This is a genomic window from Streptococcus sanguinis (assembly GCA_013378335.1).
In the GTDB taxonomy this organism is placed as follows: domain Bacteria; phylum Bacillota; class Bacilli; order Lactobacillales; family Streptococcaceae; genus Streptococcus; species Streptococcus sanguinis_I.
This window is the reverse complement of sequence record CP040556.1, coordinates 1,153,431-1,211,101: the sequence shown is the minus strand read 5'-3', so window position 1 is coordinate 1,211,101 and position 57,671 is coordinate 1,153,431. Positions and strand designations below refer to the sequence as shown.

Genomic DNA, 57,671 nt, shown 5'->3' with positions numbered 1-57,671 from the left:
GCCGGAACTAAATATAGAGGAGAGTTTGAAGAGCGCTTCAAGGCTGTTTTGGATGAGGTGCTGGCTGCTAAGAGGAAGATTATTCTTTATATTGAGGATATCCACCAAATCGTGACAGCAGGTCGGACAGAGGGCTCTCTTGATGCAGGTAATCTTTTAAAGCCGCTCTTGGCTCAGGGACAGATTAATATCATCGGCACAACGACTTTTGCTGCCTATCGAGAAAGCTTCGAGCTAGATCAAGCTTTGGAGGGGCGCTTCCAGCGCATTCGCATTGAGGAGCCTGATCAAGATAAGGCATTGACAATTCTGCAAGGACTGCGGGAGAATTATCAGGACTTTCACGGAGTTTCCCTGACGGATGAAGCTCTGCAGGCAGCGATTAGTCTTTCAATTCGTTATCTGTCAGATCGTTATTTGCCTGATAAGGCACTGGACTTGATTGATGAGGCTTGTGCTGTCAAGAAAATCCAGCTAACTCAAGCGGAAACTGAACGACCAAACGTCAGTCGGGAAGATATAGCTAGTATCGTAGAGCGTATAACAGGAATCAAAGTGCAGGGAATCATGGACAATGAGCGCGAACACCTGCTAAATCTAGACAAGCTCCTGCGCCAGAGAATTGTAGGGCAAGACCAGGCTGTTCAAAAGGTTTCAGAAGCGATTTTGCGCTCGAGAGCAGGAATTCAAAATCCCAAGCGTCCTATTGGTTCATTCCTCTTTCTTGGTCCGACTGGAGTTGGGAAGACTGCTCTGGCAAAAGCCCTTGCTGAGCGGCTGTTTGGCAATGAGCTGGAAATGGTTCGACTGGATATGTCTGAATACATGGAAAAACATGCCGTGGCTCGTTTAGTTGGTCCACCGCCAGGCTACGTAGGATTTGAAGAGGGAGGACAGCTGACAGAAGCTGTTCGTAGAAGGCTTTATTCGATTGTCTTGCTGGATGAGATTGAGAAAGCCCATCCGGATGTATTTAACACCCTGCTGCAAGTATTGGACGAAGGACGCTTGACAGACTCTAAAGGGCGTACTATCGACTTTAAAAATACTATTTTGATTATGACAAGCAATATTGGCTCCCAGCAGATTTTGGAAAGTCTCAAAAGTGAACAGGGACTGACTGCTGAAACGCAGGAAGAAGTTCTGTCCTTGCTGCAACATAGCTTTAGGCCAGAGTTTTTAAATCGAATTGACGAGACGGTTATTTTCAACCCTCTGAGGGCAGAAGATATGATCAATATCGTAAAAATTATGGTTCGGCAACTTCAGGAAAGGTTGAAACATCAGAAGATTCAGCTTTATCTGAGCGAAGAAGTTTACGCTTTTTTAGCCCAGAAAGGCTACCAACCAGAGTTTGGTGCTCGTCCTATTCAAAGAAGCATTTTGCGCTATCTAGAAACGCCTTTGGCTCGTTATTTGGTCGAAAATAAGGAAACAACTGAAATGACAGTTCAAGTCGGTTTGAAGGATGGGCAACTGGATTTTAATTATTTGGTATAAGCTTCTTCTAAAAAGCAAGCGCTTACTATGTGTAGACGAAGAAAATGAAGAAAGGAGGTTCATGGTTTCTGAGCAGACTCTATCCTGAGATTTTGAAATGAGTCTTAGGTATACGAAAAATAATGAGATACTTTTTGTATCTATAGCCGACAGCAATCATTTTGATTGTTGGAGCACCCTTTGCATTTTATGAAAGGAGGAGTGTTTTGTCTGTTTATGATGTTTTGATTATCGGTGCTGGACCGGGCGGTTATGTGGCTGCTGAAGAAGCAGCTCGTTTGGAAAAAAGGTGGCTGTGGTAGAAAAGAAGTCTATCGGCGGAACCTGCCTGAATGTGGGATGTATACCGTCTAAGGCTTATCTCCAGCACGGTCATTGGTTGCTGACAATGGAGGAGGCTAGGCGTTATGGCATTGAGAGCAAGCTTGAAAGGATTGATTTTGAGAAATTGGTAGACCGAAAGAATCAGGTTGTTGCCAGTTTGCAATCTGGAATTCATGCTAGCTTTAAGTCTTTAGGTATTGAATATATCCAAGGGCAGGCCAAGTTTGTCAAAGACCGAACTTTCTCCGTCAATGGTAAAGAAATCAGTGGCAAAGATGTGATTTTGGCTACTGGCAGTTATCCTTTTGTGCCTCCTATCAAGGGATTGGAACAGGTTGACTATCTAACGACGGATACGTTTTTTGACTTGAGGGAGCTTCCTGAGAAGTTAGTCATTATCGGAGGTGGCGTTATCGCAATTGAGCTAGCTTTCGCTATGGCTCCTCTGGGTGTCGCTGTCACTGTTATTGAGGTTGCGCCGGAAATTCTTTTGACCGAAGAAGCTGAAGCGCGACATGTGATTCAAAAGAAACTAAAGAAAATGGGGGTGATGATTTATCAGGGAGCGCAGATAAAGGAAGTAACTGCTAATTCTGTCTTACTTGAGAACGAGCAGGTTGCTTTCGACCATCTTTTGGTCGCTACTGGCCGCAAACCAAACCTAGAGCTAGCCAAGGATATGGGTTTAGCCTTGACAGAACGGAATTTTGTCAAGGTAGATCAATACTACGAAACATCCAAAGAGCATGTGTATGCTATCGGTGATCTTTTGGAATCTTATATGTTGGCTCACGTAGCTAGTGCAGAAGGGATAAAGGCTGTAAAAGCTATCTGCCGGAGAGCTGAAGAAGCAGTTGATCCGCTGGGTGTTCCCGTTCACTCTACACCAATCCTGAAGTGGCTTCTTTTGGTCTCAGCAAGGAAGAGGCTGAGAAGGCGGGCTATGATGTTCTGGTCGAGCAGCTGCCTTTCTCTTATAATGGGCGGGCTATCGCTATAGGTGAGACGGAGGGCTATGTCAAGCTAATCTCAGAAAAGCAATACCATCTTCTGCTAGGTGCAGTCATCGTCGGTCCGAACGGTACAGATCTTCTGCAGAATTTGATTTTGCTGAGGCAGGCTGAAGCAACGCTGGATCAAGTTCTTGAAACGGTTTTTGCTCATCCGACCACATCAGAACTAATACAAGAAGTCGCAAAAAGACTCGTTCAGGACGATTAATGAGGAGGTAAAAATATGTCAAATTATAAAGATTTACCACAACGATTGACCAAAACAAGAAGCCAAAGTGCTGTATCGGAGCTAGTCGATTTAAAAGTCCATGATGCTACTGAAGTTGAGGTGGAGCAGATTTCCAAAGAAAAAGCCAAGACCATGTATAAAACCATGTGGGATATCCGTAATTTTGAGGAAAATACTCGGCGTTTCTTTGCTGCAGGACAGATTCCTGGCTTTGTTCACCTTTATGCCGGAGAGGAAGCGATTGCTACGGGTGTCTGTGCAAATTTGACAGACCAGGACTATATTACCAGTACTCACCGGGGACACGGTCACTGTGTTGCTAAGGGCGGTGATTTAAAGGGAATGATGGCAGAAATTTTTGGTAAGGAGACTGGACTTGGAAAAGGAAAAGGCGGATCTATGCACATCGCTGACTTGGACAAGGGAATCCTCGGTGCCAATGGTATGGTTGGTGGAGGCTTTGGTCTAGCTACCGGTGCAGCAATGCGCAACAAGTACTTGAAAACCGACAGTGTAGCTGTCTGCTTCTTCGGTGACGGTGCGGCCAATGAAGGGAATTTCCACGAATGTCTCAATATGGCATCAATTTGGAAACTGCCAGTTATCTTTGTCAATGAAAACAACTTCTTTGCAGAATCGACACCGCAATGGTATTCTTCAGCGTCTGGCACCATTGCTGAGAGAGCGGCTGCTTATAATATGCCTGGCATCCGGGTTAATGGTAAGGATTTATTCGCTGTCTACCAAGTAGCTAAGGAAGCTGTAGAACGGGCTCGTAGAGGGGAAGGACCTACCTTGATTGAGGCTGTTACGTATCGGGATCATGGTCACTTTGAAGGAGACGAGCAGAGGTACAAGGCTCTGGAAGGTGAAGAAAAAGACTGGGCTGATGTGGATGCTCTGGACGTCTTCCGTGATTACGCTATCGAGCATGGCCTCTTGACTGAAGAGGAGCTTGATGCCATCTTAGAAGAGTCTCGAAAGGATGTGGAAGAAGCAATCAAATTTGCTCAAGACAGTCCGATTCCTCGTTCTGAGTCTCTGTTGGAAGATGTATTTGCTGATTGATAGAAGGAGGTTGATCAAATGGCTAGACAACTGTTATTTATGAAAGCAATCAATGAAGCGCTGGATCAGGCAATGGCAAAAGATGACACCGTAATCCTTCTGGGAGAAGATATTGCTGGCGGTGCAACAATCAAGCACTTGGAAGAAGAAAACGAAGAAGCTTGGGGCGGTGTAATGGGTGTAACCAAAGGGCTTATGCCAAAATACGGCCGAGAGCGGGTGATTGATACTCCGATTTCTGAGCACGGATACGTGTCAGCTTCTGTTGGAATGGCCCTGACTGGCTTGCGGCCAGTACCGGAGCTGATGTTCAATGACTTTATCGGTTTCTGCTTTGACGCCATTCTGGGGCAAGGCTCAAAAATGCGCTATATGTTTGGTGGTAAGGCCAAGGTTCCGATGACAATGCGGACCATGCATGGGGCAGGAGCTTCGGCTGCAGCTCAACACTCGGGTTCATATTACGGTATCTTTGGATCTATTCCTGGTATAAAGGTAGTTGTTCCAGCAACTCCGTATGATGCTAAAGGGTTACTGCTGGCTTCCATTGAAGACGACAATATCGTGATTTATTCAGAAGATAAGACTCTCTATGGTATCAAGGGAGAGGTACCAGAAGAATATTATACAGTTCCAATTGGAAAGGCTGCTGTCCGCCGTGAAGGAACAGACCTCACTATCGTTACTATCGGTAAAATGCTTTATGTTGCTTATGAGGTGGCGGATCGCTTGGAAAAAGATGGTATTTCGGTTGAAGTGATTGACTTGAGAACGGTAGCCCCTTGGGATGAGGAGACAGTCTTTGAATCAGTCAAGAAAACTGGACGGCTGATTATCGTTGATGAATCCAACCCTCATAATAACACAGCGACGGATATTGCAGCTGTAGTGACTGATAAATGCTTTGATTATCTTGATGGCCCGGTAAAATGCGTCTGCGCGCCAAATGTGCCGGTACCATTTGCGGTGAATTTGGAACAGCTCTATATTCCTAATGCTGATAAGGTTCTGACAGTTGCTGCGGAATTGATTGACGATCTGAAGAGATAGAAGGGAGGCAAGTATGGCTACAGAAATTGTAATGCCTAAGCTAGGCTTAACAATGACCGAAGGTCTGATAAATAACTGGCTGGTCAAGGAAGGCGACACCGTAGCTGCTGGTCAGCCTGTCTTGGAAATCAGTTCTGAAAAATTGACCAGCGATGTAGAGGCGCCAAGTGCAGGAGTGATTTTAAAAATTATCAGTCAGGCGGGCGATACTGTCCCGTGCAAGAAAGTAATTGCATGGATTGGTGAAGCAGGAGAATCTATTCCAGGTATGGAGACGGAAGAAGTCTCTGCGAATAAATCAGAAAGTGATAAGGGAGCAGTTGGTTCAGAGCCAGAGCTAGCTGAAAAAACTGTGGCAGCAAGTTCCAACACTGTCGGAAAAAATGAAAAAGGACGTATTTTCATCACTCCGCTGGCTCGAAAGATTGCTAAGGAAAAAGGATATGATATTTCCATGATTTCAGGAACGGGAGGCAAGGGCCGCATTACCCGACGGGATGTAGAGAATCATAAACCAGAGGCACTCCCAACCCAAGCACCGGAAAGTAGTTTAGCAATCCTTCAGCCGGCTAGTCAGGCTGACTATGGTGCAGGATTGACAGGCATTCGCAAGACTATTGCAGAGCGGATGATGACCAGTCTCCAGACATCAGCTCAGGTCACCTTGCACCGTAAGGTGGATATCAGCAGGCTGATGATCTTTAGACAGGATATGAAAGATAAGGTGGCTTCTCCATTAGAAAATGGCGAAATCAGCATCACGACTCTGCTGACAAAGGCAGTTGCCAAGGCATTGAAAGATCACCCTCAGCTCAACGCTTGGTATTTCAATGGTCAGTATCAGGAAGTAGAAGATATTCATATCGGTATTGCGACTGCGCTTAGTGATGGTCTGGTGGTGCCGGTCATTCGTCACGTGGATAAGCTGACATTGGCTGATTTGGGCTTAGCTATCAAAACAGAGGCCAATCAAGCTCGTAAAGGAACTTTGGATCCAGCTCTTTACTCAGGTTCAACCTTCAGTATTACCAATCTCGGGGGAGCAGGAATTGAGTATTTCACTCCTATCCTAAATACACCAGAAGTGGCCATTTTAGGAGTTGGTGCCCTTCAAACGTCACTGGCTCTTGACAGCCAAGGACAGGTCTGTGAGCAGAAATTCCTGCCGCTCAGCTTGACTTTTGATCATCAAGTTGTAGATGGTCAGCCCGCAGCGGAGTTTCTAGCAAGTCTAGCGGACAAATTGGAGTCTCCTTACGATTTGGTTTTCTGATAAATGAATAGGGACAATCATTCCTAAGTGAAAATCATAACCACCCGTCTAACGGGTGGTTTGTACCAGGGCTATAAGCCCACATCACCAGCCAGCGCCTAAAGACGCTGGCTTTCACTTTGTTCAAGCCTCATTGCTTTTGACTCGTCACAAACCTCTCAAAGAGGTGTTTGCATCACTTACCACTATCCCTAAAGGGATCCTCATATTCTTTTACACTCAATTTATCCAACGCTATATCATGCTTTTCCTGCTCTTGGATATATTTCTTAATGGTGGCTTCATTAAGCCCTACTGTACTCACGTAATAACCTTCCGCCCAAAAATGTCGGTTCCCAAACTTGTACTTTAGGTTGGCGTGTTTGTCAAACATCATGAGAGCACTTTTGCCTTTTTAATACCCCATAAAACTAGAAACACTTATCCTCGGTGGAATACTTACCAACATATGGACATGATCTGGCATTAAGTGACCCTCGATAATTTCAACACCTTTATAACTACATAATCGGTGAAATATTTCACCCAAACTGTTTCGATATTGATTATAGATAACTTTTCGTCTATACTTAGGTGTAAACACAATGTGATATTTACACATCCACTTTGTGTGTGATAAACTATGTGCCTTTTGCGCCATATTTTTCTCCTTTCGCTTCACAATGGGCTTGAACACCTTTATTGTATCGCGTTTGGAGTTTTTTTGGTATAACCTTCGATGCGCACCCGCATAGCGGGTGGTTTATTTGTCTCGCACCTAGCGGAGCGAGACAGACTGAAAGTCAATAATAAAAAGGCCAGCTGCTGATGGTGATACGAGCAGCTGGCTATTCTTTTTTTATTTTTCCCTCATTTGACCTTGTGGGAAGTAAGTTCCTTCTGGCATGTCGTTAATAATGACATGGACAGCAGACTGAGGTGCGCCTGTATTTCTGACAACGGCTTCAGTTACTTCCTTGGCAAGAGCTTTTTTCTGCTCCAGAGTACGACCTTCAAATAAATCAATTCTAACAAATGGCATATTTTCTGCCTCCTTTATTTCGTTATTATTATTTTATCACAAATGAGGTTTTAAAGAGTAATGAATTATGGTAAAATAATGTGAAGTAAAAATGGAGATAGTGAATTAGCAAAGATTTAAATTATGGCTCAGTTATACTACAAATATGGCACGATGAATTCGGGCAAGACCATTGAAATTTTGAAAGTGGCCCACAATTATGAAGAACAAGGCAAGAGCGTAGTCATCATGACCTCAGCTCTTGATACCCGCGACGGCTTTGGTGTCGTTTCTAGTCGTATCGGTATGAAGCGGAATGCTATGGCTATTGAAGATCAGACGGATATTTTTGGCTATATCCAGCAGCTGCCTGAAAAACCTTATTGTGTTTTGATTGATGAGGCTCAGTTCTTGAAACGCCATCATGTCTATGATTTGGCTAGAGTGGTGGATGAGTTGGATGTTCCAGTTATGGCTTTTGGTCTGAAAAACGACTTTCGCAATGAACTCTTTGAAGGCTCCAAACACCTCTTGCTCTTGGCTGACAAGATTGAGGAGATTAAAACCATTTGCCAATATTGCTCTCGTAAGGCCACCATGGTTTTACGGACTGATAACGGAAAGCCGGTTTATGACGGAGAACAGATTAAAATTGGCGGCCACGAGACCTATATCTCAGTCTGCCGCAAGCACTATTTTAACCCTGACATTAAATAATCCAATGATAGAAATAAAGGAGATGATGAAAAATCTATGAACATCTATGAACAGTTACAAGCGGTTGAAGATCGCTACGAAGAACTTGGTGAACTCCTAAGCGACCCAGATGTAGTCAGCGATACCAAGCGCTTTATGGAGCTTTCTAAGGAAGAAGCCAGCACCCGCGATACAGTGGCGGCTTACCGCGAGTATAAAAAAGTTCTGCAAAACATCACAGACGCCGAAGAAATGATTAAAGACGCCTCTGGTGATGCGGACTTGGAGGAAATGGCCAAGCTGGAACTAAAAGATGCCAAGACTGAAAAAGAAGAATACGAGGAAAAACTAAAAATCCTTCTTTTACCGAAAGATCCAAACGATGATAAGAATATTATCCTTGAAATCCGCGGTGCAGCAGGAGGAGATGAGGCTCAGTTGTTCGCAGGAGACCTCTTGCAGATGTATCAAAAATATGCTGAGAGCCAAGGCTGGCGCTTTGAAGTTATGGAAGCTTCTTACAATGGTGTAGGTGGAATCAAGGAAGTGGTCGCTATGGTCTCAGGTCAGTCGGTCTACTCAAAGCTTAAGTATGAATCTGGCGCTCACCGCGTACAGCGGGTTCCTGTAACCGAAAGCCAAGGCCGCGTTCACACCTCGACGGCAACCGTCTTGGTTATGCCAGAAATCGAAGAAGTCGAATACGACATTGATCCTAAAGATTTGCGCGTTGACATCTACCACGCGTCTGGTGCTGGCGGACAGAACGTCAATAAGGTTGCGACCGCTGTTCGTATTGTCCATCTGCCAACCAATATCAAGGTCGAAATGCAGGAAGAACGGACCCAGCAGAAGAATAGAGATAAGGCTATGAAAATCATCCGAGCCCGCGTAGCAGACCACTTTGCTCAAATTGCTCAAGATGAGCAGGATGCAGAGCGCAAGTCTACGATTGGCACAGGTGATCGCTCAGAGCGGATTCGTACCTATAATTTCCCGCAAAACCGGGTGACAGATCACCGTATCGGTTTGACCTTGCAAAAGCTGGACACGATTTTAGCTGGCAAACTGGATGAAGTCGTTGACGCTCTGGTTCTCTATGACCAAACTCAAAAGCTAGAAGAGCTGAATAAATAATGACATTAGCTCAATATTTGGCTGTGCTAGAGCAAGAGCTAGTAGCAGTGGGAGAAGAAGCAGAAAGCCTGACTTTCGTTTATCGGGCTCTCAATGAGCTCTCCTTTACCGACTTTGTTCTCAAGCTTCGGACAGAAGTCGGCCAGGAAGACCGTGAGCAGCTAAAAGCAATTCAAAAGCAGTTGCTTTCTCACAACCAGCCCAGTATATCATTGGCAGCAGTGACTTTCACGGTTTGACTCTCAAGGTTGATGAGCGTGTTCTGATTCCAAGGCCTGAGACGGAGGAGCTGGTGGAGCTGATTTTGTCAGAAAATCCCGAAAATTCTCTGTCTGTCTTGGATATAGGGACGGGTAGCGGAGCCATTGCTCTTGCACTGGCAAACGGCCGTCCAGACTGGCAGATTACTGCTTCAGACCTTTCGAAAGACGCTCTTTCCTTAGCAGCAGAAAATGCTCAGTCTTGCAGCCTTAGTCTTGCTTTTGTCCGATCCGATTGTTTTGAAGCAATCAGTGGGAGCTTTGACATCATCGTCTCCAACCCGCCCTATATTTCAGAAGCGGATAAGAATGAAGTTGGACTTAACGTTTTGACATCAGAACCTCACATGGCCCTCTTCGCGGAGGAGGATGGCTATGCCGTCTATCGGAAAATAGCAGAGCAGGCAGGAGACTATCTGACAGAAAAGGAAAAATCTATCTGGAAATTGGATACAAGCAAGGAGACGGTGTCAGGGAGTTACTTAAACAATCCTTCCCTAAAAAACGAATCCGAGTTCTGAAAGATCAATTTGGCAAAGATAGAATGGTGGCAATGGACAATGGATAAGATAGAAAAGACTCTGGCAGCAGGCGGAGCAGTTGTCCTGCCTACAGAAACTGTTTATGGCCTCTTTGCCCAGGCTTTGAATCAAGAGGCGGTTGAACGAGTCTACGAATTAAAACGAAGACCTCGTGCCAAGGCTCTTAATCTCAATGTGGCTAGCTTGGAAGAGATTTATGCCTTTTCCAAGAATCAGCCCAGTTATCTGAAGCAACTCTATCAAACCTTTCTACCTGGGCCGCTGACTATTATCCTCCAAGCCAATGACCGAGTGCCTGCTTGGATAAACTCAGGTATGAAAACCGTAGGTTTTCGGATTCCTAAACATCCGGTCACCCTGGACTTGATTCGGAAGTACGGTCCCTTGATTGGTCCATCCGCCAATCTTTCTGGAAAAGCTAGTGGAACTTCTTTCCAGCAGATTATGATGGATTTCCAAGAGGAGGTCTCGGGGGTAGAAGATGATGACTCTTTGACCGGTCAGGATTCAACTATTCTAGACTTGTCTGGAGAAAAGGCTCTTATTTTACGCCAAGGGGCAATCACTCGCGAGGATATTCTCGCCCAAGTAAATGGTATAAAATTTTAACTTTTAGGACCTTAGGTCCTATTTTCGCAAAAGAAGGGAGACACCTTATGATTTTTGACCAAGAAGACTACAAAGCATTTGACCCAGAGATTTGGGAAGCAGTTGCTAAAGAAGAAGAACGTCAGCAGCATAATATTGAGCTGATTGCTTCAGAAAATGTCGTTTCTAAAGCTGTCATGGCTGCTCAAGGTTCTATTTTGACCAATAAGTACGCTGAAGGTTATCCAGGTCGCCGTTACTATGGTGGGACAGATGTAGTGGATGTGATTGAGAGTCTGGCAATTGAACGCGCCAAGGAAATCTTTGGTGCTAAGTTTGCTAATGTTCAGCCTCACTCAGGCAGCCAGGCAAATTGCGCTGCTTATATGGCTTTGATTGAGCCAGGCGATACAGTTATGGGTATGGATTTGTCTGCCGGCGGCCACTTGACTCATGGTGCATCAGTCAGCTTCTCTGGTCAAACCTATAATTTTGTATCTTATAGTGTTGATCCGGAAACAGAATTACTTGACTTTGATGCAATCCTCCAGCAAGCCAAGGAAGTTCAGCCTAAGCTGATTGTGGCAGGGGCTTCAGCCTACTCTCACATCATTGACTTTTCAAAATTCCGTGAAATCGCTGATGCAGTAGGTGCCAAGCTTATGGTAGATATGGCTCACATCGCCGGCTTGGTTGCTGCAGGTCTCCATCCTAGCCCTGTTCCTTATGCAGATATCACAACCACGACAACCCACAAGACCTTGCGTGGTCCTCGCGGCGGCTTGATTTTGACAAATGATGAAGACCTAGCTAAGAAAATTAACTCAGCTATCTTCCCGGGCATTCAAGGCGGACCATTGGAGCATGTCATTGCAGCCAAAGCAGTTGCCTTTAAAGAAGTACTTGACCCAGCTTTCAAGGTTTATGCTCAGCAGATTTTGGACAATGCCCAAGCAATGGCGCAAGTCTTCCGTCAGCATGACAAGTTCCGTGTGATTTCTGACGGTACTGAAAATCACCTTTTCTTAGTTGATGTCACTAAGGTTGTAGAAAATGGGAAAGTAGCGCAAAATCTCTTGGATGAGGTTAATATTACCCTCAATAAAAACTCCATCCCTTACGAGACTTTGTCACCATTTAAGACTAGCGGAATTCGTATCGGTACAGCAGCTATTGCAGCTCGAGGCTTTGGTGTAACAGAAAGCATCAAGGTAGCCGAGCTTATTATCAAGGCTTTGGAAAACACTGAAAATGAAGCAGTGCTGAATCAGGTACGGGCAGAAGTTCGCGAATTGACGGACGCTTTTCCGCTCTATGAGGGCTTGAACTAAGATGGATATTTACGTAAAAAAAGCGATTATTCATCAATTCAGCCCAGCTGATACCGAACTGCTGCTGGCGGATAAGTTTCTCAACATCACTCCCAAGATTGAAGAGTACCTGCGCAAGAAGATTGAGCGGGTCTATTCTGATGATGCTAAAACAGGTGTTTTCGATCCCGAAAATGTCTTTTTAGCCCATCTTTCAGATGACCTACTGGAAACATCAGTGACAGTGACCAAGCTCTGGCAGGAGGAGTTTTCAGTCAGTGAAAACCAGAAAACCAACGATCTGATTTTTGTCCAGTTTGACAAAGAAGGTGTGGAGCATTTTGCTTTTCTGCGGATTGCTCTGCGGGAAACTCTGACCCACTTAGGTGGCGAGGCGGACAATCCTATCAAGCTGACGCAGAACAATCTGCCTGGCTTTGGTACGGGTGCGGACGAGGCTTTGGTCATCAATCTCAAATCTCGCAAGTACCATCTGATTGAAAAGCGCATCAAGTATAACGGTGCCTTTCTCAATTATATGTCAGACAATCTTTTGCAGGTCAATCCGACAATCTCAGCTAAGAAATCAATCAAAACGCTTGAGAAGACTGCTCAAAAAGTTGCTGAAAGTTTTAACAAAGACGATTTTCAGTTCCAGTCCAAGGTCAAATCCAGTATTTTCAAAAATTTGGAAGAAAATGACGAACTGTCGCCTGAGAAGTTGGCCGATGATCTTTTTGACAGCAATCTGACTGCCCGACTTACCTTTATTGACCAAGTCAAGGAAGCTATTCCTGAGCCAGTCAAGTTTGATGAGATTGACAGCAGCCGCCAGAAGAAAAAGTTCGAAAATCAGAAACTCTCCCTTTCAAATGGAATTGAACTCATCGTTCCTAATAATATCTATCAGGACGCAGAGTCGGTAGAATTTATCCAGAACGATAACGGGACCTATTCTATTTTGATTAAGAACATCGAGGATATCCAAAATAAATAATGTTTAAATTTCTAAGAAGACTGATTTTAGTCCTTTTCGTGCTCTTTGCTGGCTACAAGATTTATCAGGTTCATCATGATGTCAAGCAGGTCATGAAGTATCAGACATTGGTCAGAGAAGTGCTTGATGAGCAGGACACAGCGGCCAATGAAGAATTGGTGCTGGCCATGATTTATACAGAGACCAAGGGGAAAGATACTGATGTTATGCAGTCCAGTGAAAGCGCAACTGGTCAGACCAATGCCATCACGGATAACAAAGAAAGTATTCGCCAAGGAGTTCAGACCTTGTCTGATAACCTAGAGTTAGCTAGCGAGAAAAAGGTGGACGTTTGGACAGCAGTACAAGCCTATAATTTCGGTCAGGCTTATATCGACTATGTCGCTAAAAACGGTGGTGAAAATACGCTGGAGCTAGCAAAGAAATATTCCAAAGATGTAGTAGCACCAAGCTTAGGAAATGTAACTGGTAAGACCTACGGCTACTATAACCTGATTTCAATTTTCCACGGGCCAGAACTCTATATCAACGGCGGTAATTATTATTATTCCCGTCAGGTCAAGATGAACATGCACATCATGCGCCTCTTAAAATGGTTTTAGAGAGTGGGACAGAAATCGGTAATTCGTTAGAATTCGATTTCGTCGTCCCACCTCCGCACAGTGAGGCTAGGACTTTTGTCCCAGCCTCTTTTTTGATGGTAAAGTAATAATCTGGATATTTGTAACCACGATGGATACATGATATAATTTTGTACATCTATCATAAAAAGGAATGAAAAATGAACAAGAAACTCGGTTTTAAGCTCCTTATTCTGGTTTTAGTGACAATTGCCGGTCTAACAGCTTTTTACAACCATAAAGAAGCCACTGAGCTCAACACAAAACAATATGTGCAGTCAACAACGCCGACCTTGTTTTTCCATGGTTTTGGATCCAGCTCTAATGCTGAAAATCATATGACAGAGGCTGCCAAAAAGGCTGGAGTCACTCAGACAATTATCACAGCAAATGTCAGTAAAAATGGGCAAGTAAGCTTATTAGGAAAGATACCGAAAGGTGCTATCAATCCCATTATTAAGGTAAACTACGAAGATAACCGCAATGCCGACTATGCTCAAGATGGCAAATATGCAGCAGCTGTGATTCGTAAGTTACAAGAGACTTATGGCTTTGATAAGATGAATCTGGTAGGCCATTCGATGGGGAATATGTCCATCCTCTTTTATATGCTGGAAAACGGTCAGGATGAAAATCTTCCTCAGTTGCAAAAGCAGGTCAATATTGCCAACCATGTTAACGGTCTGGAAGGAAGGGACTTGCCTGATGATTTGAGTATCTTAGATGACCAAACTGGCCAGCCTAGTGCTATGAGCCAGACTTATCAAAATCTACTGGGATTACGAGAAGTTTACCCGCAAGAGCAGGTAGATGTTTTGAACATTTACGGTGATTTTAAAAATGAATCCGACGGTTCTGTCCTCAATATTTCTTCTCGCAGTCTCAAATACCTTCTGATTGAAAATGCTAAATCTTATCAGGAAAAGAAAATCACAGGTCAGTTGGCTCAGCACAGCCAATTGCATGAGAATCCAGAAGTAGACGAATTACTGATAGACTTCCTTTGGAAAAAGTAGAAAAGAGCAGTTGCTGGCTAGCAAATTCAGTGACTGTTTTTTCTTTGAACTTCTTTGAGAAATGTTGTAAAATGTATCTATTATCTCAAACCATTTATGGATGAGATAATAATAACTCCATCATTGCAGCAACTCAACTGAAGCACTCTGAATATCAAAAGGAGCGAAAATCACAAGCTCAAGAAACAGAAATTCGAGGCACCCAGAAAGAAGTTTGCTCTATAAAAAGCTATAGAACTTGGGAAACTATAGCGGGAGGAAAAGAGGAAAACAATATGAAATTCAAAAAAACTTTAATGACAGCAGGAGCCTTGTTGGCTACTCTGTTTACTGTATCGACCGCAGCTGCCGATTCAAATGTTCAGAAAGTCATTGATGAGACATACGTGCAGCCAGAGTATGTGCTGGGTTACTCCTTAGATGAGAGCCAAAAACAGCAGACCTTGCAGATGTTGGGCTACAATTCATCCAGCGATAGCAAGGCAATTAAGACCATGACACCGGAAGTCTACTCTAAAATCATGGATGTTGCCAACGACCCTAGCCTGCAGCTTTATTCTTCTGTAAAAATCCAGAAATTAGGCAGCAATAAGCCATTAGAGGTCAATATTGTCACTCCGCAAAACATCACAAAGGTTACAGAAGATATGTATCGCAATGCGGCTGTTACTTTAGGTGTTCAACACGCGCAGATTACTGTTGCAGCACCGATTCCGGTGACAGGTGAGAGCGCCTTGGCAGGGATTTACTACTCTCTAGAGGCTAATGGTGCGACCATTCCTCAGGAAAATAAAAACCTAGCTCAGGAAGAACTGGCTGCCCTTTCTAGTATCAATGCTGAAAACACAGGTAAGGAAGGCTATGACGCAGACAAGCTCAACGTAGCCTTGGCTGATATCAAAGCGGCTATTGCCAATGCTAAGAAGAACAACAGCAATCTGACAGAAGATGATGTCCGTAAGATTGTTGAAGAAACCTTGAAAAACTATGGGCTGACTCAGTCAGTGACCAGTGACCAAATCAACCTCATCGTGAATTTCGCTATCAATCTTTCAAACAGTGGAGTCATTACGGATTCTGACTTTACGAAGACGCTTAGCGACTTGAAAGACAGTATTGTTTCAAAGGCTGGGGATACTTTTAATAATATTAACCTCAACTTTGATGCAAACGGCCTCCTTCAAGAAGGCGGTAATTTCTTTTCTAATATCTGGAATGCCATTGTCAACTTCTTTAAAGGATTGTTTGGCGGTTAATTCCAAGACTATGCAAAACAAGGCTGGGACTAACATGTCCTAGCCTTGTTTGTTATTTCTTAATATGTTAAATCCTCTATCAGGAGCCTTCTGGTGGAGGATTATTAAATAAGATTTGCTTATTACTCCCACTCTACAGTTGCAGGTGGTTTGCTGGTGATATCGTAGACGATACGGTTGACATGGTCTACTTCGTTGACGATACGAACAGAGATTTTTTGCAGAACTTCCCAAGGAATCTTGGCAAAGTCAGCTGTCATTCCATCGATAGAAGTGATGGCGCGAATCGCAATTGTGTAGTCGTAAGTCCGGCCGTCACCCATGACACCAACAGATCGGACTCCAGTATTAACAGTAAAGTATTGCCAGATGGCGCGGTCAAGACCAGCTTTGGCAATTTCTTCGCGGAGAATAGCATCCGATTCGCGGACAGTTTCTAATTTTTCCTCAGTGATTTCTCCCATAACGCGAATAGCAAGTCCTGGTCCTGGGAATGGCTGGCGCCAGACAATTTCATCAGGCATACCAAGCTCTGTACCCAAAGCACGAACTTCGTCCTTATAAAGAGTATTCAGTGGCTCAATCAACTCAAACTGCATGTCTTCCGGCAGACCACCCACGTTATGGTGAGACTTGATAGTCTGAGCGGTGTCAGTTCCGGACTCGATAACGTCTGTATAGAGCGTTCCTTGAGCCAAGAATTTCACATCTTTCAGTTTGCTGGCTTCGTCGTCGAAGACATAGACAAACTCGTTTCCGATGATTTTACGTTTTTGCTCTGGATCAGAAACACCGGTTAGTTTATCAAGGAAACGTTTAGCTGCGTCTGCCTTGACGATATTCAAACCAAATTTGCCGCCAAGCATATCCATGACCTGGTCAGCTTCGCCTTTTCGCAAAAGACCATGATCCACAAAGATACAGATTAGTTGATCACCGATTGCTTTCTGCAAGAGAACACCGACGACAGAAGAGTCTACACCACCAGAAAGTCCCAACAGCACCTTCTTGTCACCAACAGTTTGGCGAATTTTTTGAATTTCCATGTCAATGAAGTTATCCATAGACCAGTCGCCTTTGGCTCTACAAATATTAAGAGCAAAGTTACGAAGAATATCATAGCCAAATTCTGAATGACGAACCTCAGGGTGGAACTGAATGCCGTAGATTTTCTTAGTAGGATTTTCAATTGCTGCAAAAGGACAGTCAGCAGAAGTACCAGTACGGACAAAGTCAGCGGGAATCTCTGTTACTGCATCTCCATGGCTCATAAGAACTAGCTGGCTTTCAGGTGTTCCGTTGAAAAGGCTGGAGTTAGCGGTATGTGACAGAGTTGACTGCCCATATTCTCGATTTCCAGCATGACCAGCAGGGACAACCTTGCCGCCCAGCTTGTGAGTCAACAGCTGCATACCATAGCAGATCCCCAAAACTGGGATTCCCAACTCGAAAATTTCTGGGTCAATATCAAAAGAGCCGTCTTCATATACAGAATTTGGACCGCCTGAAAGGATAATTCCGACAGGCTGGATGGCACGGACTTCGTCAGCGGTAATCTTGTGGCTCTTAAGCTCAGAAAAAACACCGATTTCACGAATGCGGCGTGAAATCAGCTGGTTGTACTGGCTTCCGTAATCAAGCACGATGATCTTTTCGACATCTTGCAATTCAGTTCTAGTTGTCATCTGTTCCCTTTCTTAAAAGAAGTAATCTTTTCCCCTCATTTTATCACAAAAAAGGAATTTTTCCAAGGTAATAAGGAGTAAGTGTGATGAAAAAACGAATATGAGACTTTAGTTTGCTATTTTCGTTTGTTTAGACCGACTTGCCATGGACGCCAGTGCTATCTCTGACTAAAATCAAATAAACAAGCTCCTAAAATGTTGATCTTTTTTGACAAAACAACTGAATTCGTGAGAAAAGGAGCTATTCTTCAATATTTAGTTTGACATTTGAAGTATTTGGTACTAAAATAAAGGAAGGTACCAAATAAGAAAGAAGAGCCGACATGTTACCCGCATATATTAAAATTCATGATCAGATCAAGAAAGATATTGACGATGCCGTTTGGGAGATTGGGGAGCGCCTGCCTAGCGAGCGAGATCTAGCCGAAACTTTTAAAGTAAGCCGTATGACCCTGCGTCAGGCTATTACACTCTTGGTTGAGGAGGGAGTGCTGGAGCGTCGAGTCGGGAGTGGTACCTTCGTAGCCAGCACACGCGTTCAGGAGAAAATGCGCGGCACTACCAGCTTCACGGAAATCATGAAGGCACAAGGCAAAACGCCATCCAGTCAGCTCATTTCTTATCGACGTACTCTGCCGAGTGAGCAGGAAGTGGAGAAACTAGGCATCCACAAGACGGAAAATGTCATTCGGATGGAGCGGGTTCGCTACGCTGACGATTTGCCGGTGGTTTACGAGGTGGCTTCAATTCCAGAGAAGTTCATTAAGAATTTCAAAAAAGAAGAGGTGACCAGTCATTTCTTCCAGACCTTGCAGGAACATGGCTATAAGATCGGCAAGTCCCAGCAGACTATCTATGCTCGACTGGCTAAGGAAAAAATCGCCAATTACCTTGATATTCCCCGCGGCCATGCTATATTAGGACTGACTCAGATTTCTTACTTTGATGACGGCACAGCTTTTGAATATGTAAAAAGTCAGTATGTCGGCGATCGTTTTGAATTTTATTTGGAAAACAATTAATTATTGCAAAACTCTTGGTTATCACTAGGAGTTTTTAACTTGTCTTTTACTCGGCAGAAAAAGCTGATTGACCTTTTGCAATCTCATATTTCGAGTGTTTATTTCCCTTGTCAGACTAGAGTTTATCATGCTTTTCTGGTATAATGTTTCTTATGGAAATTGAAAAAACAAACCGAATGAATGCTCTCTTCGAGTTTTATGCGGCGCTTTTGACTGACAAGCAGATGAACTATATCGAGCTCTACTATGCAGATGATTACAGTCTGGCAGAGATTGCTGAGGAGTTTGGTGTTAGCCGTCAGGCTGTTTATGATAATATCAAACGGACAGAGAAGATTCTGGAAGACTATGAGAAAAAGCTGCACATGTACTCGGACTACATTGTCAGAAGTCAGATATTTGACCAGATTACAGAGAAATACCCTGACGACAGCTATCTGCAGGAGCAGATCGGGATTCTGTCTGGTATTGACAACCGAGAGTGACTATGGCTAAACAAGTTATCTACAAGGAAATGTCTTGCTGGTTGTTGGAGTTGGAAGAATCTTTCCCTGCCAGGGTACAAATCATCTCCCCTGACGATCTTTCTAAAGCAATGCAAGAAGGTTTCAGCTGCTGGGGGTACCCAAATGAGATTGTGAAAGAAGTCTCTGCTGAAGAATACGCTTGTTTAACTCGTTTTGGAAAATTTCCACTGAATTGATTGAAATAGAAACTAGGAGAAATAAAAAATGGCATTTGAAAGTTTAACGGAACGTCTGCAGAACGTCTTTAAAAATTTGCGCAGAAAAGGAAAAATCTCAGAGAGTGATGTCCAGGAAGCAACCAAAGAGATTCGTCTGGCTCTTTTAGAAGCAGACGTTGCCCTGCCAGTTGTCAAAGACTTTATCAAGAAAGTCCGTGAGCGGGCTGTCGGCCATGAGGTTATCGATACCCTCAATCCAGCGCAACAGATTATCAAGATTGTTGACGAAGAACTGACAACTATCCTAGGCTCTGATACTGCTGAGATTATCAAGTCACCAAAGATTCCGACTATTATCATGATGGTTGGTCTGCAAGGGGCTGGTAAGACTACCTTTGCCGGAAAGCTTGCTAATAAGCTCAAGAAAGAAGAAAATGCTCGTCCGCTCATGATCGCGGCGGATATTTATCGTCCGGCGGCTATTGATCAGCTGAAAACACTTGGACAGCAAATTGATGTACCTGTTTTTGCTTTAGGTACGGAAGTTCCATCTGTTGAGATTGTCCGTCAAGGTTTGGAGCAAGCCAAGGCTAACCACAACGATTATGTCCTGATTGATACAGCTGGGCGCCTTCAGATTGACGAAAAGCTCATGCAGGAGCTGTCGGATGTCAAAGCACTGGCTAATCCGAATGAAATCCTCTTGGTTGTCGATGCCATGATTGGTCAGGAAGCGGCTAATGTCGCTCGTGAATTTAACAGCCAACTGGAAGTGACCGGGGTTATCCTGACTAAGATTGATGGCGATACCCGTGGTGGTGCAGCCCTGTCTGTCCGTCAGATTACTGGTAAACCCATTAAATTTACTGGTACCGGTGAAAAGATTACTGATATCGAAACCTTCCACCCAGACCGCATGTCCAGCCGGATTTTGGGCATGGGGGACATGCTGACTCTAATCGAAAAAGCCTCTCAAGAATACGATGAGAAAAAATCGCTTGAAATGGCTGAAAAGATGCGGGAAAACACCTTTGATTTCAATGATTTTATTGATCAGCTGGATCAGGTACAAGGCATGGGACCTATGGAAGATTTGCTCAAGATGATTCCAGGTATGGCCAATAATCCTGCCCTCAAGAATATCAAAGTGGATGAGAAAGAAATTGCTCGCAAGCGTGCCATCGTATCCTCTATGACACCGGCTGAGCGGGAAAATCCTGACTTGCTGAGTCCTAGCCGTCGCCGTCGAATTGCAGCTGGATCTGGTAACAGCTTTGTCGATGTCAATAAATTTATCAAAGACTTCAATCAAGCTAAGCAGATGATGCAGGGCGTCCTGTCAGGTGATATGAGCAAGATGATGAAGCAAATGGGTCTCAATCCAAACAATATGCCTAAGAACATGCCTAGTGGCGGAGGAATGCCCGACATGTCAGCTCTGGAAGGCATGATGGGCCAAGGCGGTATGCCAGATATGTCAGGCTTAGGAGGAGCCGGCATGCCGGATATGAGCCAAATGTTTGGTGGCGGCCTCAAGGGTAAGGCTGGAGAGTTTCTGATGCGCCGCAGCTTGAACAAAATGGCCAAGCAAATGAAGAAAAATAAGAAGAAGCGGAAGTAATAACAAAAAAACAAGTCGCATAACTAAGTTTTATGTGGCTTGTTTTTGGAAACATCAGATTCAGATACGGAGACTAGTATGAACCCTTTTTTGACGCAATTGATTCATCGAGTTGCTAAAACCTTTCAACAATTATTGAATAAGCTGCCTAGCCACCCTATTTCTCATCTACCTGCCAGCAAGGTCCAAATACGTCCTATTATCATGATTCCGGGTAGTTCGGCAACAGAAAATAGATTTAATCGAATGGTTAAAAAGCTCAATCGCAATCAACATCCGCGTCATAGTCTTGTTCGTATTAAAGTCTGGAATGACGGACGCATGACTTACCGAGGGCATTTGAAGCACAAGGATAGAAATCCTATTTTTGTGGTTGGTTTTCAAAATAATCGTGATGGTTATGAAAATATCAAGAAACAAGCGGCCATGTTTGATGCTGCCTTGACTGTCTTGCGAGAGAAGTACTCTTTTGACAGCTTTAAGGCGTTGGGGCATTCTAACGGAGGTCTAGTTTATACAGTATTCCTGCAGCAATACCTGGCAAACCACTCTGAGCTAGAGATGGAAAAGCTCTTGACTATCGGCAGTCCTTATAATCTAAACAAGAAGAATCTCAATCATCGAGTCCCAATGCTAGATGACTTTGTAGCCAATCAGGAAAAACTGCCTAAGAAGCTGCAGCATTTGTCAATTTTGGGAATCTTTTTCCGAGATGGTGACGGAATTGTTCATAAAAGCAGTGTAGAGGCCGGGAGTTTGATTTACAAAGGAAAGATTGCTTCACACAGAGAGGTCGTCATCGTAGGCAAGGACGCCCATCATTCTTCCCTGCCGCAAAATGAACAAGTAATTGATTTGATTAAAGGGTTTTTATTCTAGCAATTGTTTTACATAATTTTATTTTGGTAAAAAAATAGAAAGGCAATAAAACAATGAAAATGGTAGAGATTCTTCATAGGTACTATGGTGACTTTGATTTGGTAAATGAAAAATGGAACGAAGACTATGAAAGCATTTTAATTAAGCCAAAGGATAATCAAGAATATAAAAGATGCCGTTTGGCAAAGAAAACACCCAAAAAAGAAGGCTACTTTACAGTCTTTTGGAAAAAAGACCAAGACAACAAGAATATTCCTTATACTGATAAAGACTTGGGTGATGAACTAGTTATTGTCGTTATTGACGACTGTCATTGCGGTTTATTTATAATTCCCAAAGAGGTAGCTATCAGTAAAAAAATTCTCTCTACAAAGGATTGTAAAGGAAAGATAGCTATGCGGTTTTATCCGTCCTGGTGCAGCAATTTAAATAAAACGGCTCGGGCAACACAAAAATAGCAACTGGATTATTTTAAAAAAATCGAATTTAGAAGAATAAGTTTTAGGAAAAACAAGACAGAGTTTAGCTCATCAATTCTGTCTTGTTTTTATTATCTTTTTTGTATTAAAGTTAGATTGCTTACTTCCCTCTGTTATCTTTCCGAAAAACTATAATTTTCTTGAAAAATATATCTAGATATGCTATACTACTGTTATAGAAAAAACGGAGAATTGTAATGAAACGTGAATTGCTATTAGAAAGAATCGATAAACTTAAGGCTACCATGCCCTGGTACATTCTGGAATATTACCAGTCTAAGTTGGCTGTGCCTTATAGTTTTACAACCTTATATGAATATCTTAAAGAATATGATCGCTTTTTTAACTGGATGCTAGAATCTGGTATAACGGATGCTTCGCATATTGCTGAGATTCCTCTATCGGTCTTGGAAAATATGACCAAGAAAGACATGGAGGCCTTCATTCTGTATCTGCGAGAGCGTCCGCTTCTCAATGCCAATACGACCCAAAACGGTGTTTCCCAGACAACCATCAACCGGACTCTTTCAGCCTTGTCCAGCCTCTACAAATATTTGACGGAGGAAGTTGAAAACGAGCAGGGTGAGCCCTACTTCTATCGAAATGTGATGAAAAAAGTTGCTACTAAGAAGAAAAAGGAAACTCTGGCTGCTCGTGCAGAGAATATTAAGCAGAAGCTCTTTTTAGGGGATGAGACGGAAGAATTTCTCCAGTATATTGATAGGGAGTACCCTAAGAAGCTCTCTAATCGCGCTCTGTCCTCCTTCAATAAAAACAAGGAACGAGATTTAGCCATCATTGCCTTGCTGCTAGCCTCTGGTGTTCGTCTATCCGAAGCTGTCAATCTAGACCTAAAAGACATCAATCTCAAAATGATGGTCATTGAAGTGACAAGAAAAGGTGGAAAAAGGGATTCTGTCAATGTTGCTGCTTTTGCTAAGCCCTATTTAGAAGACTATCTGAGTATTCGAAGCAAACGATACAAGGCCGAAAAGACGGATACAGCTTTCTTTTTGACTGAATACCGCGGCACTCCTAATCGAATCGATGCTTCCAGTGTCGAAAAAATGGTGGCCAAGTATTCCGAGGACTTCAAGGTGCGAGTGACGCCTCACAAACTCCGCCACACGCTTGCTACACGTTTATACGATGCGACCAAATCGCAAGTTCTTGTCAGTCATCAGCTAGGGCATGCCAGCACTCAGGTAACAGACCTCTACACCCACATTGTCAATGACGAGCAAAAGAATGCTTTGGACAAATTATAATATTGCATAATTTAAAATATGTAATCAACAGGATGACAATAACAACAAAAGAGCGAAGCATCTAAAATAGATTTTTCGCTCTTTTTCTTATATTCTTATAAAAACTCAATCCAATAATTACGATGCGGCTCGACAATCAGCGGTTTGCCCCAGAAGTGCTTGAGGTGTTCTAGATTTGCTGCTGTGACAGGTCGATTTTTGGAATTGTACTTTTCGGCGCTTTCTCTAGTTAGGAAGCATTTGACCGCTTCGTAGGAGCCTTCTGCTGTCTCCCTATTCAGCCCTTCAAAGCTAACTTCATCACCTGGCTGAGGATTGTCCGTGAAAAGTTTTCCGATAAAGTAAACTGTCTTACTCTTCATCAGATCGTAAGCCTTGATATTCTCTATCCGGTTATTAGCTGCTGCAAACATGATGCAAAAGCTGTCAACAAGGTCCTTTAAGGGCATCAGGTCTTCCTTGGGAACGAAGATATCTACCATGTAGAGTCCGCCAATGACAAGATTTTGGAAAGAAGGTTGCTGAATAACATTATCTAATGCCATGCCAAGCGGCAATTTCACGGCTTGATAGCCTGATTTTTCAAATTCTTCTTTCTTTTTCTCATAATCTTCTGCAGATATACTAACATAAAAGTTGTCTGGATTAGGAGATGGTTTTTTCTTCAGAAAAGCTACAACTATGCGGTCCAACTGCTCAAACAGACCAAGGCTTTCTACTGGGACTTTCTGCATCAAGGCACCCCTTTCTCTAATTCCCTATCATTTTATCATATCTAGTAGATAAAGCCTAGAGAAAACTAGCTGGTTAAGGAAACGTAAGAATGTTGTTGATTTGAAATATACTGTTTACATGAAAAACCAAGCTCTCGAAGAGTTTGGTTTTCTTTATGTCATATTTTAACCGACGATAGCTTCGGCAATCTCTTCTCTGCTGATTCCAGCAAAGTAGCGGCTGATATCAATCGTTTCAAGGGCTTTGAGCACATCTTCGCGTTCGTATTTAACGCCGCGAAGCACATCTTCTACTGCTGCTACGTCTTCAATACCAAAGAAGTCTCCATAGATTTTAATATCCTGAATCTTGGATTCAACAATGTTGGCAAAGATTTCTACCTTACCGCTGGTAAACTTGGTGCCACGGCGCACATTGTATTCAGGTGATTTACCGTAGTTCCAGTCCCAAGTTCCAAACTTGCTATCTCTGATTTGCTTGATTTCTTCCAGTTCTTTCTCGGAGAAGACATATTCTGTCATTTCTGGATATTCTTTCTTCATGTAGTCCAGAAGCAAGTCGCGGAATTCTTCGACGGTAATCTTTTCTGGCAATTCATTGACAATATTTGTCACGCGTGCACGGACGGATTTAACGCCTTTTGATTCGAACTTGTCTTTAGAAACCTTAAGCGCATTAGCCAAGACAGACAAATCAACATCAAAGAGCAGGCAACCGTGGTGCATGATACGGCCATTAATATAAGCCTGCGCATTGCCACAGAACTTTTTGCCATCAATCTCTAGGTCATTACGGCCAGTGAATTCAGCCTTTACCCCAAGCTCTGCCAAGGTGTTGATAACCGGCGTAGAAAAACTCTTGAAGTCAAAAGCACGATCTTCGCTTTCCTTGGAGATAATGGTGTAGTTGAGGTTGTTTAGATCGTGATAAACAGCTCCACCTCCGCTGATACGACGTACGACCTCAATACCATGCTCACGAACGTAGTCGCGGTTGATTTCTTCGATAGTGTTTTGGTGACGCCCTACAATGATAGATGGTTTGTTAATCCAAAGTAGGAAAATTTCGTCCTCATCTAAAAGGCGTTTGAAAGCATACTCCTCCAGAGCAATATTAAAAGCTGTATCATTTGAGTAGTTAACAATGTATTTCATAAGCTTCCTCTTTATACGATAGAGACTGGAACAATAATTTATGCCCAGTCTAATCTATCTTTTAAATTATTTTTTCTTAGGTGAGTGAACTGCCAATCCCAGTACGTCCGCGAATGCTTCGTACATGACTTCTGAGAAGGTTGGGTGACCGTGAATGGTCTTAAGCATTTCTTCAACAGTGATTTCCATTTCGATGATGGTTGATGCTTCATTGATTAATTCTGCGGCTGCAGGACCAATGATATGAACACCGAGCACTTCACCATACTTCTTGTCAGCGATGACTTTAACGAATCCTTGAGCTGCATCTGAAGCGATAGCACGACCATTAGCAGCGAAGTTGAACTTACCAATCGCTACATCGTATTTCTCACGAGCTTGCTCTTCTGTTAAACCAACTGCTGCTACTTCTGGCAGGGTGTAGATAGCTGCAGGAGTCAGGTTGAGTTTAGCAATATGATGATTGCCTTTCAGAGCATTTTCAGCAGCGACTTCACCCATACGGAAGGCTGCATGAGCCAGCATCTTAGTACCATTGATATCACCTGGTGCGTAAATACCTGGAACAGAAGTTTCCATGTATTCATTGACCTTGATGCGGCCGCGATCCAGTTCGAATTCAACCTCACCGATGCCTTCCAGGTCTGGCACACGCCCGATAGAAAGCAGAGCCTTATCTGCGAGGATATCTTCTTTTCCTTCAACCTTGATACGAAGTTTGCCATTTTCTTCGATAATTTCTTCCAACTTGGTTTCAGTTAGAATTGTCATACCCTTGCGCTCCAAGATGAGGCGAAGGTTTTTAGAAACTTCCGCATCCATAGCTGGTACGATACGGTCCATCATTTCAATGACAGTGACTTTTGAGCCAAATATCATGAAGGCTTGTCCAAGCTCAATCCCGACAACACCACCGCCAATAATTACTAGATTTTCCGGCACTTCGTTCATTTCCAGAATATCATCGCTGGTCATGACGAGACTTGATTCCATACCTGGGACATTGATCTTGCTGACTTTTGAACCACCAGCCAAGATAATCTTCTTCGTTTCTAGTAGCTCGCTACCGTTTACAAGAACATTCTTGTCTTTAGTAATGGTACCAATTCCCTTATGGACATCTACGCCATAGCTGCGGAGAAGACCAGCAACACCGCCAACAAGCGTATTAACAACCTTGTTTTTAGTTTCAAGAACCTTGTCCATGTCCACTGAGAAGCTTGGATTTTCGATGATGATACCGCGACTCGCTGCATGACCAAGGTTTTCAATGATTTCAGCATTGTGCAGGTAAGTCTTGGTAGGGATACAGCCACGATTCAAGCAGGTTCCGCCTAGCTCAGACTTCTCAACTAAGGCAATCTTGCCACCCAGTTGCGCTGCTTTGATAGCCGCTACATAACCAGCAGGACCACCACCGATAACAACGATATCGTAAGCATCATCACTCTTATCATCATCTGTATTTGCCGCTGCAGCAGGAGTTGGTGCTTCCGCAGGTGCAGATCCGCCAGCAGTTGGAATGTTTTCTCCTTCTTCTCCCAAGTAACCGATGACTTCCGTAACTGGGACGGTTTCACCGTCACCTTTGAGAATGGCAATCAGGTAGCCATCTTCTTCAGCTTCCAATTCCATGCTGACCTTGTCAGTCATGATTTCCAGAAGGATTTCTCCTTCTTTGACAAATTCGCCGACTTTCTTATTCCATTGGACAATTTGCCCTTCGGTCATATCCACGCCGGCTTTTGGCATAATTACTTCTAAAGCCATTTTTCTTTCCTTTTCTAACTAGTTTTTCATTTGCTAAGCGCCTCTTTGCTTTTTAGAATAGCAAAGAAAATCTTATACCAACATTGAAATTGGGTCTTCAATCAAAGCCTTCAAGTCCTTCATAAACTTAGCTCCAGCCATTCCATCAACTACACGGTGGTCAATGGTCAAGCCCAGACTCATAATTGGACGGATAACAATTTCGCCATTAACAACGACAGGTTTTTCTATTGTTGAGCTCACACCTAGGATAGCAGAGTTAGGCTGGTTGATGATTGGCCCAAAGGATTGAACGCCAAACATACCTAAGTTACTGATTGTGAATGTTGAATTTTGCAGCTCGCTTGGAGCCAACTTGCCTTCCAAGGTACGTCCGATTACATCTTTAAAGGCTACTACAAGCTCTGATAGGCTCATTTTTTCTGCATTGTAGACAACTGGTGTCATCAGGCCATTATCCATACCGACTGCCATTGAAAGGTTGACATAGTTGTGTGTGATAATGGTCTTACCATCCTCTGTCAAAGTTGAGTTTAAGTAAGGATGCTTCATCAGTGTCTTCACAACAGCCAGCGAAAGCAGGTCTGTGACAGTTACTTTTTTGCCAGTTGCTTCCATGATTGGATCTAGCACTTTTTTACGCAAGGCCAGCATTTCTGTCATATCAACATCATAGTTAAGGGTGAATGTCGGCGCCGTCAGGTAAGATTCCACCATCCGCTGAGCAATAACCTTCCGCATCGGTGTCATTGGAATACGCTCAATTTCACCGTAAGGAGTGACATTATCAGGTACTTCTTCCACTTTTTCAATTTGAGCAGGAGATTTGATTGTATCGCTCTCAACATTCTCAGGCAAGAAGGCAAGAACATCCTTCTTCATAATCTTACCACGATGGCCAGTTCCTTGAATCTCTTGCCAAGCAATATTGTGTTCTTGGGCAATTCGTTTTGCCAGTGGTGAAATGCGCACTACATTTGTATCTTTATAAGTTTCCACATCTTCTTTGTGGACACGACCGTTTGCGCCTGAGCCAGAAACATCATAGAGGTTGATTCCCAAATCATCCGCTAACTTTCTAGCTGCAGGAGTCGCTCTTAGCTTATCATCAGCCATGACCTCTCCAATTCTAATTATGATACTAAGGGCGTTTAAAAAGCGACTGAAAAATAGGAAATCTACGCAGGCTTCGATGAAGTCAAGAAGATTTATCTTTTTTCCGAGCTTTTAGCCCGTGTTCAAATATAAGATATTAAGGACGCTGAGGGCAATGAAAAAATAGGAGATTGACGCTGTGTTCGATGAACACAAGGAAATCTATCTTTTTTTCACAGACCTCCGTCCGAATTCAATTACATGATACTAAGGACTTGAAAATCGACTAAAAAATAGAAAATCAACGCTGGCTTTGATGAAGCCTAGGTAATTTATCTTTTTTCCAAGCTTTTAGCCCGTGTTCAACTCTACAAGTAACTTGGATACAAACGTATCTCAAGTTACTACGGTTGCCACTATCTGCGACCAACCTAGTAGACTTACTAAGTCGTTCGTCGAATATCATCGATTCGACTCTCTCCTGTTGCAACTTTACAAGTAACTTGGATACAAACGTATCTCAAGTTGCTACGGTTGCCTCTCTCGGCGATCAACCTTGTAGACTTACTAAGTCGCTCATCGGATATAATCAATCCGAATAAGACTTGTCTGTAATTAGTAAAATTTTAGCTACTTTGACCCTCTACGCAAGATTATATTACATAAAATAATTTATGTAATATAACTCGCGAGAAAGCCTTTTCTTTATTATACCTTATTCTTTATGATATGTCTTCCGAATAGCGTCTTTGATGCTTTCAACGGTCGGAATCATCGCGTTTTCCAAGTTTTGTGCATAAGGCATTGGCACATCTTCACCTGCACAACGACGGATTGGCGCATCTAAATAATCAAATGCTTCAGACTCAGAAATAATCGCTGAAATTTCACCAATGAAACCGCTAGTTTTGTGGGCATCATTAACCAAAACGACCTTTCCAGTCTTCTTAACAGAATTGATGATAATATCCTTATCAAGCGGCACCAATGTACGTGGGTCAACCACTTCTACAGAGATGCCTTCTTCTGCTAATTCTTCAGCCGCCTGCATGACACGGCGAAGCATTTTTCCGTAGGTAACAACTGTTACATCGGTACCTTCTTTTTTGATTTCACCCACTCCAAGAGGAATGACATACTCAGGATCCAGTGGCACTTCGCCTTTTTGGTTAAATTCAGACTTGTATTCCAGGATAATGACTGGGTTGTTGTCTCGGATAGAAGCCTTGAGAAGCCCCTTCATATCAGCCGGAGTTCCTGGAGCGACTACCTTAAGACCTGGGATGTGGGTAAACCAAGATTCCAAAGACTGCGAGTGCTGAGCGGCAGAACCAACTCCATTACCTGCTGCACAGCGGACAGTCATTGGTACTTGGCCTTTTCCGCCAAACATATAGCGCGTTTTAGCGGCTTGGTTAACAATAGCATCCATGGCGATTACAGAGAAGTCCATAAAGGTCATGTCTACGATTGGACGAAGCCCTGTCATAGCTGCTCCAGCTGCTGCTCCAGAAATCGCTGCTTCCGAAATCGGACAGTCACGTACACGCCCTGGCCCGAACTCTTCCAGCATACCAACAGATGTTCCGAAATCTCCACCAAAGACTCCGACATCTTCTCCCATCAAGAGTACATTTTCATCGCGACGCATTTCCTCAGACATAGCGAGGATAATGGTGTCACGAAAAGACATAGTTTTAGTTTCCATTTTCTTTTTCTCCTCTCTTTAGTCTGCGTAAATATCTTCAAAGGCAGATTCAAGCGGCGGGAACGGGCTTTCTTCTGCGAACTTCACAGATGCTTCTACTGCTTCTTTGACTCCAGCTTGGATGGCTTCCAACTCTTCCTCGCTTGCAATCTTGTTTTCCAGCAAGTATTTACGAAGATTTTCGATTGGATCCTTCTTCTTCCATTCTTCTACTTCTTCACGAGTACGGTATTTACCTGGGTCAGAAGATGAATGTCCCAACCAGCGATAGGTTACGCTCTCAATCAAGACAGGTCCTTTACCACTGCGAACATGCTCCACAGCTTTTTGGAAGCCTTCATAGACATCCAGAACATTATTGCCATCTTCGATGAACATACCTGGAATACCATAAGCTGCGCTGCGCTCGTGGATGTGCTCTACATTGGTCATTTTCTTGATGTCGGCAGAAATACCATAGCCGTTATTGATACAATAGAAAATAACTGGAAGATTCCAGATAGAAGCCATGTTGACTGCTTCGTGGAAGACACCTTCGTTGGTAGCACCGTCACCAAAGAAGCAGACAACAATCTTGCCTGTCTTCTGCATTTGCTGGGTCAGAGCTGCTCCGACAGCAATTCCCATGCCACCACCTACGATACCATTGGCACCAAGGTTTCCGGCATCTAGGTCAGCAATATGCATAGAGCCGCCTTTTCCTTTACAGGTCCCGGTGTATTTCCCTAGGATTTCCGCCATCATTTCGTTGAGGTTGATTCCTTTGGCGATAGCTTGACCGTGTCCTCGGTGATTTGAAGTGATCAAATCATCCTCATTTAAGGCCAGCATAGCACCGACATTGGCTGCTTCCTCACCCACTGAGAAGTGAGTCATTCCAGGAACCTTTCCTTTTTTTACAAGTTGAGCAATTTTTAAGTCCATACGACGGATTTCTTCCATCTTACGGAACATCTCTAACAAAAGATCTTTATCTAAAGTTGCCATTTTTTTGCCTTTCTAAGCATAATTCTTCTATTTAATTCTATCTAAAGCTGTAAGCACTGTCAAAACTTTTGCTCACTTATATTTCACAAAGAAAAACCAGTCAATCCATTGGATAAACTGGTTTCCGACACCAAAATAGAAATTTCACAAACTTTTTGTGCTAGAGTAGTTTTTACTATTTTGAAACTGTTATACGAAAATAATAGCAGAGCATGTTTTTGATTAGTCTGCCTGTTTAGCAAAATCTGCAATCATCTGCTCCATTTGCTCGCGACTTGGAGTTGTCAGCATATAGAGGTAGTCACCTTGCAGCTCCGCAAAAGCGGCTGGCATCTCTTTCTTAACCTTGAAGTTATCTCTGTATTTCTCCAGCAAGTCAGCCTCAAGGTAAGCATAGTTCGTTGATGCACGACGCGAGGTTGCCAGACAATACAGCGGCTCCATGTGGGCAGCTGGAAAGGGCTCCCCTGCTACAATCGCTGCATAGCCTCTGTAAAGATCGATTGAGTGAGCGAAATTATAAACATCAATGGTAAAGCCACCGGCTGGACGGTTATTGTACTCAATGGCTACATAATCATCCCCCTCGCGGAAGAACTCAATATGGAAAAAGCGTTCTTTCATGCCGAAGATTTTGACGATCGCTTCTCCATAAGCACGCAGCTTTGGATCCATATCCTTGAGAACGTAGTAGGAATTATCCATCTTATACATCATCAAATCCAGCGGTGTATGCGCATAGTCAAAGGTGGTTGCAAAGACGATCTGACCGTCCTTATCTACCAAACCATCAAAAGTACAGATTTCGCCAGACTGGACAAACTTTTCAAAGAAATAAGCTGTCTGATGATCCCATTCTTGCTTGAATCGTTCGACATCTTCTGTCGTTTCCAATTTAAAGGTCGCAGCTGCTCCCACTCCATTATCAGGCTTAGCAATCAAAGGCAAACCAAGTTTCTTGACAGCCAAATCTGCCCCAGCTTCTGTGTTGACAATCTGACCTGGAACGACTGGAACACCTGCTTTTTTAAAGAGTTTCTTCATCTCTGATTTGAACTTGGTCTTTTTCAGATCTTTTGGTTTTGCTCCAAAAACATTGAATTGCTCACGCAACTCAGCGTCCAGTTCCAGCCAGTATTCGTTATGAGACTCAATCCGATCGATAGGCCCATGCTTGTAGAAAAGAAAGGCCACCGCTCTTTTGACTTCGTCAAGATTTTCAAGATTTTCTACTCTGAAATATTCAGTCAATGAATCCTTCAAAGGCTGGTCTAGCTGGTCATAAGGCTCCTGACCGATTCCCAGAACGGTGATTCCTTTGTTAGCCAGCTCCACTGTAAACTGCTGAAAATTTTGCGGATAGTAGGGAGAAATAACGATATAATTCATAGGAAACCTCCTTTAAAGATTGAGTTCATTGAGGAAATAAGGCATTTGCTTACGCCACCAAATCCAGTCATGGGAAACATCGTGGCCCCATTCAGAAAACCAAGCTGGAATATTCTTATGCTCAAAAGCTTCTTTCAGCGTGTAGAAGGAAGGCAAGCCATCTTGCTCCCAGTCGCCCAAGCCTGTACAAACGATAATATCGGCCTGTCGATAGTGGTCAATAAACCATCCATCATTTTGGTTCCAGATATAGTCAGCTGGCGAGTTTTGATAAATGACTTCGTCATTCAAATTGTCACCGACAAAGAAACGTGCATCATAGACACCACTGAGGGCAATCACTTTATTGAAAACATCTGGATGCTGCAGGAAGAAATTAACAGCATGATAAGCTCCCATGGAGCAGCCTGTCGTCATCATAGGGTCAAACCAGCCCGTCTTATGCTTAACGAAAGGAATTGCTTCCTCAATGACATAACGCTCATAAGCACGATGCATTTCTGCTCGGTCGTGAGGGTGCTTCCAGTCCGCCAACCAACTCTCACTATCAACACTGCTGAGAGTGAAAAACTGGACCTTACCAGCCTCAATAAAACCTGCGCAGGCCTCAATCATGCCAAAGTCAGCATACTCATTGTGGCTGCCGCCTGATGATGCAAAGACTATAATCGGGAGCCCAGCGTGGCCATAGCGATTGACATACATTTCACGGCCTAAATTGCCACTCCAATGACTTAAAAATTCTACATGCATAGTTTCTACCTCTTTCTCACTGTTTGACTAGATTACCATTTTTCGCCGATAAAACGGAAACAGTCCGGCAAGTGCTCCGCCCAAGCGATCTCGTTGTGAATAGCTCCAGACTGGATCTTAATCTGAATATTGGACAAATCTACCCCAGACACAAGTAACTGCCGGAAATAGCTGAGCGATGAATCAATATAGGCCTGCTTGATATTGCCCGCCATCAATGTTTTATCCGTATCATCAGCCTCTTCCGTCCCAACATAAATGAAAACTCGCTGGTCTGCCTGAAGTTTTTTTCTCTCAATATAACGATCAAAAGCTTCCTGATGCAGCCAATTAGCTGATGAAAAGATGCCCAGACAGCCAATCTGATCTTGGTATTCAACACCGATAAACTGGCTGATATTTCCTCCAAGAGAAGAGCCGATCATGGCCGTATGCAGCCGATCCGACTTGGTCCGATAATGCTGGTCAATGAAAGGCTTGACAACTTCCATGACAAACTCCGCATACTCCGTTCCCTTGCCGCCGAACTGAATGCCGGGAATATTGGACTCTTGGAACTTCCAAGCTGCGTATTCATTCATGCGCCGTTGGCCATCGTTGTCAATAGCCACGACAATCATTTTCTCAATATCTGGATTGCGCTTGATTGTTGGAATGACTTTCCACGAATGGCCGCTGAAAGACTCTTTGCTATAAAGAACATTTTGTCCGTCATGAAAATAAACAACGGGATAAGTCTTATTTGTATCCTGGCTATAGTTCTTTGGAAGCAATACGCGGACACGGCGTTTCTGCTTGGTATAAGGAACGACTAACTCATGTGTTTTCATTTCAAGATAAAAATAGGATTTATTCATTTTCAGAAAACTTTCTATTTTCAAAATTTTTATTTATTATATCACAAATTAAGCAAAAAAAGTTAGGAAATTCCTAACTTTTTGATGATTTTTATTAGATAATGATAGAAAATAGATTATTTATCCAAATAAGGCTGTAAATCCTGCAAGGCTCGCTCAGCAATTTTCTCATAGCGCTCTTTCTTGTCACGAATTCGAGGGCCGTCCAGCTCTTTGATAATGCCAAAATTGACATTCATGGGTTGGAAATGCTTGCTGTCAGCATGAGTAACATAATGAGGCAGACTTCCAATAGCTGTTGTTTCTGGAAAAACAAGTGCTTCTTCTCCCTTGAAGAGTCGAGCGGCATTGATACCAGCAACCAAACCAGAAGCCGCTGACTCGACATAGCCTTCAACTCCAGTCATTTGTCCTGCAAAGAAAAGATTTGGCTGTTTCTTAGAGCGGAAAGTCTGTTCAAGCAGATTTGGAGAGTCCATATAAGAGTTTCGATGCATAACACCATAGCGGACAAATTCTGCATTCTTAAGGCCAGGAATCATTTGAAAGACTCGTTTTTGCTCGCCCCACTTGAGATGAGTTTGGAAGCCAACGATGTTGTAAAGACTGCCTGCTGCATTGTCCTGACGAAGCTGCACCACAGCGTACGGCGTCTTATATTCACCATCTCGAGGTCCTTGGTAGTCATCTGGATATTCTAAACCAACTGGCTTCATCGGTCCATAAAGCATGGTTTTAACGCCTCGCTTAGCCATGACTTCAATTGGCATACAGCCTTCAAAGTATTTTTCTTTCTCAAAGGAATTGAGCGGTGCTTCCTCAGCATTGACTAAGGCTTCATGGAAATCCATAAATTCTTGCTTAGTCATTGGCGCGTTGAGATAGGCTGCTTCCCCCTTATCATAGCGGGATTTGAGATAGACCTTGGTCATTTCAATGGTATTAACATCAATGATTGGCGCTGCTGCGTCGTAGAAATAAAAACCGTCACCTCCATTGAGCGCGTGGATTTTTTCGGCCAAAGCATCGCTGGTCAAGGGTCCTGTCGCAATAACTGTGATGGCATCCTCCGGAATTTCGGTGATTTCTTCACGAATGACCTCAATCAATGGATGATTGGTCACTAATTCCGTCACCATCTGCGAAAAACCTTCTCTATCAACCGCTAGAGCACCACCCGCTGGAACACGTGTCGCTTCTGCTGACTTTAAGATGACCGAGTCCAACCGCCGCATTTCTTCCTTGAGCAAACCAACTGCATTGGTCAGCGCATCTCCTCGCAGAGAGTTAGAGCAGACCAGTTCTGCAAAGTCTGCAGTTTTGTGCTGAGGCGTTGACTTAACACCTCTCATTTCATAGAGTTTGACTGGGATGCCACGCTTTGCAATCTGGTAAGCTGCTTCACTGCCAGCCAGACCAGCACCGATAACATTGATATAGGATGATGACATGATACTCTCCCTTGGATATTTCTAGATTTTCACTCTGACCATTATAACAAAAAGATAGTAAAAAAGACAGACAGGAGAATTCCTGAATGTCTCTCATTTTGTCATTTTTTCCAAGTAAGCAATCTTAGCAAAATCCTTATGATTGTTATTTTCATTTCGGTAAGAATCTTGGGAAGAGGCATGGTAGATAGCTAAAAATTGCTCTGCAGTTGGCAAAAGAAATTCAACACCCTCTACTTCTCTTCGAGACAGCTCCGTTATTGGCACACCTGAAAATTCCTCCAAGGTTTCCATGGCTCCAAATTCAATAGACAGATCTTCTTTTTGAAATTCATGCTCGTGCAGATTGACTAAACGATAGCCCAAGCGCTCCATCATAGGCTCAATCTTGTCCATATCGTAAATACGTTCTTCATCTGGCACTTCCCAGCCACGCTCATCACCATGAACATGAATATCAATATCCCGCGCCTGCCAGTCCTGACCAGTAACCTGTTCCAGACCTAGAGAACCCATCAGAAGTGGAACAATTCCCATCTTATTCAGTTGAGACGCAATTTTTAGAAATTCTCCAAATTTATCTGTCATTAGTTTTTCCTCCTTTTTAGAAAAAACCGTTACATAACATAAGTTATGTAAAAAGTTGCTAAGCTAACTATTTCACTTTTTCTTCTTCGTAATCACCATTGCTGCAGACAACCTGCTTACCGCCACCACGGACTTTCTTTTCGATCAGATAGTGGTCACATTTTGGACAGTTCCGACCGACTGGCTTGTCCCAAGATGTGAAATCACAGTCAGGATAACGATCACAGCCATAAAAAATGCGATTTCGCTTAGTCTTACGCTCAATAACTTGACCTTTCTGGCACTGCGGGCAGGTCACGCCGATTTCCTTGACGATAGCCTGAGTGTGACGACAGTCTGGGAAATTGCTGCAGGCGTAGAACTTGCCAAATCTACCCAATTTGATGACCATGGGACTGCCACAGACCTCACAGTCAAAACCGGCTGGCTCATCCTTGATTTGGATTTTCTCCATTTCAGTCTCGGCTTTAGCCACTTCCTTTTCAAAAGGTTTATAAAACTCGTCAATAACTTTCTGCCACTGCTCTTTGCCGACTTCTACATCATCCAGTTTTGCTTCCATTTCGGCTGTAAATTTCACATTTACAATGCCTGGGAAGAATTCGACAATCAGAGAATTGACAATTTCACCCAGTTCCGTCGGCTCAAAACGCTTGGAAACCAGTTTAACGTAATATCGTTTCTGAATGGTCTCAATGGTCGGTGCATAGGTAGACGGCCGACCAACACCATTTTCTTCTAAAGTCTTGATAAGAGTCGCTTCAGAATAACGAGCAGGCGGCTGGGTAAAGTGCTGTTCTGGATTGGTATTGACACGTTTGACGGTATCACCCTTTTCCATGTCCGGCAGCATTTTATTCTTGTCAGAGTCGTTATAAATAGCCAGATAGCCATCAAACTTGACCTGACTGCCGTTGGCAGCAAATTGGACACCATTTTGCCCCAGCTTGACATTCATAGTATCAAAGACTGCTGCTGTCATTTGGCTGGCTACAAAGCGATTCCAGATTAGCGTATAGAGCTTAAGCTGATCCTTGTCCAAATACTTTGCGATACTTTCTGGAGTATTGAAAACGCTGGAAGGACGAATGGCTTCGTGGGCATCTTGAGCGCCAGAAGCGTTCTTGGCCTTGCTGCCATGTTTGGAATATTTGGCGCCAAATTTATCCGTGATAAAACTTGCTGCTTCATTTTGCGCTACTGGACTGATACGAGTCGAGTCGGTACGCATATACGTAATCAGACCTTGTACGCCAGAACCGATATTAATCCCCTCATAGAGCTGCTGAGCCACCATCATGGTCTTACGAGTCCGGAAATTAATCTTATTAGCAGCATCCTGCTGCATAGAGGAAGTCGTGTAGGGCAGCGGAGCATTGCGTTTGCGCTCTTTCTTTTCGACACTGTCGACTGTAAAATCATCTCCTTTGAGATGAGAAAGCACTTCTTTGACCTCGTCGTTGTTGGTCAGCTTCATCTTTTTACCATTCATACCGTAGAAGCTGGCCTGAAACTGACGAGTTCCCTTCTTGAAGGTTCCGTCAATTGTCCAGTATTCTTCTGGTTTGAAGGCGTTGATTTCATTTTCACGGTCGATAATTAGCTTGAGGGCGACAGACTGCACCCGACCAGCTGATAAGCCTTTTTTGACTTTCTTCCAGAGAATAGGAGAAATGGAATAACCCACCAAGCGATCCAAAACTCGACGAGCCTGCTGGGCATCAACCAGATCCATATCAATCTGGCGCGGCTCTTTAAAAGCGTTCTTGACTGCATCTTTGGTGATTTCATTAAAGACGACACGGTTTTTCTCTTTCTCATCCAGATTAAGAATGTGAGCCAGATGCCAAGAAATAGCTTCTCCTTCGCGGTCCGGGTCACTTGCCAGAAAGACTTGTTTAGCTTTCTTCGCTTCTTTTTTCAAGTCATTAATCAACGGACCTTTACCACGAATATTGATGTACTGCGGCTCATAGTTGTTCTCAAAATCAATGGACATAGTAGACTTTTTCAGGTCACGAATATGCCCGACACTGGCTAGAACCTTGTAGTTTCGTCCCAGATATTTTTCTATTGTTTTTGCCTTAGCAGGCGACTCTACGATGACAAGATTTTTCTTGGTCGTAGACTTTTTCTTTGTTTTTGTTACCAATTTAGACACCTTCTATAAGAAATAAATCTCATAGAGTTTAAACTATTTTTTGATAGATGTCAACTGCTAACTTTTCTTATAGGAAAACTTGTTTTAAAAATCAAACTCAGAAAGGACGTCAGAGCCTGATGTGATGCACTTTGCGCCCTCTTGGATTAAATGATGGCAGCCGTCAGATTTCCCATCTAAAATTGACCCCGGAATAGCAAAGACATCCCGGCCTTCTTCCATCGCTCGCTCACAGGTAATCAGGCTGCCTGAGCGCATCTTAGCTTCTGCCACAATGACGCCTCGACAGAGACCAGCTATGATCCGATTCCGCTCTGGAAAATGAAATTTCAAAGGCTGTTCACCTGGACCATACTCTGTCAGCAATAAATGATTTTTGCCAATGTAAGCTTGTAATTTTTTGTTGGCTTTGGGATAAAAGACATCTAATCCCGTTCCGATGACAGCAATCGTCTGCCCCCCGTTTTGCAGGGCAGCCATATGAGCCGCTGTATCTATTCCACGAGCCAGGCCGCTGACGATAACCAATTCATTATTTAGCTCCTTGACAATCTTTTGTACGGAGGCATTTCCTTGCTTGCTGCTGTCTCGACTGCCAACGACCGCTGTCTTGGGCAATTCTAGTAGATTTAGATTTCCCTGATAAAATAACAAAGTCGGGGCATCATAAATCTCGCATAAATCCCAAGGGTAAATATCATCCAAGATAGAAAAGGACGGGAAAAGTTCAAATTCTTCCTTCAAAGCTGGTAAATCAAGCCTCTTGTATTTCTCTATAAAGAGAGCAGGATTACGGCACTCAGATACGACAGCCTTATCTCGGAGAGAAAGGTTGCCATCTCTACTCTCGGCGTATCTCAAAACATTTAAAACCTGATGATTAGTCAAGCCAGCTTTTTTCATTTTATAAATCTCAAAATTATTCATTTTTTCACCTCACTTTCTTATTCGTAAAAAAATTCAAAAAAAGAACTGCGATACAGTTCCTTCTTTACGATTTTATTGAATTTGATGTTGTCAATAGCTGGTTTTCTTGCCTATTGCCTTTAACCCATCTTTTATTCTTTATGAACAGGGATTTCCTTAATAATTCGTGCTGGATTACCAGCCAAGACTACATTGTCACCAAAAGACTTGGTCACAACCGCTCCGGCACCCACCACGACATTATCCCCTAGTGTCACGCCTGGCAGAATCGTCACACCTCCGCCAGCCCAGAAATTTTCACCAATAGTGATTGGTGCTCCGTATTCAATACCAGAATTTCTTTCCACTGGATCAAGCGGATGAAGAGGTGTCAGAAGCTGGCAATTTGGACCAAGCAAAGCATTATCTCCGATGCGAATCGGGCAAACGTCCAACATAGTCAGATTCCAGTTAGAATAAAAATTCTCCCCTAGATGAATATTGATTCCATAATCACAGACCAAATCAGGCTTCATAGCAAGATTCTCCCCTGTGCTGCCAAACCATTCTTTGATAATAGCACTGCGCCGGTCACTGTCTCGCTCTTGGTTAAAACGATATTGAAATTCCTTTGATCTTACTGCCAATTCTCTCAATTCACTGTCTTGCGGTCTGTAAATCTTTCCAGCAATCATTTTTTCGTATTCACTTCGCATAGCATCCTCCTTTTCATGCGTGACAAATGGATAGTCAGGTAAAGTTGTTCATCATCTGATGTTTGGTAATTTCTGGTTTGCTTTAAAAATTCAGCAATCTTCCTAGTGGTTTCATAAGCCAAAGGATACTTACATTTAAGTAAGTCAAACATCTCATTGTCCTCCAAGTCACGGTGACCGCTATTAGTCAGGACTCGCTCACAGAAAAATTTTAGATGGGTCATAAAGCGCTCTAGGTAGATGTCTTCCTCGTCTAAAGAAATTTCCAAACTGTACTTGACAATGGTCATGATTTCCTCCATCATCATAGTCAAATCACGCGCAGCTCCGTCTCCATTTTCCAACTCTGCATTAATTAAGGTCAGAGTCATAAATGCTGCTTCATCATCTGGAAGTTCCTTACCGATATAAGCGCTCAAAAGCTGTTTTGCATACTGACCAACCTCAAACTCAGTAGGAAAGAATCGTTTAATATCCCACATGAGGAAATTCTTGAGATAAATATCACCTTCCAAGCGCAGCAAGACTCCGTGGATATGATCTGCCATTGCCAGAAAAGCGGTATCTTTCAGCTTCTTCTGCAGTTTCTCCCTTGCGAAAGAAATAATCTTATCCGACATTTCCATGACTTCTGTCGGCAGCTCCATCAGAAGTTTGTGGTTATTTTCTGACAAGACATACTTTTTCTCAATCAGCTCATCTGGAATCTCCTGGCCAACTTTTCGACCAAAGGCCAGTCCTCGCCCCACGAGAATAACTTCTTTTTGGTTTTCTTCAGAAATCACCACATTTTTTACTGATAAGCATGTCTCACCTCTTCGTGCTTATTCACACATAGATTTTACGGGTTCAAATGTCTTGCGATGAATAGGAGTTACGCCGTTTCTTTCCAATCCCTGCAAATGGTTTTTTGTTCCATAACCAGCATTTTTCGCAAAATCATAGCCAGGAAATTCCTTGTCGTAGTCTGCCATCAGCTTATCCCGAGTGACCTTAGCAACAATACTGGCTGCCGCGATAGACAGAGAGTTAGCATCACCTTTGATGATGGACTCTTGCGGAATCTCAACATCCAGTTTCATGGCATCAATCAGTAAATAATCTGGCTTGAGACTCAACTTAGACAAAGCCTCTTTCATAGCAAGCTTGGTCGCTTCGTAGATATTGACTTGATCAATAATCTCGCTGTCCATCAGGCCAATACCAACTGCCAAAGCTTTATCCATGACTGCTTGATAGATTTCTTGGTGCTTTTTCTTGGGAATCTTCTTACTGTCATTGAGTCCTTTAATTTTACATCTTGGAGGTAAGATAACTGCTGCAGCGACAACTGGTCCAGCTAGAGGACCGCGGCCGACCTCATCAATCCCAGCGATTGCCTGGTAGCCTGCTTGATAAAGCTCTTTTTCATACCGTAACATCAGCTCCAGACGCAAATCTTCATCTAACTCTGCTTGAATGACTCTTTTGCGCTTTTCAATCGCTTTTTGAACTCCACTGCGCAAATCATTCGCTGCTTCTGCCAGAAAAGGATCAGCCAAATCAGTCACTAACTCTAAACGTTGCTGAAATTCTTTAATCGTTGCCATCTAGTTCTCCAACTGTGTCCAAGCAATAACGGCCTAGCTTGCCATCGCGGACATCTTTGACAAAAAGACTGTAAAAACGATCATAGTCATCGCGGAAGCCGAGTTTTTGAGTCATATCCATAATCATGTCAGGCGCTTCCTGACTTAGATCCAGCTGCTTGAAGCGTGCTGTCAGCTCCTCAGGATAATGCTCCTTAAAATAATTGAGGCCAAAAATCGTCACCTCATCCATTGGCAGTAGATTATCCTTAATAGCTCCAGTCAGAGCAAGCTTGAGAGCAACCGTCTCATCTTCAAACTTAGGCCAGAGTATTCCTGGTGTATCCAAGATTTCCAAGTCTTTATTCGACTTAAGCCATTGCTGGCCCTTGGTCACACCTGGCTTATTCCCTACAACAGCGATTTTCTTACCAGCTAAGCGATTCATGAGGGTTGATTTGCCAGCATTTGGAATGCCAATAATCATGGTACGCAAGGTTTCGATGCGAATTCCTCTCTCTTTCTGTCGCGCCAATTTGTCAGCCATAAGCTTTTTAGCTGCATCTGTTACTTTTTTAACAGCAGATTGCTCTTTGGAATTAATAGATAAGGTCGGAATTCCCTGACTTTCAAAATAGCTCTGCCATTCCTTAATCCGAACAGGGTCTGCCAAATCAGCCTTGTTTAAAATCAAAAGCTTAGGTTTATCGCCCACAATCTTAGTCAGCATAGGATTTTGACTGGATAAAGGAAGCCTCGCATCGACCAGTATCGTCACAAAATCAACAAACTTAATATTTTCCTGTACCTGTCTCCGTGCCTTGGACATATGCCCCGGAAACCATTGAATCGTTGCCATAATTTATCCTTTCAATGAATATCATTGATAAAATTTTATATCTTTACCTATTTTAACATATTTCTAGAATTTAAGCGGTGAATGCTAAAGCGGCGCTCTCTACCTCAAGAGCAAAAAAAGCCCTAGCAGGCTTTTTAACTTTATCTCACTTGCTCAAAATGCAGATGTACAGCGATATGATCTCCATAGCCATTGCGCTCTAAATCGCGCTGCAAGCGATAGGAAATATAATGCTCGGCAATGGTAATATAACCTGCACCCAAGAGGCGGCTTTCAACCATGGACTGAATCATGCTGATCGTCGCACGTTCAACCTTAGCTTCTTCCAAATCAAGAACAACTTTCTTTGTAACCTGCGCTAAATTCTGACGCAAATCATCTGTCAACACATAGACAGTCTGAGCTGCCTTTAGAACTGCTTGATAGATTTTATCTGGGTCAAAATCTACGACCTCACCGCTCCGTTTAATAACTTGCATAAAAAACTCCTTTTATATTATATATTTCTAAACTAATGCATGTCTCTAACATGACTGCTGCCAATCTAGTTATCTATAGTCTGCTAAAAAAGAAATTCCAAAGCTAGACCATACTTTTACATTATATAATTTTTTCCAATATTTTTCAAAGGAAGCTTTCTTTTTTCTTTAGTCTTAAAAGATTATATAAAAGGACTGCTCCGGGCAATCCTTTTATATGGTTTTCATAAACTATCAGATACTGAATTCACTATTCAGTTTAAATCAATACGACTAACTTGGCAAGCTAAACATCATGTATCGGATTTCTCTAATGTTATGTCTTGTCTTTTGTAACGATAGTGCATTTTCCAATGATTTTCAGATACTTCTTCTAAACTCAATGTTTTGTTAATAGGCTTAAATGACAATTTCTCTTCTTCAACTCTCTTTAAGAGCTCAACTAATAACTCTCCTCCAGCGTTTAGAGAAATTAAACTATCATCCTCACTATCATATTGAAGTAGAATTTTCTTTGTTGGTTTGTGAATAATGTTATAAAGATTGAAAGCTTTATCGATTTCAAAATTTTTCTCTTTGTCAGCTACCATTGACAAACTGTGCAACTCCAACTGACCGATTTTAAAAGCTCCAAAAAGACTGAAAACAATCCCTAACGCAACAAGTGTTTCCCAGATGAAAGAGAAAAGTTTCAGATCCCAATCAGTTATAAGTATAAGAAGTAAATAAATAACTCCTAAAACAAATCCAAGCAAAATGAATGCTGAACCATAGCATCCTGCCTTATCACCGGTCCGAATAACCGGCTTATCATAAACTTTTTTACCTTCAAGTTTTTCCAGTCTATGCTTAGCTTTATACTCCTCAATTTGTTCACTATGTTTTTCTGTCACAATATTCAATTCTTTCTTAATTATTTTTATCTATGGCATTCCTAAGACTGCTGCATCAATCAATAATCCGGTCTCAATACACCTTTAACCGTCTCTTTGGTTGCTTGGTAGTCGCCATCAACCACGACCTTGATAATGCGTTTAGCATCTTCTTCGGGAGCCGGCACAAGCGGTAGGCGGGTTGGCCCAGCTGCAAAGCCCAAATAATTGAGTACTGCCTTGACGGGGGCAGGGCTTGGGTAAGAGAAAAGGGCATTGACTTTAGGGATGAATTTCCGTTGGATAGCTGCTGCTTTTTTGATGTCATTGTGTTCAATAGCATCCAGCATTTCAAACATTTCATCACCGTTTGTGTGAGAAGCAACTGAAATAACTCCATCAGCCCCCAGATTCATAGCATGAAAGGCATCGCCATCCTCACCAGTGTAAATCAGAAACTCCTCTGGACGATGCTCAATCAGATAGGCCATATTCGCCAGACTGGTACATTCTTTAACGCCGATAATGTTTGGATGTGCTGCTAACCTCAGCATAGTCTCAGGTGTCATCTCAACTACTACCCGACCAGGGATATTGTAGATAATAATGGGCAGGTTTGAAGCATCCGCAATGGCTTTAAAGTGCTGATACATCCCTTCCTGAGAAGGTTTATTATAATAGGGAACAATGGCCAAACCAGCTGCAAAACCACCAAATTCATCTACTTCTTTGACGAATTCGATAGAATCGCGCGTTTCATTGGTACCGACACCGGCTATCAAAGGAACACGCCCCTTGACAACCTTTTGAACTGCCGCAAAAAGCTCCAATTCTTCATCGTGGGTCAGAGTTGGACTTTCAGCAGTCGTTCCAGCAAGTAAAATCCCATCCGTATGGTGAGCCAAAAGGTGCTCAATCAAGTCTGGAATAGCTTCAAAATTGATGGAACCATCTTCATGAAAAGGTGTAATAAAAGCTGTGATAATTTTACATTTTTTCAGATCCGCATACGCCATAAACTTACCTCTCTTTATTATACGAAAAGAGGGTTGAAAGAAAGATTATTCAACCCTGTGCTGTCAAGTTTCCTTGGTCACTTTATTTTAATTCAAAAACGACTTCTGCTGTCGGACGAACTAAACCACGTTCATGCAATGTCTCTGCGATTTGAACAGAATTCCAAGCTGCTCCTTTAAGAAGATTGTCTGAAACAACCCACATGTGGATTCCTTTTTCTGCATCAAGATCCTTACGAATTCGGCCAACAAAGGTTTCTTTCTTACCAACCGCATTGATTGCCTGCGGATAAACCTGATGAGCTACATCATCTTCTAAAACAGCTCCTGGGAAAGCTGCGATTGCTGCTTTTACCTGGTCAATAGGTGCAACTTCCTTAGTCTCGATATAGACAGACTCTGAGTGAGCAGACAAGATAGGAAGGCGGACACATGTCGCAGAAACAGCAATAGAATCATCTTCCATGATTTTCTTGGTTTCCTTGGTCATCTTCATCTCTTCATAAGTGTAGTCGTTATCTGTAAAGACATCAATCTGAGGTAAGGCATTAAAAGCAATAGGATAATGTTTTTTATCGCCGCCACATGGCAGGATATTGGCTTCCGTGTCCTTAGGATTTACACCATCATTGAGAACAGAGCGCAATTGAGCTTGGGTTTCAAGAATGGCTCCCATACCTGCACCAGAAACTGCTTGATAGGTAGACACAATGATGCGCTCCAGCCCCCATTGCTGACGAACAGGCTCTAAAGCCACCATCATCTGAATTGTCGAGCAGTTAGGACAAGCGATAATTCCTTTGTGCTGATCTAAGGCATGGGCATTGACTTCTGGAACAACTAGAGGAACATCAGGATTTTGACGGAAATAAGAGGTGTTATCGACCACTACTGCTCCAGCTTTGACTGCGTAAGGAGCGAATTTTGCTGAGGTAGAACCACCAGCTGAAAAGAGAGCAATATCTACACCTTCAAAAGCCGTCTCAGTCGTCTCTTCGATAGTAATATCTTGTCCCTTGAACTGGAGAACTTTACCAGCTGAACGAGCTGACGCCAGATAGCGTATTTTATCAATTGGAAGGCTAGATTCTTCCAGCATTTTAATCATTTGAGATCCAACGGCGCCAGTGGCACCTACTACAGCAACTGTATATCCCATGCGATAACCTCTCTGAATTTTCAAAAAATTTGTATTGTTAGTATTATACTATTTTTAGGGAAAAATGCAAATGGTTCTGAAGAACATAAGTGCGATATTTTGATAAACTACATTTACACACTGCTCTACAACTCAACTGCCTTCTGCGAAGTTCTTTCATTAAGAGCAATAGCACTCATGACTCCAACCGTCTCAGTATCAATGTCTCTAAGTTCGGCTGAGAAAAACTGTCTTGCCTCTCTAAGAGAAGTTTCAAGGTTTACAGATTTTGTTCTCACGAACAAAACTGCATCCATTGCTCTACAACTCGACTGCCTTCTGCAAAGTTGTTTCATCAAGAGCAATAGAAAATCCCCAATCCGTAGACTGGGGATAAGGGCACTTTCGTGTGATCAGCAGGTTCACACAACTGATCAAGGTCCGCTCCTGCGTTATGACCTCCCATGCTTCAATTTGCAGAAAATCTGCATATCGACTCATCGCACGAAATATAGTTTACCTTATCTTTTTCCGTTTTGTCAAGGTATTTAATCTAAAATATAAACAAAAACTTGTCTGTCTTTCCATTCCTGACCTTCTTTTTGGAATTGTTTCCGTACTCCTTCAAGATAGAAATCAGCTTGCTCCAGCAAATTCTGTGAAGGGATATTCTGTAGATCAACATGTGCTTCTAAACGATGAAATCCTAATTCACGACTGACTTTCTTGAGTTCTTCTAACATTGCTCTGGCGTAGCCCTGACGCCAAAATTGATTATGTATCGTATAACCTATTTCCGCCCATTGGAAATTGTCTCTAGCTAGCACAAATAAATTAACCATTCCTACATGTTTTCCGCTTTTTGCATCGTAAATTCCCCAAATATACTGTTGGTCTTTCTCTCGGAAATCGCGGTGCTTAGCCACCAAATCCGCAAACCAACTTTCTGTACAAATTATCATATCTAAAAGCCCATCATCAAATGGTGATTGAGAAAGCAGTCTATTGGAAAATCCTTCCAGCCAAGTCGAATAATCTTTCTCTTCCAGATATTTTAAATAAACATGTTTCATAAATACTTACTTCCTTCTCGAATACTAAGCGCAGCCATTTTTGTCTGATGCCGTTCTATGAAATCTCTGACCCAGTCTGGATTGGTTTTGGAATAATCTCTCAGTGCCCAGCCGATGGCCTTGTTAATAAAGAATTCTGTTTGGCCTAGATTATTCACTAAAATTTTCTCCAACAGCTCTGTGTCTGTTTCCTCTTTTCGCAGCAGCTGATGATCAATGGCCAAGCGCCGCAGCCAGATATCCTCATCACAACTCCAGGATAAAATAATCTCTTTGGTTTCTGGAAATCGGGCAATGATTGATCCGACCAAGCGATCCAAAAAGTCAATAGTATCCCACCAAGATTTTGTTTGAGCCAGCTTTTTCAAATGAGACAAGTCAGATGGTGTAAATAGCTTCTTGCGACTTTCTAGATAATCTAGCGCAGTGTGCTGCAGTTCTCGATATGGATTATTCCAAGCTTCATTTATAAAATTCCAGTCAATAACGGAGTCTGTCTGTTGTTTAAAAAAAGTCTTTGCGAGTTTCCGCCTGGCTGGAGTCTTGACTCCTAGAAACTCAAATTTATTTTTCATATAGGCTTTCATAGCCACTGCATCATCAGGTTTAGCTACTGCTTTTAGTTCTTTTACCAATTCTTCTACATTCATATCCTACTCCAGCAATTCGCGGTCATAAATAGTGTAGTCACAGCGGTAAATCACTAGCCTCTTTCCATCAATTAGCAATTCAGAAGTTTTGGGAGCATCGGATTTATCTAGAGAAACACGGTCTCCAGCATAGGCAGCCAACGGTGTGCCGTTTTGAGAGCGAATCAGAATAACCTTTTTCTTTCCGGTAAAGTCGTTTTTAAAGGCTGAAATCATGCGATTTAAAACAGGGACAGAATGGCTATTCTCCTCAACATCTGCAGTCTTTTGATATTGAGCAAAGACATCTTTCAAGCCTTTTTCTTCTGCAATTAAGGAAGAGCCCACATGGTCAATCTCATACTTACCCAAGGTGATTTTTAGCACAGATGAATCTTCCTTGGAAATTCCTTCCGCATCAACTGAATCAAACTCCTCGTTACGCGAGATGGATAGGGACTTGCCCGACATTTGGTCAATGAGCTGGGAATTTTCATCATAGGTCCGAACTGTCATCTCTAAACCAATCCATTCCTCCTTGGCGTTTTAAACCAATTTTCAACGACCTGACAGCCGCTCAAAGTCAAAAGGGCAATGCTTAAAAGAGTTATTAATAAATGTTTCTTTTTCATCATTTCCACTCCATTTCTTTTAAAGGTTTGATGGATCCAGCATGCTTTTCTAAGGATTTTTGCAGCCAAACAATATCATGCCAACGTTCGAATTTATAGCCAATTTTAGGGAAATGCGCAACCTGCTGGTAGCCTCTTTTTCGATGCAGAGCTAGGCTAACTTCGTTTGGCAGAGAAATACAGGCTAGAAAATGTATATAGCCCATCTGCTCTAAGAGGTCTTCAAGTTCATCATAAAGCTTACTGCCAACTCCTTTTCCTCGAGCATCTTGACTGACATAGACTGATAATTCTACCGCCCAATCATAGGCTGCACGCGCATAATAAGTCGAAGCATAGGCATAACCTAAAATTAAACCATCTTCTTCTGCTACCAGGTAAGGATATTTCTCCAATGTTTTCTCAATCCTATTTGTGAAATCCTCAATGGTCGGTACTTCATATTCAAAAGTGATGGCCGTATTTTCTACATAAGGCGCATAAATAGCAAGCAAGATTGCAGCGTCTGATGGGTTTGCCAATCTAATATTCATGTTGACTCCGTAATCTATTCTCAGTATTTCCACTATTATACCAAAAAAAAGACTCGTAAAGAGCCTTTTAAATCAAGATCAAAATAGGCCAATAGCTGTGCCGTCTGTTGCCACATCCATATTAAGCGCTGCAGGACGTTTTGGCAATCCTGGCATGGTCATGACATCTCCTGTCAAAGCCACGATAAAGCCTGCCCCAAGTTTTGGTACCAATTCACGAATGGTGATTTCAAAGTTTTCTGGCGCGCCAAGAGCAGTAGGATTGTCTGAAAAGCTATACTGTGTTTTGGCCATGCAGATTGGCAGCTTGTCCCAGCCGTTTTTGACAATTTCGCGAATCTGAGTCTGCGCTTTTTTCTCAAAGGTCACTTTTGAACCACGATAGATTTCTCTGACAATTTTCTCGATTTTTTTTTCAATAGATAAATCATTGTCATAGAGGCGAGTGTAATGAGCAGGTTCTTCATCAATGGTTTTGTTTACAGTCTCAGCCAAAGCTACACCACCTTCAGCACCATCAGCCCAGACACTAGCTAACTCAACTGGAACCTTAATTTCTGCACAAAGGTCCTTAAGCGTAGCAATTTCAGACTCCGTATCTGAAACAAATTCATTGATGGCAACTACTGCTGGAATACCGAACTTACGGATATTTTCAACGTGACGTTTGAGATTAGCAAAACCAGCTCGGATCGCCTCAACATTCTCTTCTGTAAGTGCATCCTTAGCTACTCCACCATTCATCTTGAGGGCGCGCAAGGTCGCAACAATCACTACTACATCTGGAGAAGTTGGTAAGTTTGGTGTTTTAATATCTAAGAATTTTTCAGCACCAAGATCTGCACCAAATCCTGCTTCAGTCACTGTATAATCAGCCAAGCGCAGCGCTGTGCTAGTCGCTAAAACAGAGTTACATCCATGGGCGATATTGGCAAACGGTCCGCCATGGACAAAGGCTGGTGTTCCGTAAATAGTCTGAACTAGATTTGGCTTAATCGCATCTTTCAAGACTAAAGCCAAGGCTCCTTCTACCTCAAGGTCACGAACATAGACTGGTGATCGGTCATAGCGATAACCGATAACAATGTTAGCTAAGCGCTTTTTCAAATCTTCAATATCCGTAGCTAGGCAAAGAATCGCCATAATTTCAGAAGCAACCGTAATGTCAAAACCATCTTCGCGCGGAATACCATTGACAGGACCTCCTAAGCCAACGGTCACATGGCGAAGAGCTCGGTCATTTAGGTCAACCACCCGCTTCCAGATAATGCGGCGCTGATCGATTCCAAGCTCATTTCCCTGATGAAGATGATTATCGATAAGAGCTGACAGGGCATTATTAGCAGTCGTGATGGCGTGCATATCACCAGTAAAATGCAAGTTGATATCTTCCATCGGTAGAACCTGCGCGTGGCCGCCACCAGCTGCTCCCCCTTTGATGCCCATCACAGGTCCCAGAGATGGTTCGCGAATAGCAATCATAGTTTTCTTGCCAATTTTGTTGAGCGCATCAGCTAGTCCAATGGTAATGGTAGACTTGCCTTCTCCAGCAGGTGTCGGATTAATCGCCGTTACCAAAATCAGCTTGCCGACAGGATTTTTTTCAACCTCACGAATTTTATCAAAGCTGAGCTTAGCCTTATACTTACCATATAGTTCCAAGTCGTCATAGTCAATACCAACCTTTTTCACCACATCAACAATAGGCTGCAATTCAACACTTTGAGCAATTTCAATATCTGTTTTCATCAAGAACTCCTCTGTCAATTAATATAAAGATTATAACAAAAAAGAGCAAAATCTACATGATTCAGCTCTAAAAAGATTTTAATGTTCGGGAAAAAGGAAAGTTAAGAAATTTAAATTCTCTAAAAAATGAGATTTCAGAGAATTTTTTCCGCTGTGACACTCTGCAATTAGAATTATTTTACTAAATTTCTTTTTTCTTGTAAAATAGTGCTATGAACATATTGATTACTTCTGGCGGGACCAGCGAGAAAATCGACCGTGTCCGCTCTATTACCAATCATTCGACAGGCCAGCTTGGGAAAATTATAGCTGAAACTTTCCTAGACAAGGGCGATCAGGTGACTCTGGTGACAACTCTCAAGGCTGTTCGCCCTGCAGCCCATCCCAATCTTACCATTGTCCAGATTGAAAATGTTGCAGAACTACTTGAAAGCTTGGAGCCACTCATTCACACACATGATGTACTGATTCATGCAATGGCAGTCTCTGATTATACTCCCATCTACATGACTGGTTTGGAAACTGTAGCTGCTAGCTCTAATATGACTGAATTTCTGAATAAAACTAACTCAGAAAGTAAGATTTCTTCTCAGGATGATGTTCAAGTTCTTTTTCTCAAAAAGACACCGAAAATCATCAGCCTGGTAAAAAAATGGAATCCAGACATTCGCTTGATCGGCTTCAAACTCTTGGTTGATGTTTCTGATGAAGAGTTACTCAAGACTGCACGAGGCAGTCTTATAAAAAATCAGGCAGAAATCATTGTCGCCAATGATTTGACAAAGATTTCTAATCAGGAGCACAAAGCCTATCTTGTCGGAAATGATAGTGTAACCCAAGCTCAATCCAAAGAAGAAATTGCTCAGCTCCTCTACCTGCATATCCATAGTCCATAAGGAGGTAAATGATGACACAGATTACCTTAGCTGTCAGCGGCAGCATATCAGCTTACAAGGCTGCTGACATCACCAGTCGTCTGAAGAAAGAGAACTTTGAAGTTGCTGTCCTCATGACAGATGCAGCGACAGAATTTATCACACCGCTGACCCTGCAAGTCTTGTCGCAAAGACCAGTTGCAATTGATATTATGCAAGAACCTGACCCTAGCAAGGTCAATCACATTGACATCGCTAAAGAGTCTGACCTCTTTTTGTTGGCGCCAGCTACAGCAAATACCATCGCTAAATTAGCCAACGGTTTAGCTGATAATATGGTGACAGCTACTGCCCTGGCTCTGCCGCCTCATACCAAGAAAGTTTTAGCTCCAGCTATGAACACTAAGATGTTTGAAAATCCACTAACCCAGCACAATTTGGAGCATCTGCAGCGTTTTGGATGGAAGATTATCCAGCCACGCGAAGCTGTTCTAGCCTGTGGCGATCAGGGGACAGGTGCTCTAGCTGAGATTGATACAATTATTGATACAGTAAAGGAACTTATTTATGAAAAAACAGTCTAAAATTGCTCAAATTGCTATTTTCTTTGCCATTATGTTGGTACTGCACCTTCTCAGCTCAGTCATTTTCAACTTACTTCCAGTACCGATTAAACCTACGATTATTCACATTCCAGTGATTATCGCCAGTATCCTCTATGGCCCTAAAGTCGGAGCTGTTCTAGGTGGCCTTATGGGATGTATCAGCGTTGTCACCAATACCTTAGTGCTGCTACCAACCAGTTATCTCTTTAGCCCTTTTGTGCCAAATGGAAGCCTTTCTTCGCTTCTTGTTGCTATGGTGCCTCGCATTCTCATTGGTATTACTCCTTATTTCGTATATAAAGCAATGAAAAATAAGGCTGGCTTGATTCTAGCAGGTTCCGTTGGTTCTGCTACCAATACCATCTTCGTCTTGGGCGGCATCTTCTTTCTCTTTGCAAATGTATATCAAGGAGATATTAAAGCACTTCTGGCTGTGATTCTATCAGCAAATTCCATTGCCGAGTTAATCATTTCTGCGATTTTGACAGCAACTATCATTCCTGCGCTTGAAAAAGCCCAAAAATGATGATGATTTAGTTTTCTGGACCAAGCCTTGCTTTGGTCTTTTTTTATACTGCAATTCAGATCTAATATTCTGAAAGCCTTGAAACGATAGCTTGAAAAGTATTTCATCATTTTCTAGGTAACCTCTTTCAAAATTAATGAAAATATGCTACAATGTAAGCGATTAAGAAAATTTAAGAGCAGGATTTTTTACTAAAATTTCCATCTCTTCATTTCAAAAATAAAGGAGACTCCACCTATGACTTATCAAGATAACTTCAAAAAATGGCTTGATTATGCTGAACTTCCTGACTATCTTCGTGAAGACTTGAATAGTATGGACGAAAAAACTAAGGAAGATGCCTTTTACACCAATCTTGAGTTTGGTACTGCTGGTATGCGTGGTTTGATTGGCGCTGGTACCAACCGTATTAATATTTATGTTGTACGTCAGGCAACCGAAGGTTTGGCTCGCTTGATTGAAGAAAAAGGTGATGAGTTCAAAAAACGCGGTGTTGCGATTGCTTACGACTCCCGTCATTTCTCACCAGAATTTGCCTTTGAATCTGCTGCTGTGTTAGCTAAACACGGCATCAAGTCCTATGTCTTTGAAAGTCTGCGCCCAACTCCGGAACTTTCATTTGCGGTACGTCATTTAGGAACTTTTGCTGGTATTATGATTACAGCCAGCCACAACCCTGCTCCATTTAACGGCTACAAGGTATATGGTGAAGACGGCGGACAAATGCCTCCGCATGATGCAGATGCATTGACAGACTACATCCGTGCGATTGAAAATTCTTTTGCTATCGAGGTCGCTGATGTTGAAGCTGAAAAAGCTTCTGGCTTGATTGAAGTGATTGGCGATGCTATTGATGCTGAATACCTCAAGGAAGTTAAAGATGTCAATATCAACCAAAAACTGATTGATGAATACGGCAAGGACATGAAGATTGTCTATACTCCACTGCATGGTACTGGTGAAATGTTGGCTCGTCGTGCTTTGGCTCAAGCTGGATTTGATTCTGTTGAAGTTGTCGAAGCACAAGCTGTAGCTGATCCAGACTTCTCTACTGTCAAGTCTCCAAACCCTGAAAGCCAAGCAGCCTTTGCCTTGGCTGAGGAATTAGGTCGTAAAGTTGGTGCAGATGTCTTGGTCGCAACTGACCCAGATGCTGACCGTGTCGGTGTAGAAGTTCTGCAAAAAGACGGAAGCTACCTAAACCTTTCAGGTAACCAAATCGGAGCTATCATGGCTAAGTACATCTTAGAAGCTCATAAGAGTGCTGGAACTCTGCCAGCTAACGCAGCTCTCTGCAAGTCTATCGTTTCTACTGACTTGGTGACTAAGATTGCTGAAAGTTATGGGGCAACCATGTTCAATGTCTTGACTGGTTTCAAATTTATCGCTGAAAAGATTCAAGAATTCGAAGAAAAGCACAACCACACCTACATGATGGGATTTGAAGAAAGCTTCGGCTATCTGATTAAACCGTTTGTACGTGATAAAGACGCTATCCAAGCCGTTTTGGTTGTAGCTGAGCTTGCTGCCTACTACCGTTCACGTGGCTTGACTCTGGCTGACGGTATTGAAGAAATCTACAAAGAGTATGGTTACTTTGCTGAAAAGACTATCTCTGTGACCTTGTCTGGTGTTGATGGAGCTGAGCAAATCAAGGCTATCATGGCTAAGTTCCGTGATAATGGTCCAAAAGATTTCAACGCTACTGCTATTTCTGTTACTGAAGACTTTAAGGCGCAGACTTCTACTGCCGCAGACGGTACTGTTACAGCTCTGACGACTCCTCCAAGTGATGTGCTGAAATACACCTTAGCTGATGGTTCATGGATTGCTGTCCGTCCATCCGGAACAGAACCAAAAATCAAGTTCTACATTGCCGTTGTCGGTGATAGCAACGAAGACGCTCAAGCAAAAATTGCTGCTATTGAAGCAGAGATTAATGCCTTTATCAAGTAAAATAACACTATCAACCAATCAACCAGAGGATGGATTTTATATTCTCTGGTTTTTCGTTTCCAAATCAAGCATTTTTCTGATTTTTATGGCATACTAGTTTTATCAAAAGAAATGAGGATTATTTATGGAACAATTTGCTCAAAATATTAAAGACCTTGAAGTCACAACTGTTGACCGTGCTCGTCAAGCAATTGCCGACAAAGAGACAGCAACTTTCTTCTTAGGTCGCAAAACTTGCCCTTACTGCCGTAAATTCGCTGCTACTCTTGCTGGCGTTATCACTGATACCAAGGCACATATTTTCTTTATCAATAGCGAAGAAGCCAGCGAATTAGAGAAACTGCAAGCCTTCCGCTCTGAATACAGCATTCCGACGGTTCCTGGTTTTGTTCATGTTCAAGACGGCCAAGTATCTGTTCGTTGTGATTCTTCTATGACTGCAGATGAGATTAAAACTTTTGCCAACTTATAAAAAGTGATTCAATTCAAAAATCTGAGACAAAAAGAGTCTCAGATTTTTTTACTTGTTTTTAACTTCCTGAAAAGCCTCCCACATCTTTTGCTGGGGTTTGGCAAAGGGTAATTACCAAAATCTCTCGGATGAAGCCACAAGACCTCTCCCTCAGCTGCGTGCTGGCTATCTTTAACTCGGCCATAAGCCAGCTGGATATGCCACTTACGATGGCTGAAAATATGTTGCACCTTTGGAAAAGACTGCTGCTGCCAATCAACAATCAAATCATAATCCTGCTCAAAGCTTTCTTGAGGAGACAAGTCCAGACTTGGCTGATTTTCAGCCACCTCAAACAGAGATATCTGATTCTCTGCTTGAAACTCCTCGATTTCAATCAAGGGAAAATGCCAAAAACCTGATAACAAGCCAGCAGCCTCATTCTTTTCAAGTAAGAACTGTCCCTGTTCGTTTTCGATAATCAAGCCTTGCAGATAGACCGGAACTGGCTTCTTTTTAGGTGCTTTGATTGGATATTTATCCATTGTTCCGTGCAAATAGGCTGCGCTGAACTCTTTTACAGGACTGTCTTCTGGATGAGGATTAACAGGAGCCTCGATATCTGACCCCAGATCCATCAGCGCCTGATTGAAATCTCCGGGTCTGTCTGGATCAATCAGAATCTCCATCATAGCCTGAAAGACCTTTCGATTGCTAGGTTGGCCAATATCTAAATCAACTTCAAACAAGCGACTCAGGACCCGCATGACATTTCCATCCACCGCAGGCTCAGCTAGACCAAAGGCAATACTAGCAATGGCACCAGCCGTATAAGGCCCAATTCCTTTAAGGCTAGCAATTCCTTCATAGTTATCAGGAAATTTTCCAGCGAAATCCGTCATTATCTGCTGGGCTGCTTTTTGCATATTTCTCACACGCGAATAATAGCCCAAACCTTCCCAAGCCTTGAGGAGTCTATCTTCTGGCGCCTGCGCTAAGTCAGCTACACTGGGGAACCAGTCAAGAAAACGTTCATAGTAAGGAATCACTGTATCCACCCGAGTCTGCTGCAGCATAATCTCAGAAGTCCAGATATGATAAGGATTATTTGTTCTGCGCCAAGGCAGGTCACGTTTGTTTTCATCATACCAAGTCAATAATTTCTCGCGAAAAGAGGCAACTTTATCTGCCTCCCACATCTCAATTCCGTATTCTTTCAAATCTAACATAAATCTAGTATAGCATAAGGCAAGAAAAATAGGAGAGCTCACACCCTCCAATTGTTTCCTATCGTTTAATAACGGCCGACAGCCTGACTGGCTGTAATCAAAGTCAGCTTATAAACATCATCTGCATTACATCCTCGGGAAAGGTCATTAACTGGGCGGTTAAGTCCCTGCAGGATAGGTCCTACTGCTGAAAAGCCACCCAAACGCTCTGCCATCTTGTAGCTGATATTACCAGCTTCAATACTTGGGAAGACAAAGACAGTTGCTTGACCGGCCACCGGGCTGCCAGGTGCTTTCAGCTCTGCTGTTGCAGGAACAAAAGCTGCATCAAACTGCAATTCACCATCAATAACCAAGTCTGGACGCATTTCCCGAGCTAGCTTAGTTGCCTCTACTACCTTATCAACCTTCTCTCCGAAACCAGAGCCCTTGGTCGAATAGCTGAGCATAGCAACTTTAGGATCGATACCGAAAATCTGCGCTGTTAGGGCTGAGTTAACAGCAATCTCTGCCAAGATATTGGCATCTGGATCGATATTGATGGCACAGTCACTGAAAATGTAGCGTTCGTCATCACGCACCATAAGGAAGGCTCCTGAAGTACGAGACACCCAAGGCAGAGTCTTGATAATTTGTAGAGCCGGCCGAACAGTTGCTGCAGTGGAGTGAATCGCTCCTGAAACCATCCCTTGAACCTTACCAAGGTAAACCAACATGACACCAAAGTAGTTGACGTCTTCCTTGAGCAACTGGCGTGCTTCATCTGCTGTGATTTTACCTTTGCGACGCTCAACGAAAGCTTCTACCATTTCCTCAAAGCAAGAACAGTTTGAAGGATCGATAACCTGATACCCTTCTTTTATGCCTTCAATTTCTAGATAAATGCGAATTTTATCAGGATTACCCAAAAGAACTGGTGTAATACTGGTTTCTTTCACCAATAGTTTAGTCGCCTGCAGAATACGTGGTTCTTCACCCTCTGGCAAGACAATCTTTACTTCCTTATCCTTCAAGGCTTCACGAATTGAGTCAAAAATTTTCATTGTTCTTAACACTCCTTTATCTATTTAACTTTTAATTTCTCGATAACTTGTTTAAAATCTTCCGGCAAAGGACTGGCACAATCAACTTCCTGTCCGCTAAAAGGATTATAAAATTTCAAAGAATGACAGTGCAAAGCCTGACGCTCTATTCCGTGCTCCAAACTCCCTCCATAAAGGTCGTCACCCAAAAGCGGAAAGCCAATGTGTGAAAAGTGAACGCGGATTTGATGAGTCCGCCCAGTATGAAGATGGATATCCACCAGATAGACATCTCCAAATCGCTCTATGACCTTGTAACTGGTATGGGCGTACTTGCCATCGTCTGTCACGCGTCTCGTAATGATACTCTCAGGGTTGCGCCCTATCGGAGCAATAATCTCGCCTTGTTCTTCCAGGAGACCACTACCCCTAACCAGAGCGTAATAGCGCTTTTCTATCAGCTTCTTCTGCAGCTGCTTGTCCAATCTGGCATGAGCATAGCCATGCTTGGCAAAGAGCATGAGCCCACTTGTATCCTTATCCAGACGCGTCACGATATGCACCTGCTGGTTTTCATAGCCCTGACGAATATAGTAAGCCTTGACGAAATTAGCCATGGTATTGGAATGATTAACACTAGGTATACTGGCTACCCCCGCCGGCTTATCCAA

Annotated in this window: 54 protein-coding genes and 6 pseudogenes (2 of these 60 cut by a window edge); 26 read left to right on the top strand and 34 right to left on the bottom strand. The window is 42.8% G+C overall.

From position 1 onward, the window contains the following. The 5 genes and pseudogenes from FFV08_06440 to FFV08_06420 form a co-directional block, all read left to right on the top strand. On the top strand, positions 1-1,500 hold the 3' portion of the coding sequence (locus tag FFV08_06440; GenBank protein QLB52292.1) for an ATP-dependent Clp protease ATP-binding subunit. Its footprint begins 744 nt before the window's first position; 1,500 of the gene's 2,244 nt are visible here — the last part of the coding sequence; the start codon falls outside the window, past its left edge; its stop codon occupies positions 1,498-1,500. Between the two features lie 206 nt (positions 1,501-1,706). Beyond that, positions 1,707-3,045: pseudogene (gene lpdA, locus FFV08_06435) on the top strand (dihydrolipoyl dehydrogenase). A 15-nt stretch (positions 3,046-3,060) separates the two neighbouring features. Then, positions 3,061-4,134 (top strand): thiamine pyrophosphate-dependent dehydrogenase E1 component subunit alpha, encoded by a 1,074-nt coding sequence (locus FFV08_06430; protein QLB52291.1) that lies wholly within the window; start codon positions 3,061-3,063, stop codon positions 4,132-4,134. A gap of 18 nt (positions 4,135-4,152) precedes the next feature. Continuing rightward, positions 4,153-5,184, top strand: coding sequence for an alpha-ketoacid dehydrogenase subunit beta (locus FFV08_06425; GenBank protein QLB52290.1), 1,032 nt, complete (start codon positions 4,153-4,155; stop codon positions 5,182-5,184). A 13-nt stretch (positions 5,185-5,197) separates the two neighbouring features. Continuing rightward, the gene (locus tag FFV08_06420) at positions 5,198-6,457 is read left to right on the top strand and encodes a 2-oxo acid dehydrogenase subunit E2 (GenBank protein ID QLB52289.1); all 1,260 of its coding nucleotides are present in this window, start codon (positions 5,198-5,200) and stop codon (positions 6,455-6,457) included. Between the two features lie 175 nt (positions 6,458-6,632). On the opposite strand, the pseudogene tnpA reads toward FFV08_06420, so the two are convergent. Further along, positions 6,633-7,097 (bottom strand): annotated as a pseudogene (gene tnpA, locus FFV08_06415) (IS200/IS605 family transposase). Between the two features lie 198 nt (positions 7,098-7,295). After that, positions 7,296-7,478 (bottom strand): 4-oxalocrotonate tautomerase, encoded by a 183-nt coding sequence (locus tag FFV08_06410; GenBank protein QLB52288.1) that lies wholly within the window; start codon positions 7,476-7,478, stop codon positions 7,296-7,298. A gap of 123 nt (positions 7,479-7,601) precedes the next feature. Here FFV08_06410 and FFV08_06405 point away from each other — a divergent pair, with 123 nt between their 5' ends. The 9 genes and pseudogenes from FFV08_06405 (at position 7,602) to FFV08_06365 (ending at position 15,879) form a co-directional block, all read left to right on the top strand. Next, positions 7,602-8,174: a thymidine kinase gene (locus FFV08_06405; GenBank protein ID QLB52287.1), complete on the top strand. Its 573-nt coding sequence runs from the start codon at positions 7,602-7,604 to the stop codon at positions 8,172-8,174. Positions 8,175-8,210: 36 nt separating this feature from the next. Beyond that, a complete protein-coding gene (gene prfA / locus FFV08_06400) occupies positions 8,211-9,290 on the top strand; it encodes a peptide chain release factor 1 (protein QLB52286.1) in 1,080 nt (359 codons plus the stop codon). Continuing rightward, positions 9,290-10,118 (top strand): annotated as a pseudogene (gene prmC, locus FFV08_06395) (peptide chain release factor N(5)-glutamine methyltransferase). The gene prfA and the pseudogene prmC overlap by 1 nt, the downstream one beginning before the upstream one ends. Then, on the top strand, positions 10,111-10,701 hold the full coding sequence (locus FFV08_06390) for a threonylcarbamoyl-AMP synthase (GenBank protein ID QLB52285.1): 591 nt from the start codon (positions 10,111-10,113) through the stop codon (positions 10,699-10,701). The pseudogene prmC and the gene FFV08_06390 overlap by 8 nt, the downstream one beginning before the upstream one ends. Positions 10,702-10,748: 47 nt before the next feature. Continuing rightward, on the top strand, positions 10,749-12,011 hold the full coding sequence (locus FFV08_06385) for a serine hydroxymethyltransferase (GenBank protein QLB52284.1): 1,263 nt from the start codon (positions 10,749-10,751) through the stop codon (positions 12,009-12,011). A 1-nt stretch (position 12,012) separates the two neighbouring features. Continuing rightward, positions 12,013-12,987 (top strand): nucleoid-associated protein, encoded by a 975-nt coding sequence (locus FFV08_06380; GenBank protein QLB52283.1) that lies wholly within the window; start codon positions 12,013-12,015, stop codon positions 12,985-12,987. Continuing rightward, positions 12,987-13,589 carry a lysozyme family protein gene (locus FFV08_06375; protein ID QLB52282.1) on the top strand — a complete coding sequence of 201 codons (603 nt, stop codon included), beginning with the start codon at positions 12,987-12,989 and terminating at the stop codon, positions 13,587-13,589. Before FFV08_06380 ends, FFV08_06375 begins: the two co-directional genes overlap by 1 nt. Before the next feature lie 179 nt (positions 13,590-13,768). Continuing rightward, positions 13,769-14,623, top strand: coding sequence for an alpha/beta hydrolase (locus tag FFV08_06370; GenBank protein ID QLB52281.1), 855 nt, complete (start codon positions 13,769-13,771; stop codon positions 14,621-14,623). Positions 14,624-14,898: 275 nt separating this feature from the next. Further along, positions 14,899-15,879, top strand: coding sequence for a DUF1002 domain-containing protein (locus FFV08_06365; GenBank protein QLB52280.1), 981 nt, complete (start codon positions 14,899-14,901; stop codon positions 15,877-15,879). A 122-nt stretch (positions 15,880-16,001) separates the two neighbouring features. On the opposite strand, the gene guaA is transcribed toward FFV08_06365, so the two are convergent. Together guaA and FFV08_06355 are read right to left on the bottom strand one after the other, a co-directional pair. Further along, positions 16,002-17,564, bottom strand: coding sequence for a glutamine-hydrolyzing GMP synthase (gene guaA, locus FFV08_06360; protein ID QLB52279.1), 1,563 nt, complete (start codon positions 17,562-17,564; stop codon positions 16,002-16,004). Positions 17,565-17,738: 174 nt separating this feature from the next. Then, positions 17,739-17,889, bottom strand: a pseudogene (locus tag FFV08_06355) (hypothetical protein). Between FFV08_06355 and FFV08_06350 the strand changes: the two are divergent. The 7 genes from FFV08_06350 to xerS all read left to right on the top strand — a co-directional run bounded on the left by FFV08_06350 (position 17,888) and on the right by xerS (position 23,518). Beyond that, on the top strand, positions 17,888-18,586 hold the full coding sequence (locus FFV08_06350) for a GntR family transcriptional regulator (GenBank protein QLB52278.1): 699 nt from the start codon (positions 17,888-17,890) through the stop codon (positions 18,584-18,586). The pseudogene FFV08_06355 and the gene FFV08_06350 overlap by 2 nt on opposite strands. Before the next feature lie 152 nt (positions 18,587-18,738). After that, positions 18,739-19,071, top strand: a complete 333-nt coding sequence (locus tag FFV08_06345) for a putative DNA-binding protein (protein QLB52277.1) — start codon at positions 18,739-18,741, stop codon at positions 19,069-19,071. 2 nt (positions 19,072-19,073) lie between these two features. Beyond that, entirely contained in the window at positions 19,074-19,289 is a 216-nt protein-coding gene (locus FFV08_06340; GenBank protein QLB52276.1) for a 2-oxoglutarate:acceptor oxidoreductase, read from the top strand. Positions 19,290-19,317: 28 nt separating this feature from the next. Next, positions 19,318-20,892 carry a signal recognition particle protein gene (gene ffh / locus FFV08_06335; protein ID QLB52275.1) on the top strand — a complete coding sequence of 525 codons (1,575 nt, stop codon included), beginning with the start codon at positions 19,318-19,320 and terminating at the stop codon, positions 20,890-20,892. A 78-nt stretch (positions 20,893-20,970) separates the two neighbouring features. Continuing rightward, positions 20,971-21,771 carry an alpha/beta hydrolase gene (locus FFV08_06330; GenBank protein ID QLB52274.1) on the top strand — a complete coding sequence of 267 codons (801 nt, stop codon included), beginning with the start codon at positions 20,971-20,973 and terminating at the stop codon, positions 21,769-21,771. Positions 21,772-21,824: 53 nt separating this feature from the next. Next, the gene (locus FFV08_06325; GenBank protein QLB52273.1) at positions 21,825-22,229 is read left to right on the top strand and encodes a hypothetical protein; all 405 of its coding nucleotides are present in this window, start codon (positions 21,825-21,827) and stop codon (positions 22,227-22,229) included. A 218-nt stretch (positions 22,230-22,447) separates the two neighbouring features. Beyond that, on the top strand, positions 22,448-23,518 hold the full coding sequence (gene xerS / locus FFV08_06320; protein QLB52272.1) for a tyrosine recombinase XerS: 1,071 nt from the start codon (positions 22,448-22,450) through the stop codon (positions 23,516-23,518). 95 nt (positions 23,519-23,613) lie between these two features. Here xerS and FFV08_06315 read toward each other — a convergent pair whose 3' ends face one another. From FFV08_06315 to FFV08_06185, 27 genes and pseudogenes are all read right to left on the bottom strand, one after another. After that, positions 23,614-24,252 (bottom strand): hypothetical protein, encoded by a 639-nt coding sequence (locus FFV08_06315; GenBank protein QLB52271.1) that lies wholly within the window; start codon positions 24,250-24,252, stop codon positions 23,614-23,616. 165 nt (positions 24,253-24,417) lie between these two features. Continuing rightward, positions 24,418-25,407, bottom strand: a complete 990-nt coding sequence (locus FFV08_06310; GenBank protein ID QLB52270.1) for a lipoate--protein ligase — start codon at positions 25,405-25,407, stop codon at positions 24,418-24,420. A 66-nt stretch (positions 25,408-25,473) separates the two neighbouring features. Then, positions 25,474-27,177 (bottom strand): dihydrolipoyl dehydrogenase, encoded by a 1,704-nt coding sequence (gene lpdA / locus FFV08_06305; protein ID QLB52269.1) that lies wholly within the window; start codon positions 27,175-27,177, stop codon positions 25,474-25,476. Between the two features lie 72 nt (positions 27,178-27,249). After that, positions 27,250-28,293 carry a dihydrolipoamide acetyltransferase gene (locus FFV08_06300; protein ID QLB52268.1) on the bottom strand — a complete coding sequence of 348 codons (1,044 nt, stop codon included), beginning with the start codon at positions 28,291-28,293 and terminating at the stop codon, positions 27,250-27,252. A gap of 694 nt (positions 28,294-28,987) precedes the next feature. After that, the gene (locus FFV08_06295) at positions 28,988-29,980 is read right to left on the bottom strand and encodes an alpha-ketoacid dehydrogenase subunit beta (GenBank protein ID QLB52267.1); all 993 of its coding nucleotides are present in this window, start codon (positions 29,978-29,980) and stop codon (positions 28,988-28,990) included. Between the two features lie 18 nt (positions 29,981-29,998). Continuing rightward, complete coding sequence (locus tag FFV08_06290; protein ID QLB52266.1) at positions 29,999-30,967, bottom strand: thiamine pyrophosphate-dependent dehydrogenase E1 component subunit alpha; 969 nt, start codon at positions 30,965-30,967, stop codon at positions 29,999-30,001. A gap of 222 nt (positions 30,968-31,189) precedes the next feature. Continuing rightward, on the bottom strand, positions 31,190-32,356 hold the full coding sequence (locus FFV08_06285; GenBank protein ID QLB52265.1) for an ATP-grasp domain-containing protein: 1,167 nt from the start codon (positions 32,354-32,356) through the stop codon (positions 31,190-31,192). Between the two features lie 12 nt (positions 32,357-32,368). Continuing rightward, a complete protein-coding gene (locus FFV08_06280) occupies positions 32,369-33,109 on the bottom strand; it encodes an esterase (protein QLB52264.1) in 741 nt (246 codons plus the stop codon). A 32-nt stretch (positions 33,110-33,141) separates the two neighbouring features. Further along, on the bottom strand, positions 33,142-33,966 hold the full coding sequence (locus tag FFV08_06275) for an alpha/beta hydrolase (protein ID QLB52263.1): 825 nt from the start codon (positions 33,964-33,966) through the stop codon (positions 33,142-33,144). Between the two features lie 116 nt (positions 33,967-34,082). Next, entirely contained in the window at positions 34,083-35,417 is a 1,335-nt protein-coding gene (locus FFV08_06270) for a methylenetetrahydrofolate--tRNA-(uracil(54)-C(5))-methyltransferase (FADH(2)-oxidizing) TrmFO (protein QLB52262.1), read from the bottom strand. A gap of 93 nt (positions 35,418-35,510) precedes the next feature. Next, positions 35,511-36,005 carry a phosphoribosylanthranilate isomerase gene (locus FFV08_06265; GenBank protein ID QLB52261.1) on the bottom strand — a complete coding sequence of 165 codons (495 nt, stop codon included), beginning with the start codon at positions 36,003-36,005 and terminating at the stop codon, positions 35,511-35,513. A 67-nt stretch (positions 36,006-36,072) separates the two neighbouring features. Beyond that, positions 36,073-38,166, bottom strand: a complete 2,094-nt coding sequence (topA, locus tag FFV08_06260) for a type I DNA topoisomerase (protein QLB52260.1) — start codon at positions 38,164-38,166, stop codon at positions 36,073-36,075. Between the two features lie 84 nt (positions 38,167-38,250). Continuing rightward, on the bottom strand, positions 38,251-39,093 hold the full coding sequence (gene dprA, locus FFV08_06255; protein ID QLB52259.1) for a DNA-protecting protein DprA: 843 nt from the start codon (positions 39,091-39,093) through the stop codon (positions 38,251-38,253). Positions 39,094-39,224: 131 nt separating this feature from the next. Further along, positions 39,225-39,788 carry a sugar O-acetyltransferase gene (locus FFV08_06250; protein QLB52258.1) on the bottom strand — a complete coding sequence of 188 codons (564 nt, stop codon included), beginning with the start codon at positions 39,786-39,788 and terminating at the stop codon, positions 39,225-39,227. Further along, complete coding sequence (locus FFV08_06245) at positions 39,764-40,576, bottom strand: PRD domain-containing protein (GenBank protein QLB52257.1); 813 nt, start codon at positions 40,574-40,576, stop codon at positions 39,764-39,766. The genes FFV08_06250 and FFV08_06245 overlap by 25 nt, the downstream gene beginning before the upstream one ends. Positions 40,577-40,612: 36 nt before the next feature. Beyond that, positions 40,613-41,377, bottom strand: coding sequence for a ribonuclease HII (locus FFV08_06240; GenBank protein QLB52256.1), 765 nt, complete (start codon positions 41,375-41,377; stop codon positions 40,613-40,615). After that, complete coding sequence (gene ylqF, locus FFV08_06235; protein QLB52255.1) at positions 41,364-42,215, bottom strand: ribosome biogenesis GTPase YlqF; 852 nt, start codon at positions 42,213-42,215, stop codon at positions 41,364-41,366. The genes FFV08_06240 and ylqF overlap by 14 nt, the downstream gene beginning before the upstream one ends. Positions 42,216-42,355: 140 nt before the next feature. After that, positions 42,356-42,694 carry a hypothetical protein gene (locus FFV08_06230; GenBank protein ID QLB52254.1) on the bottom strand — a complete coding sequence of 113 codons (339 nt, stop codon included), beginning with the start codon at positions 42,692-42,694 and terminating at the stop codon, positions 42,356-42,358. A gap of 293 nt (positions 42,695-42,987) precedes the next feature. Further along, positions 42,988-43,587: a hypothetical protein gene (locus FFV08_06225; protein ID QLB52253.1), complete on the bottom strand. Its 600-nt coding sequence runs from the start codon at positions 43,585-43,587 to the stop codon at positions 42,988-42,990. 59 nt (positions 43,588-43,646) lie between these two features. Beyond that, positions 43,647-44,582: a 4-hydroxy-tetrahydrodipicolinate synthase gene (gene dapA / locus FFV08_06220; protein QLB52252.1), complete on the bottom strand. Its 936-nt coding sequence runs from the start codon at positions 44,580-44,582 to the stop codon at positions 43,647-43,649. Between the two features lie 82 nt (positions 44,583-44,664). Further along, the gene (locus FFV08_06215; protein QLB52251.1) at positions 44,665-45,741 is read right to left on the bottom strand and encodes an aspartate-semialdehyde dehydrogenase; all 1,077 of its coding nucleotides are present in this window, start codon (positions 45,739-45,741) and stop codon (positions 44,665-44,667) included. Between the two features lie 125 nt (positions 45,742-45,866). Then, the gene (locus tag FFV08_06210) at positions 45,867-46,076 is read right to left on the bottom strand and encodes a hypothetical protein (GenBank protein ID QLB53280.1); all 210 of its coding nucleotides are present in this window, start codon (positions 46,074-46,076) and stop codon (positions 45,867-45,869) included. Between the two features lie 192 nt (positions 46,077-46,268). Further along, a complete protein-coding gene (locus FFV08_06205) occupies positions 46,269-46,793 on the bottom strand; it encodes a GNAT family N-acetyltransferase (protein ID QLB52250.1) in 525 nt (174 codons plus the stop codon). Next, the gene (locus tag FFV08_06200) at positions 46,790-47,443 is read right to left on the bottom strand and encodes a DNA alkylation repair protein (protein QLB52249.1); all 654 of its coding nucleotides are present in this window, start codon (positions 47,441-47,443) and stop codon (positions 46,790-46,792) included. The genes FFV08_06205 and FFV08_06200 overlap by 4 nt, the downstream gene beginning before the upstream one ends. A gap of 3 nt (positions 47,444-47,446) precedes the next feature. Further along, positions 47,447-48,057, bottom strand: a pseudogene (locus tag FFV08_06195) (DUF5052 family protein). Further along, a complete protein-coding gene (locus FFV08_06190) occupies positions 48,054-48,611 on the bottom strand; it encodes an N-acetyltransferase family protein (protein ID QLB53279.1) in 558 nt (185 codons plus the stop codon). The pseudogene FFV08_06195 and the gene FFV08_06190 overlap by 4 nt, the downstream one beginning before the upstream one ends. Before the next feature lie 54 nt (positions 48,612-48,665). Then, entirely contained in the window at positions 48,666-50,336 is a 1,671-nt protein-coding gene (locus FFV08_06185; GenBank protein QLB52248.1) for a formate--tetrahydrofolate ligase, read from the bottom strand. A 212-nt stretch (positions 50,337-50,548) separates the two neighbouring features. Between FFV08_06185 and FFV08_06180 the strand changes: the two genes are divergently transcribed. The 5 genes from FFV08_06180 (at position 50,549) to FFV08_06160 (ending at position 54,770) form a co-directional block, all read left to right on the top strand. Next, positions 50,549-51,232 (top strand): phosphopantothenate--cysteine ligase, encoded by a 684-nt coding sequence (locus tag FFV08_06180; protein QLB52247.1) that lies wholly within the window; start codon positions 50,549-50,551, stop codon positions 51,230-51,232. Positions 51,233-51,243: 11 nt separating this feature from the next. Then, positions 51,244-51,795, top strand: a complete 552-nt coding sequence (gene coaC / locus FFV08_06175; GenBank protein ID QLB53278.1) for a phosphopantothenoylcysteine decarboxylase — start codon at positions 51,244-51,246, stop codon at positions 51,793-51,795. Beyond that, a complete protein-coding gene (locus tag FFV08_06170) occupies positions 51,779-52,342 on the top strand; it encodes an ECF transporter S component (GenBank protein QLB52246.1) in 564 nt (187 codons plus the stop codon). The genes coaC and FFV08_06170 overlap by 17 nt, the downstream gene beginning before the upstream one ends. Before the next feature lie 237 nt (positions 52,343-52,579). Continuing rightward, positions 52,580-54,298, top strand: coding sequence for a phospho-sugar mutase (locus FFV08_06165; protein ID QLB52245.1), 1,719 nt, complete (start codon positions 52,580-52,582; stop codon positions 54,296-54,298). Between the two features lie 124 nt (positions 54,299-54,422). Then, a complete protein-coding gene (locus FFV08_06160) occupies positions 54,423-54,770 on the top strand; it encodes a thioredoxin (protein ID QLB52244.1) in 348 nt (115 codons plus the stop codon). A 48-nt stretch (positions 54,771-54,818) separates the two neighbouring features. Here FFV08_06160 and mutY read toward each other — a convergent pair. The 3 genes and pseudogenes from mutY to FFV08_06145 all read right to left on the bottom strand — a co-directional run. Continuing rightward, positions 54,819-55,978, bottom strand: a pseudogene (mutY, locus tag FFV08_06155) (A/G-specific adenine glycosylase). Positions 55,979-56,043: 65 nt separating this feature from the next. Beyond that, positions 56,044-57,021, bottom strand: a complete 978-nt coding sequence (pta, locus tag FFV08_06150) for a phosphate acetyltransferase (GenBank protein ID QLB52243.1) — start codon at positions 57,019-57,021, stop codon at positions 56,044-56,046. A 20-nt stretch (positions 57,022-57,041) separates the two neighbouring features. After that, positions 57,042-57,671: the 3' portion of an RluA family pseudouridine synthase gene (locus tag FFV08_06145; protein ID QLB52242.1), read on the bottom strand. 261 nt of this gene lie beyond the right edge of the window; the window shows 630 of its 891 coding nt (coding positions 262-891); its start codon lies beyond the right edge, outside the window; the stop codon is at positions 57,042-57,044.

What these genes read in the sequence shown, in the direction of transcription:
- FFV08_06430 (QLB52291.1), top strand. Translation starts at nt 3,061, where the DNA reads ATGTCAAATTATAAAGATTTACCACAACGATTGACCAAAACAAGAAGC.
- FFV08_06425 (QLB52290.1), top strand. Translation starts at nt 4,153, where the DNA reads ATGGCTAGACAACTGTTATTTATGAAAGCAATCAATGAAGCGCTGGAT.
- FFV08_06420 (QLB52289.1), top strand. Translation starts at nt 5,198, where the DNA reads ATGGCTACAGAAATTGTAATGCCTAAGCTAGGCTTAACAATGACCGAA.
- FFV08_06410 (QLB52288.1), bottom strand. Translation starts at nt 7,478, where the DNA reads ATGCCATTTGTTAGAATTGATTTATTTGAAGGTCGTACTCTGGAGCAG.
- FFV08_06405 (QLB52287.1), top strand. Translation starts at nt 7,602, where the DNA reads ATGGCTCAGTTATACTACAAATATGGCACGATGAATTCGGGCAAGACC.
- prfA (QLB52286.1), top strand. Translation starts at nt 8,211, where the DNA reads ATGAACATCTATGAACAGTTACAAGCGGTTGAAGATCGCTACGAAGAA.
- FFV08_06390 (QLB52285.1), top strand. Translation starts at nt 10,111, where the DNA reads ATGGATAAGATAGAAAAGACTCTGGCAGCAGGCGGAGCAGTTGTCCTG.
- FFV08_06385 (QLB52284.1), top strand. Translation starts at nt 10,749, where the DNA reads ATGATTTTTGACCAAGAAGACTACAAAGCATTTGACCCAGAGATTTGG.
- FFV08_06380 (QLB52283.1), top strand. Translation starts at nt 12,013, where the DNA reads ATGGATATTTACGTAAAAAAAGCGATTATTCATCAATTCAGCCCAGCT.
- FFV08_06375 (QLB52282.1), top strand. Translation starts at nt 12,987, where the DNA reads ATGTTTAAATTTCTAAGAAGACTGATTTTAGTCCTTTTCGTGCTCTTT.
- FFV08_06370 (QLB52281.1), top strand. Translation starts at nt 13,769, where the DNA reads ATGAACAAGAAACTCGGTTTTAAGCTCCTTATTCTGGTTTTAGTGACA.
- FFV08_06365 (QLB52280.1), top strand. Translation starts at nt 14,899, where the DNA reads ATGAAATTCAAAAAAACTTTAATGACAGCAGGAGCCTTGTTGGCTACT.
- guaA (QLB52279.1), bottom strand. Translation starts at nt 17,564, where the DNA reads ATGACAACTAGAACTGAATTGCAAGATGTCGAAAAGATCATCGTGCTT.
- FFV08_06350 (QLB52278.1), top strand. Translation starts at nt 17,888, where the DNA reads ATGTTACCCGCATATATTAAAATTCATGATCAGATCAAGAAAGATATT.
- FFV08_06345 (QLB52277.1), top strand. Translation starts at nt 18,739, where the DNA reads ATGGAAATTGAAAAAACAAACCGAATGAATGCTCTCTTCGAGTTTTAT.
- FFV08_06340 (QLB52276.1), top strand. Translation starts at nt 19,074, where the DNA reads ATGGCTAAACAAGTTATCTACAAGGAAATGTCTTGCTGGTTGTTGGAG.
- ffh (QLB52275.1), top strand. Translation starts at nt 19,318, where the DNA reads ATGGCATTTGAAAGTTTAACGGAACGTCTGCAGAACGTCTTTAAAAAT.
- FFV08_06330 (QLB52274.1), top strand. Translation starts at nt 20,971, where the DNA reads ATGAACCCTTTTTTGACGCAATTGATTCATCGAGTTGCTAAAACCTTT.
- FFV08_06325 (QLB52273.1), top strand. Translation starts at nt 21,825, where the DNA reads ATGAAAATGGTAGAGATTCTTCATAGGTACTATGGTGACTTTGATTTG.
- xerS (QLB52272.1), top strand. Translation starts at nt 22,448, where the DNA reads ATGAAACGTGAATTGCTATTAGAAAGAATCGATAAACTTAAGGCTACC.
- FFV08_06315 (QLB52271.1), bottom strand. Translation starts at nt 24,252, where the DNA reads ATGCAGAAAGTCCCAGTAGAAAGCCTTGGTCTGTTTGAGCAGTTGGAC.
- FFV08_06310 (QLB52270.1), bottom strand. Translation starts at nt 25,407, where the DNA reads ATGAAATACATTGTTAACTACTCAAATGATACAGCTTTTAATATTGCT.
- lpdA (QLB52269.1), bottom strand. Translation starts at nt 27,177, where the DNA reads ATGGCTTTAGAAGTAATTATGCCAAAAGCCGGCGTGGATATGACCGAA.
- FFV08_06300 (QLB52268.1), bottom strand. Translation starts at nt 28,293, where the DNA reads ATGGCTGATGATAAGCTAAGAGCGACTCCTGCAGCTAGAAAGTTAGCG.
- FFV08_06295 (QLB52267.1), bottom strand. Translation starts at nt 29,980, where the DNA reads ATGGAAACTAAAACTATGTCTTTTCGTGACACCATTATCCTCGCTATG.
- FFV08_06290 (QLB52266.1), bottom strand. Translation starts at nt 30,967, where the DNA reads ATGGCAACTTTAGATAAAGATCTTTTGTTAGAGATGTTCCGTAAGATG.
- FFV08_06285 (QLB52265.1), bottom strand. Translation starts at nt 32,356, where the DNA reads ATGAATTATATCGTTATTTCTCCCTACTATCCGCAAAATTTTCAGCAG.
- FFV08_06280 (QLB52264.1), bottom strand. Translation starts at nt 33,109, where the DNA reads ATGCATGTAGAATTTTTAAGTCATTGGAGTGGCAATTTAGGCCGTGAA.
- FFV08_06275 (QLB52263.1), bottom strand. Translation starts at nt 33,966, where the DNA reads ATGAATAAATCCTATTTTTATCTTGAAATGAAAACACATGAGTTAGTC.
- FFV08_06270 (QLB52262.1), bottom strand. Translation starts at nt 35,417, where the DNA reads ATGTCATCATCCTATATCAATGTTATCGGTGCTGGTCTGGCTGGCAGT.
- FFV08_06265 (QLB52261.1), bottom strand. Translation starts at nt 36,005, where the DNA reads ATGACAGATAAATTTGGAGAATTTCTAAAAATTGCGTCTCAACTGAAT.
- dprA (QLB52259.1), bottom strand. Translation starts at nt 39,093, where the DNA reads ATGAATAATTTTGAGATTTATAAAATGAAAAAAGCTGGCTTGACTAAT.
- FFV08_06250 (QLB52258.1), bottom strand. Translation starts at nt 39,788, where the DNA reads ATGCGAAGTGAATACGAAAAAATGATTGCTGGAAAGATTTACAGACCG.
- FFV08_06240 (QLB52256.1), bottom strand. Translation starts at nt 41,377, where the DNA reads ATGGCAACGATTAAAGAATTTCAGCAACGTTTAGAGTTAGTGACTGAT.
- ylqF (QLB52255.1), bottom strand. Translation starts at nt 42,215, where the DNA reads ATGGCAACGATTCAATGGTTTCCGGGGCATATGTCCAAGGCACGGAGA.
- FFV08_06230 (QLB52254.1), bottom strand. Translation starts at nt 42,694, where the DNA reads ATGCAAGTTATTAAACGGAGCGGTGAGGTCGTAGATTTTGACCCAGAT.
- dapA (QLB52252.1), bottom strand. Translation starts at nt 44,582, where the DNA reads ATGGCGTATGCGGATCTGAAAAAATGTAAAATTATCACAGCTTTTATT.
- FFV08_06215 (QLB52251.1), bottom strand. Translation starts at nt 45,741, where the DNA reads ATGGGATATACAGTTGCTGTAGTAGGTGCCACTGGCGCCGTTGGATCT.
- FFV08_06210 (QLB53280.1), bottom strand. Translation starts at nt 46,076, where the DNA reads ATGAAACAACTTTGCAGAAGGCAGTCGAGTTGTAGAGCAATGGATGCA.
- FFV08_06205 (QLB52250.1), bottom strand. Translation starts at nt 46,793, where the DNA reads ATGAAACATGTTTATTTAAAATATCTGGAAGAGAAAGATTATTCGACT.
- FFV08_06200 (QLB52249.1), bottom strand. Translation starts at nt 47,443, where the DNA reads ATGAATGTAGAAGAATTGGTAAAAGAACTAAAAGCAGTAGCTAAACCT.
- FFV08_06185 (QLB52248.1), bottom strand. Translation starts at nt 50,336, where the DNA reads ATGAAAACAGATATTGAAATTGCTCAAAGTGTTGAATTGCAGCCTATT.
- FFV08_06180 (QLB52247.1), top strand. Translation starts at nt 50,549, where the DNA reads ATGAACATATTGATTACTTCTGGCGGGACCAGCGAGAAAATCGACCGT.
- coaC (QLB53278.1), top strand. Translation starts at nt 51,244, where the DNA reads ATGACACAGATTACCTTAGCTGTCAGCGGCAGCATATCAGCTTACAAG.
- FFV08_06170 (QLB52246.1), top strand. Translation starts at nt 51,779, where the DNA reads ATGAAAAAACAGTCTAAAATTGCTCAAATTGCTATTTTCTTTGCCATT.
- FFV08_06165 (QLB52245.1), top strand. Translation starts at nt 52,580, where the DNA reads ATGACTTATCAAGATAACTTCAAAAAATGGCTTGATTATGCTGAACTT.
- FFV08_06160 (QLB52244.1), top strand. Translation starts at nt 54,423, where the DNA reads ATGGAACAATTTGCTCAAAATATTAAAGACCTTGAAGTCACAACTGTT.
- pta (QLB52243.1), bottom strand. Translation starts at nt 57,021, where the DNA reads ATGAAAATTTTTGACTCAATTCGTGAAGCCTTGAAGGATAAGGAAGTA.